Annotated in this window: 40 protein-coding genes and 1 pseudogene (1 of these 41 only partly in view); 20 read left to right on the forward strand and 21 right to left on the reverse strand. The window is 72.6% G+C overall.

Annotated elements, in window-relative coordinates; all coding sequences use genetic code 11:
- The 3 genes in view from ACIPXC_RS01045 to ACIPXC_RS01055 are tightly spaced (at most 25 nt apart) and all read right to left on the reverse strand, a layout consistent with a single transcriptional unit that may run on beyond the window.
- A protein-coding gene (locus ACIPXC_RS01045; protein ID WP_401611929.1) for an acetyl-CoA C-acetyltransferase crosses the window boundary here: on the reverse strand, positions 1–809 show its 5' portion. 349 nt of this gene lie to the left of the window's left edge; only the first 809 of its 1,158 coding nucleotides appear in the window; the start codon lies at positions 807–809; its stop codon lies beyond the left edge, outside the window.
- A 25-nt stretch (positions 810–834) separates the two neighbouring features.
- Positions 835–1,476 (reverse strand): TetR/AcrR family transcriptional regulator, encoded by a 642-nt coding sequence (locus ACIPXC_RS01050; RefSeq protein ID WP_401611931.1) that lies wholly within the window; start codon positions 1,474–1,476, stop codon positions 835–837.
- Positions 1,477–1,491: 15 nt separating this feature from the next.
- Positions 1,492–2,274 (reverse strand): SDR family oxidoreductase, encoded by a 783-nt coding sequence (locus tag ACIPXC_RS01055; protein WP_401611933.1) that lies wholly within the window; start codon positions 2,272–2,274, stop codon positions 1,492–1,494.
- Between the two features lie 88 nt (positions 2,275–2,362).
- On the opposite strand from ACIPXC_RS01055, the gene ACIPXC_RS01060 reads away from it, so the two are divergent.
- Both ACIPXC_RS01060 and ACIPXC_RS01065 read left to right on the forward strand, forming a co-directional pair.
- On the forward strand, positions 2,363–3,508 hold the full coding sequence (locus ACIPXC_RS01060; protein WP_401611934.1) for an acyl-CoA dehydrogenase family protein: 1,146 nt from the start codon (positions 2,363–2,365) through the stop codon (positions 3,506–3,508).
- A complete protein-coding gene (locus ACIPXC_RS01065) occupies positions 3,508–4,548 on the forward strand; it encodes an acyl-CoA dehydrogenase family protein (RefSeq protein WP_401611937.1) in 1,041 nt (346 codons plus the stop codon). The genes ACIPXC_RS01060 and ACIPXC_RS01065 overlap by 1 nt, the downstream gene beginning before the upstream one ends.
- On the opposite strand, the gene ACIPXC_RS01070 is transcribed toward ACIPXC_RS01065, so the two are convergent.
- Entirely contained in the window at positions 4,535–5,263 is a 729-nt protein-coding gene (locus ACIPXC_RS01070) for a class I SAM-dependent methyltransferase (protein ID WP_401611939.1), read from the reverse strand. The two genes, ACIPXC_RS01065 and ACIPXC_RS01070, sit on opposite strands and share 14 nt — an antisense overlap.
- A 68-nt stretch (positions 5,264–5,331) precedes the next feature.
- On the opposite strand from ACIPXC_RS01070, the gene ACIPXC_RS01075 reads away from it, so the two are divergent.
- Positions 5,332–5,808: a hypothetical protein gene (locus ACIPXC_RS01075; RefSeq protein WP_401611941.1), complete on the forward strand. Its 477-nt coding sequence runs from the start codon at positions 5,332–5,334 to the stop codon at positions 5,806–5,808.
- Between the two features lie 234 nt (positions 5,809–6,042).
- Here the strand turns inward: ACIPXC_RS01075 and ACIPXC_RS01080 are convergent, their stop codons facing one another.
- The gene (locus ACIPXC_RS01080) at positions 6,043–6,240 is read right to left on the reverse strand and encodes a hypothetical protein (protein ID WP_401611944.1); all 198 of its coding nucleotides are present in this window, start codon (positions 6,238–6,240) and stop codon (positions 6,043–6,045) included.
- 178 nt (positions 6,241–6,418) lie between these two features.
- On the opposite strand from ACIPXC_RS01080, the gene ACIPXC_RS01085 reads away from it, so the two are divergent.
- From ACIPXC_RS01085 to ACIPXC_RS01125, 9 genes are all read left to right on the forward strand, one after another.
- Positions 6,419–6,736, forward strand: a complete 318-nt coding sequence (locus ACIPXC_RS01085; protein ID WP_401611947.1) for a hypothetical protein — start codon at positions 6,419–6,421, stop codon at positions 6,734–6,736.
- A 15-nt stretch (positions 6,737–6,751) separates the two neighbouring features.
- Positions 6,752–7,822: a hypothetical protein gene (locus ACIPXC_RS01090; protein WP_401611949.1), complete on the forward strand. Its 1,071-nt coding sequence runs from the start codon at positions 6,752–6,754 to the stop codon at positions 7,820–7,822.
- 41 nt (positions 7,823–7,863) lie between these two features.
- A complete protein-coding gene (locus tag ACIPXC_RS01095; RefSeq protein WP_401611952.1) occupies positions 7,864–8,592 on the forward strand; it encodes a VWA domain-containing protein in 729 nt (242 codons plus the stop codon).
- Positions 8,593–8,627: 35 nt separating this feature from the next.
- On the forward strand, positions 8,628–9,146 hold the full coding sequence (locus ACIPXC_RS01100; RefSeq protein WP_401611953.1) for a pyridoxamine 5'-phosphate oxidase family protein: 519 nt from the start codon (positions 8,628–8,630) through the stop codon (positions 9,144–9,146).
- A 186-nt stretch (positions 9,147–9,332) separates the two neighbouring features.
- Positions 9,333–10,031, forward strand: coding sequence for a DUF4232 domain-containing protein (locus ACIPXC_RS01105; RefSeq protein ID WP_401611955.1), 699 nt, complete (start codon positions 9,333–9,335; stop codon positions 10,029–10,031).
- A 117-nt stretch (positions 10,032–10,148) separates the two neighbouring features.
- Positions 10,149–10,565 carry a hypothetical protein gene (locus ACIPXC_RS01110; protein WP_401611957.1) on the forward strand — a complete coding sequence of 139 codons (417 nt, stop codon included), beginning with the start codon at positions 10,149–10,151 and terminating at the stop codon, positions 10,563–10,565.
- Between the two features lie 310 nt (positions 10,566–10,875).
- Complete coding sequence (locus tag ACIPXC_RS01115) at positions 10,876–11,592, forward strand: TSUP family transporter (RefSeq protein ID WP_401611959.1); 717 nt, start codon at positions 10,876–10,878, stop codon at positions 11,590–11,592.
- A 197-nt stretch (positions 11,593–11,789) separates the two neighbouring features.
- On the forward strand, positions 11,790–12,038 hold the full coding sequence (locus ACIPXC_RS01120; RefSeq protein WP_401611961.1) for a hypothetical protein: 249 nt from the start codon (positions 11,790–11,792) through the stop codon (positions 12,036–12,038).
- Positions 12,039–12,097: 59 nt separating this feature from the next.
- Positions 12,098–13,327, forward strand: a complete 1,230-nt coding sequence (locus ACIPXC_RS01125) for a hypothetical protein (protein ID WP_401611963.1) — start codon at positions 12,098–12,100, stop codon at positions 13,325–13,327.
- Positions 13,328–13,367: 40 nt separating this feature from the next.
- Here the strand turns inward: ACIPXC_RS01125 and ACIPXC_RS01130 are convergent, their stop codons facing one another.
- The 5 genes from ACIPXC_RS01130 to ACIPXC_RS01150 all read right to left on the reverse strand — a co-directional run bounded on the left by ACIPXC_RS01130 (position 13,368) and on the right by ACIPXC_RS01150 (position 21,778).
- The gene (locus ACIPXC_RS01130) at positions 13,368–13,565 is read right to left on the reverse strand and encodes a DUF397 domain-containing protein (protein ID WP_401611965.1); all 198 of its coding nucleotides are present in this window, start codon (positions 13,563–13,565) and stop codon (positions 13,368–13,370) included.
- A complete protein-coding gene (locus tag ACIPXC_RS01135) occupies positions 13,550–14,389 on the reverse strand; it encodes a helix-turn-helix domain-containing protein (protein ID WP_401611967.1) in 840 nt (279 codons plus the stop codon). Before ACIPXC_RS01135 ends, ACIPXC_RS01130 begins: the two co-directional genes overlap by 16 nt.
- A 217-nt stretch (positions 14,390–14,606) precedes the next feature.
- The gene (locus ACIPXC_RS01140) at positions 14,607–16,067 is read right to left on the reverse strand and encodes a glutamate synthase subunit beta (RefSeq protein ID WP_392577144.1); all 1,461 of its coding nucleotides are present in this window, start codon (positions 16,065–16,067) and stop codon (positions 14,607–14,609) included.
- Positions 16,060–20,619: a glutamate synthase large subunit gene (gene gltB, locus ACIPXC_RS01145; RefSeq protein ID WP_401612030.1), complete on the reverse strand. Its 4,560-nt coding sequence runs from the start codon at positions 20,617–20,619 to the stop codon at positions 16,060–16,062. The genes ACIPXC_RS01140 and gltB overlap by 8 nt, the downstream gene beginning before the upstream one ends.
- A gap of 427 nt (positions 20,620–21,046) precedes the next feature.
- On the reverse strand, positions 21,047–21,778 hold the full coding sequence (locus ACIPXC_RS01150) for a VIT1/CCC1 transporter family protein (RefSeq protein ID WP_401611969.1): 732 nt from the start codon (positions 21,776–21,778) through the stop codon (positions 21,047–21,049).
- A 260-nt stretch (positions 21,779–22,038) separates the two neighbouring features.
- On the opposite strand from ACIPXC_RS01150, the gene ACIPXC_RS01155 reads away from it, so the two are divergent.
- The 7 genes from ACIPXC_RS01155 (at position 22,039) to ACIPXC_RS01185 (ending at position 30,926) form a co-directional block, all read left to right on the forward strand.
- Complete coding sequence (locus ACIPXC_RS01155; protein WP_401611972.1) at positions 22,039–23,034, forward strand: ADP-ribosylglycohydrolase family protein; 996 nt, start codon at positions 22,039–22,041, stop codon at positions 23,032–23,034.
- A 323-nt stretch (positions 23,035–23,357) separates the two neighbouring features.
- On the forward strand, positions 23,358–24,530 hold the full coding sequence (locus ACIPXC_RS01160) for an ADP-ribosylglycohydrolase family protein (protein ID WP_401611974.1): 1,173 nt from the start codon (positions 23,358–23,360) through the stop codon (positions 24,528–24,530).
- Positions 24,531–24,537: 7 nt separating this feature from the next.
- Positions 24,538–25,683, forward strand: a complete 1,146-nt coding sequence (locus ACIPXC_RS01165) for an ADP-ribosylglycohydrolase family protein (protein ID WP_401611977.1) — start codon at positions 24,538–24,540, stop codon at positions 25,681–25,683.
- The gene (locus ACIPXC_RS01170; RefSeq protein WP_401611979.1) at positions 25,680–27,476 is read left to right on the forward strand and encodes an ADP-ribosylglycohydrolase family protein; all 1,797 of its coding nucleotides are present in this window, start codon (positions 25,680–25,682) and stop codon (positions 27,474–27,476) included. The genes ACIPXC_RS01165 and ACIPXC_RS01170 overlap by 4 nt, the downstream gene beginning before the upstream one ends.
- Positions 27,473–28,417: a ribokinase gene (gene rbsK / locus ACIPXC_RS01175; RefSeq protein ID WP_401611981.1), complete on the forward strand. Its 945-nt coding sequence runs from the start codon at positions 27,473–27,475 to the stop codon at positions 28,415–28,417. Before ACIPXC_RS01170 ends, rbsK begins: the two co-directional genes overlap by 4 nt.
- Positions 28,418–28,953: 536 nt before the next feature.
- Positions 28,954–30,114, forward strand: coding sequence for a CaiB/BaiF CoA transferase family protein (locus ACIPXC_RS01180; RefSeq protein WP_401612033.1), 1,161 nt, complete (start codon positions 28,954–28,956; stop codon positions 30,112–30,114).
- Positions 30,111–30,926 (forward strand): HpcH/HpaI aldolase/citrate lyase family protein, encoded by an 816-nt coding sequence (locus tag ACIPXC_RS01185; protein ID WP_401611983.1) that lies wholly within the window; start codon positions 30,111–30,113, stop codon positions 30,924–30,926. Before ACIPXC_RS01180 ends, ACIPXC_RS01185 begins: the two co-directional genes overlap by 4 nt.
- A gap of 154 nt (positions 30,927–31,080) precedes the next feature.
- On the opposite strand, the gene lgt is transcribed toward ACIPXC_RS01185, so the two are convergent.
- The 11 genes and pseudogenes from lgt to hisI form a co-directional block, all read right to left on the reverse strand.
- Complete coding sequence (gene lgt, locus ACIPXC_RS01190; protein WP_401611986.1) at positions 31,081–32,100, reverse strand: prolipoprotein diacylglyceryl transferase; 1,020 nt, start codon at positions 32,098–32,100, stop codon at positions 31,081–31,083.
- A gap of 334 nt (positions 32,101–32,434) precedes the next feature.
- Positions 32,435–33,214, reverse strand: a pseudogene (locus ACIPXC_RS01195) (DsbA family protein); the annotation flags it as partial.
- Positions 33,215–33,309: 95 nt separating this feature from the next.
- Positions 33,310–34,125 carry a tryptophan synthase subunit alpha gene (gene trpA, locus ACIPXC_RS01200; RefSeq protein WP_046775290.1) on the reverse strand — a complete coding sequence of 272 codons (816 nt, stop codon included), beginning with the start codon at positions 34,123–34,125 and terminating at the stop codon, positions 33,310–33,312.
- Positions 34,122–35,372: a tryptophan synthase subunit beta gene (trpB, locus tag ACIPXC_RS01205; RefSeq protein WP_401611988.1), complete on the reverse strand. Its 1,251-nt coding sequence runs from the start codon at positions 35,370–35,372 to the stop codon at positions 34,122–34,124. Before trpB ends, trpA begins: the two co-directional genes overlap by 4 nt.
- A gap of 203 nt (positions 35,373–35,575) precedes the next feature.
- Positions 35,576–35,767 (reverse strand): tryptophan biosynthesis modulator TrpM, encoded by a 192-nt coding sequence (trpM, locus tag ACIPXC_RS01210; protein WP_401611990.1) that lies wholly within the window; start codon positions 35,765–35,767, stop codon positions 35,576–35,578.
- Between the two features lie 8 nt (positions 35,768–35,775).
- Positions 35,776–36,585, reverse strand: coding sequence for an indole-3-glycerol phosphate synthase TrpC (gene trpC / locus ACIPXC_RS01215; RefSeq protein WP_030032547.1), 810 nt, complete (start codon positions 36,583–36,585; stop codon positions 35,776–35,778).
- Between the two features lie 172 nt (positions 36,586–36,757).
- A complete protein-coding gene (locus ACIPXC_RS01220) occupies positions 36,758–37,258 on the reverse strand; it encodes a DUF2752 domain-containing protein (RefSeq protein ID WP_401611992.1) in 501 nt (166 codons plus the stop codon).
- A gap of 68 nt (positions 37,259–37,326) precedes the next feature.
- Entirely contained in the window at positions 37,327–37,578 is a 252-nt protein-coding gene (locus tag ACIPXC_RS01225; protein WP_401611994.1) for an HGxxPAAW family protein, read from the reverse strand.
- Positions 37,579–37,724: 146 nt separating this feature from the next.
- Positions 37,725–38,399 carry a TIGR02234 family membrane protein gene (locus ACIPXC_RS01230; protein WP_401611996.1) on the reverse strand — a complete coding sequence of 225 codons (675 nt, stop codon included), beginning with the start codon at positions 38,397–38,399 and terminating at the stop codon, positions 37,725–37,727.
- A 14-nt stretch (positions 38,400–38,413) separates the two neighbouring features.
- Positions 38,414–39,904: an anthranilate synthase component I gene (locus ACIPXC_RS01235; RefSeq protein WP_401611998.1), complete on the reverse strand. Its 1,491-nt coding sequence runs from the start codon at positions 39,902–39,904 to the stop codon at positions 38,414–38,416.
- 16 nt (positions 39,905–39,920) lie between these two features.
- Positions 39,921–40,289: a phosphoribosyl-AMP cyclohydrolase gene (gene hisI, locus ACIPXC_RS01240; protein WP_401612000.1), complete on the reverse strand. Its 369-nt coding sequence runs from the start codon at positions 40,287–40,289 to the stop codon at positions 39,921–39,923.
- Positions 40,290–40,380: 91 nt separating this feature from the next.
- On the opposite strand from hisI, the gene ACIPXC_RS01245 reads away from it, so the two are divergent.
- On the forward strand, positions 40,381–41,013 hold the full coding sequence (locus tag ACIPXC_RS01245; protein ID WP_401612002.1) for a TIGR03085 family metal-binding protein: 633 nt from the start codon (positions 40,381–40,383) through the stop codon (positions 41,011–41,013).
- Positions 41,014–41,320 lie beyond the last annotated feature (307 nt).

Consider the following 41,320-nt stretch of genomic DNA (forward strand, 5'->3'; position numbering starts at 1 on the left):
TGGTGGATGCGGGCCCTGGGCCGCAGGCCGTGTTCGCGCACCGCCCGCTCGGAGGCGATCAGCATGGCCGCGGCGCCGTCGGAGACCTGGGAGGAGACCGCGGCGGTGATGGTGCCGCCTTCGACGACCGGCTTCAGGCCGGCCATCTTCTCCAGGGTGGTGTCCCGGCGCGGACCCTCGTCCGCGGTGACGTCGCCGTGGGCCACGATCTCGCGGTCGAAGCGGCCCTCGTCGGCGGCGCGCACGGCCCGCCGGTGGGAGCGGAGCGCGTACTCCTCCATGTCGCGGCGCGAGATCCCCCACTTCCGCGCGATGAGCTGGGCGCCGTGGAACTGGTTGACCGGGGCGTCGCCGTACCGGGCGCGCCAGCCGGCGGAGCCCGCGTAGGGGCCCTCGGTGAGGCCGAGGGGTTCGGCCGCCTGCCGTGAGGCGAAGGCGATCGGGATCATCGACATGTTCTGGGTGCCGCCGGCGACCACGAGGTCCTGGGTGCCGGAGAGCACGCCCTGTGCGGCGAAGTGCACGGCCTGCTGGGAGGAGCCGCACTGGCGGTCGACGGTGACGCCGGGGACCTCCTCGGGCAGGCCGGCGGCGAGCCATGCGGTGCGGGCGATGTCCCCGGCCTGCGGGCCGACGGTGTCGAGGCAGCCGAAGACCACGTCCTCCACGGCGGCCGGGTCCACTCCGGACCGTGCGACCAGTTCCTTCAGGACGTGGGCGCCGAGGTCGGCCGGGTGGACGGCGGACAGGCCGCCTCCGCGTCGTCCCACGGGGGTGCGTACGGCGTCGACTATGTAGGCCTCGGGCATCGGGACTCCTCGGACGTCGGGGCGGTCAGGTGGGGCGCAGGGCGATCCCGTCCAGGACCATCGACAGGTACTGGCGGGCGATCTCGTCGGGGCTGTGCTGTCCGCCCGGCCGGTACCAGGAGGCCGCCACCCACACCGTGTCGCGCACGAAGCGGTAGGTGAGGCGGATGTCGAGGTCGGCGCGGAAGACCTCGGCGGCGACCCCGCGTTCCAGCGTCCCCAGCCAGGCCTTCTCGAACTTCACCTGCGAGTCGGACAGGTAGTGGAAGCGGGGCTGGGCGGAGAGGGTGCGGGCTTCCTTCTGGTAGATCGCGACGGCGGCGCGGTGCCGGTCGATCTCGCGGAAGGACTCGGTGACGAGGGCCTCGATGGTCTCCCGGGGGCCGAGTCCGGCGGCGAGGACGGCGTCGTAGCCGTCCCACAGCTCGGTCAGGAAGGCGGAGAGGATCTCGTCGAGCATCGATTCCTTGGAATCGAAGTGGTAGTAGAGGCTGCCGGCGAGCATCCCGGCGGCGTCGGCGATCTTGCGGACGGTGGTGGCGTTGTATCCCTGGGCGGCGAAGACCTCGGCGGCGGTGTCGAGGAGTTCGCGGCGCCGCTCGGGCGAGGGGGTCACCTGCGGCTTCTTCTTGGCCGTCGGCTGGGCTGCGGGCTTGTTCGTGGGCACGCGTCCATTGTCGGGCTAGGCGCGCTGGCTGCTGACGGACACCGTCTCGCCCGTCATGTACGACGCGTAGCCGCTGGCCAGGAAGACGATGACGTTGGCGACCTCCCAGGGCTCGGCGTACCGGCCGAAGGCCTCGCGGGCGGTGAGTTCGGCGAGGAGTTCCTCGCTGGTGACCTTCACCAGGTGCGGGTGCATGGCCAGGCTGGGGGCGACCGCGTTGACGCGTACGCCGAACTCCGCGGCCTCCAGGGCGGCGCAGCGGGTCAGTGCCATGACCCCGGCCTTGGCCGCGGCGTAGTGGGCCTGGCCGGTCTGGGCGCGCCAGCCGACGACGGAGGCGTTGTTGACGACGACTCCCCCCGTGCCGGAGGCCCTGAAGGAGCGGAGGGCCGCGCGGGTGCAGCGGAAGGTGCCGTTCAGGGTGACGTCGAGGACGCGGGTCCACTGTTCGTCGGTCATGTCGACGAGGGCCGCGGTGCCGCCGAGCCCGGCGTTGTTGACGACGACGTCGAGTCGGCCGTGGGTCTGTTCGGCGAGCGCGAACAGGGCCCGGACCTGGTCCTCGTCGGTGACGTCGCAGGGCAGCGAGGTGACGCGGCCGGCTCCGAACTCGGCGGTGAGCGCGTCCTCGGTCTCCTTCAGCCGGCGGGCGTGCGCGTCACTGATGACGACGCGGGCGCCCTCCTCCAGGAAGCGGCGGGCGGTGGCCCCGCCGATGCCGGCCCCGGCGGCGGCGGTGATGACGGCGGTGCGGTCCTGCAGCAGGTGGTGGCCGGCGGTGTACCGGGGCTCGTTCATGCGAACTCCTCGACGCTGCTCATGGCCGTACGTTAACCTACCAAACACTTGTTAGGGAAGTGACGGCGTTCGAGGAGGCGGGCACCCGATGGACCTGACCCCGACGGCGGAGACGGCGGCCTTCCGGGCCGAGGCGCGCGCCTGGCTGGCCGACCACGTCCCCGCCTCCCCCCTGCCCTCGCTGGAGACCCGCGAGGGCTTCGCCGCGCACCGGGAGTGGGAGGCACGTCTGCACGCGGACCGCTGGTCGGTGGTGTCCTGGCCCGAGGAGTACGGCGGCCGGGGCGTCGACCTCGCGCACTGGCTGGTCTTCGAGGAGGAGTACTGGGCGGCCGGCGCACCCGGCCGGGTCTCGCAGAACGGCATCAGCCTCCTGGCGCCGACGCTCCTCGACCACGCCACGGCCGAGCAGCGGGCGCGGGTGCTGCCGCCGATGGCGAGCGGCGAGGTGATCTGGGCGCAGGCCTGGTCCGAGCCGGAGGCGGGCTCCGACCTGGCCTCGCTGACCTCGCGGGCGGTCCGGACGGAGGGCGGCTGGCTGCTGTCCGGGCAGAAGACCTGGTCCTCGCGGGCGGCGTTCGCCGACCGGGCCTTCGGCATCTTCCGCACCGATCCCGACACCCCGAAGCCGCACCGGGGGCTGACGTACCTGATGTTCGACCTGCGGGCGCCCGGGGTCACGGTGCGGCCCATCGGCCGCCTGGACGGCAAGCCCGCCTTCGCGGAACTCTTCCTCGACGAGGTCTTCGTACCGGACGAGGACGTGATCGGGGAGCCCGGGCAGGGCTGGCGGATCGCGATGTCGACCACCGGGAACGAACGCGGGCTGACCCTGCGCTCCCCCGGCCGGTTCCTGGCGGCGGCCGGCCGGCTGTCCGCGCTGTGGCACACGCAGGGGGACCCGGCCGACTCGGCACTGCGCGACCGGGTGGCCGACGCGGTGGTCGGGGCGCGCGCCTACGAGCTGTTCACCTGGGCCGCCGCCGCCCGGTTCGCCGAGGGCGGGGCCGCCGGTGCCGAGTCCAGCCTGAACAAGGTGTTCTGGTCGGAGTACGACATCGCCCTGCACGAGACGGCACTGGACCTGCTGGGCGCGGACGCGGAACGCGCGGACGGGCAGTGGGCCGAGCCGTGGGTCTTCTCGCTGGCCGGGCCGATCTACGCGGGGACCAACGAGATCCAGCGCGACATCATCGCCGAGCGGCTGCTCGGCCTGCCGAAGGGCCGCCGCTGATGCGTTTCCTGCCGACCGACGAACAGTCGGACTTCGCCCGTACGCTGCGCTCCCTGCTGGGCGCGGCGCAGGTCCCGGCGGCGGTACGGGCCTGGGCGGAGGGCGAGCACGGGCCCGGCCACGAGCTACGGTCGCGGCTGGCGGCGACGGGCCTGTTCGCGCTGGCCGCACCCGAGGCGTACGAGGGGGCCGGCCTGCTCGCGCCGGAGCTGTCGCTCGGCTTCGTGGAGCTGGGCCGGGCGGGGATGCCGGGGCCGGTGGTGGAGAGCGCGGCCGTGTCGGTGCTGCTGTCGGAGCTGGGGGACGCGGGGCTCGCCGAGCGGTTCCTGCCCGGCCTGGTCGCGGGCGAGGCCTGGGCCACGCTGACGCTGCCGGGCGGGAGCGGCGGGAGCCCGTACGCCCTGGACGCGGACGCGGCGGCGCACTGCTTCGCCGTGTCGGCGGCGGGCGAGCTGCGGCTGGCCGCCCCCGGGGAGGTACTGCCGTCGACGGACCCCGCACGGCGGCTGTCGCGGCCCGCGGCGCCCGGCGGCGACGGGGGCGAGGGGGGTGACAGGGGTGACGGGGGTGACGGGGGTGAACTCCTCGCCGCAGGTCCGGCGGTGGCGCGCGCCGCCGCCGTGGCCGGGCGCTGGGCCCGGCTGCTGACGGCGGCCCAGTGCCTGGGCGTCGGCGAGGCCCTGCTGGAGCGGACGGTCGGGTACGTGAAGCAGCGCACGCAGTTCGGGGCGCCGATCGGCTCCTTCCAGGCGGTCAAGCACCGGCTCGCGGACACCCTCCTCGCCCTGGAGTTCGCCCGCCCGCTGCTGTGGGCGGCGGCGCTGTCGACGGCCCCCGGCGACGTGGCCGCGGCGAAGCTGCGCTGCGGTGAGGCCGCGTACGGCGCGGCCATGACGGCGCTCCGGCTCCACGGCGCGGTCGGCTACACCGAGGAGCTGGACCTGTCGCTGTGGCTGCGCAAGGCGCGGCCGCTGCGGGACGCCTGGGGCACGCCGTCGGCCTGCCGGGCGGAGGTCATGCGGTCGGTCACACCCGCGTGACGTGGAGGCCGGCCACGTAGCGCTCCTCGACCGTGCCGTCGGGGAAGAGCGGGGCGAGCTCTTCGCGTTCCGCGGCGAAGTACTCGCGCGTGCCGACCTCGCCCAGCATCAGGAAGGCGGAGTGGCTGGCGAGGTTGGCGAGGTGCGCGTCCAGCGGGATGCGGCGGGACCAGCGCACGGAGCGGGTGGTGAACCCGCCGAGGCCGTCGGGCAGCGCACGGAAGCCGTTGCCCTCGGTCTCCCCGAAGAACTCCGCCAGGCGCGCCTCCTGCTCGGCGATCCAGGGCACGGTGAGGTCCGCGTCGTTCCACCAGATGCAGAGCGCGCCGCCGGGGCGCAGCACGCGGCGGGCCTCGGGGACCGAGCGCACCGGGTCGGTCCAGTGCAAGGCCTGGGCGTAGGTGAGGAGGTCGAACGCGCCGGTGGCCAGCGGCAGTCGGTCCCCGTCCCCGCGCACGACCGGGATCCCGGGGTGCGCCCGGCGCAGCTGCGCGGCCATCCCGTCCCCGGGCTCCACGGCCAGGACCTCGGCGCCGCGCTCGCGCAGCAGGGCGGTGGCGATCCCGGTGCCCGCCCCTACGTCGGCCACGCGCGCCCCGGCGAGCGGGCGCCCGGCGAGTTCCTCGACGGCGTCGAGGAGGGCCGGCGGGTAGCCGGGCCGGTGGGTGGCGTAGGAAGCGGCTGCGGCGTCGAAGGAACGGGCGCGTGTCGTCATGCGTCCATTGTTTTCGATCACACGTGCTCGCCCACACGTACCAGGCAACAAGATCGAGGTATCAGGACATGCGCAGGACCATCACCGCCATGACGCTGTGCGCCGCGGCGGCGCTGCTGCTCACCGGCTGCGGGAGCGCGGACCCGAAGCCCGCTCCGGAGGGCGGGAAGCAGCAGCCGCAGCCCGCGGCCTCCCAGCAGCAGGGCCAGGGCGTCCCCTCGTCGGCCCCGGCCGGCTCGGGCGGGGGAGCCAAGCACGAGGTGACCCTGGAGGTCGGCGGCACGGGCAGAACTGCCGTCATGTACAGCGGCCTCGGCAGCGGCTTCGAGCAGCAGACCCTGCCGTGGACGAAGTCGGGCACGGCCGAACTCACCGCCGCGGAGCAGAAGGTGGGCTACCTGGTGAGCGTGGTCCCGGGCACGGTCACGGGCGCCGACGGCACGCTCCAGCAGGCCCCCTGCACCATCAAGGTCGACGGCAAGGTGGTCGCGGAGAGCGACGGTGTCACGAACACCAAGGGCTGCTCCTACAAGATCAAGCACTAGCCGGCCGGCCTCTGGGGCCGTCGCGCCGTCAGGTCCGGGAGCGGCGCAGGGAGAACCGGACCAGGAGGGCGGTCTGGAGCAGGAGGAGCCCGCCGGTGCCCGCCGCCTGCCACAGCGGCCGGTCCGGGCAACCGCCCGGGGCCCAGGCCGGCCCGCCCCTCCCCCGTATGACTACCAGTCACATCTCTAGCAGTCGTATCCCTCGGGGGAAGGGCGCCATGGGCATGGGCGGGGTCAGTCGATCGACTTGCCGTTGTGCGTGCCGTCGACGCAGATCCACGAGCCCTTGGTGGACTCGTACTCCACGGTTCCGCCGCCGTCCGCGCACATCTGCCCGTCGATCGCGGGCGCGGCAGCCTGTGCGGCGGGGGTCGTGGCGCCGAGGGCGGCCAGTATGGCGGCGGCGATCAGCGCGAGAAGTCGTGTACGCATCCGAACCTCCAGTAGGGACGAGCGACACGGTCGTCACCATCGTGGCCCGGCCCCACGTCCGGGCCCCCGCGGTGTTACTCCATTCGGGTGACGGCCGTCCCCCGGTGATTCCGGGGGCGAGGCTCCCCTGGCACGTGCCCCAGCGGCGGTCGCCTGGGCGCGGGCGCAGGCTGACGGCATGGATACCGAACCCAACGTGGTCGTAGGACCACCGGATGACGACGGCTTGCGGAAAGTCGTGATCGACGGCAAGAGCAAGGGCAGGGTGTGGAGCCACCACGAACTGCAGAAGGTCCTGCGCCGCGCCGGCGTGGACCCCAAGACCGACATCGACTGGCGTGACGGAAACTGCACCGTGTGGCCGGCCAATTCCTGGGGACGCCGCATGACCGGTGCCGTCATGGCAGCCGGTTTCCTGGCCACGGCGGCCATGTGCGCCTGGATAGGGGTGAAGGACTCCTTCGACGCCCTCACCTTCGCCGGCCGGGTGACATGATTCGTTTTCCTCGTCATGGCCGCCGTGGAATTGGTCGCCTTCGCGGCAGGATTCGACTACTGGCGAAAGCGCAAGATGCGGTACTCGGGTCCGGCCCTTCTTTTCGGGGCACTGGTCGAACTCTTCGTCGGCCTGGTGCTGATTCTCATGTACTTCGCCAGCAGGGGAAGGCCTGCGTACGCGCTGTGCCTGGTGCTCTGGGCAGGTCTGACGGTCTGCGCCTCGTGGTCCTTGTGGATGCTCTACCAACGCCGTGTGTGGAAGGCGCTCCGCTACCCCGGCCGCATCGCGATCGGGGCGATCGTCTCCACCGTCCTCGTCGTCACCAACCTGGCGTACACGCAGATCTACCTCCCTTCTATCTCCAGAACGCTGGTGCAGGGCACGGCGGACATCGGAAAGCCGAGCCTGAACAAGGAGGGGACGAAGATGTTTCTGCCGGTGCGTCTGCACCTCAAGAACTCCGGCGAGGCCCCCGTCCACATCCTCGGCAGCATCTACTGGATCCACCTCAAGCTCGCGAGCGATCCGAAGGACAGGACCAAGCTGCTCAAACCCGGTGAACTGGTCAAGCCACCGGGGCAGGAACTGAGCCCTGGTGAGGAGATCGCGGAGGATGTGGTCGCCGAGATCACAAAACCGGCGGACGCCAATTACGAGGCGGTCACGGCTCAGGTGGAGGCCTACGCGTTCAGGCAGGACAGGATGAGATTGGATACCCAATACGAGAGGTCGGGCAGATGGCGGGGAAAGCTGGAAAAGGAGGGGAAGGGCAATGACCCCCCGAGCCCCATCAAGGACCGCAAGGAGTATTTCCGATACCAGGCCCCCATCTCCCAGAGCAGTGAGCTCCTGAATCTGACGCGTGGCCGGGAGCGCGTGACGGTCTGGTGGCTGTACCGCCCCCTTCCGGCCGTCTACGTCCATGTCGCGAGTCCCGATGAGAAGAAGGTCCTCGACCTCAAGGACCCCACGGAGCAGAGGCAGGCCATCGACCGGTACGGACTCGCTTTCGTGCGCGGCTCTCTGATTCAGACGCCGTACCCGCAGCTCCTCAAGGAGGCCCAGGCTCAGCGCCCGAAGTGACCGGGGCCCGCGGCCTTCGGCCTTCCCCGTACCCTCGCCCCATGACGAGCAGCGCCATCAGCCTCCGCAAGGTCGAGGAGTCGGCCCCGGCCCTTGTGAACCTCTACAAGAGCGCCGGAATATCCCTGCGCAAGCACGGCATGGAGGGCGGGCGTGCGGCCGTCTACCTGGTCCTGGACTACTCCGGGTCGATGCGCCCGTACTACCAGGACGGCAGCGTGCAGGCCCTCGCCGACCGCGTGCTGGGACTGTCCGCGCACCTGGACGACGACGGCCGCGTGCCGGTGGTGTTCTTCTCCACCGAGGTCGACGCGGTGGAGGAGATCTCCCTCGCCGGACACGAGGGCCGGGTCACCGAGATCGCCTCCCGCCTCGGCCACATGGGCAAGACCGCCTACCACGCGGCGATGGACGCGGTCATCGACCACTACCTCGACTCCGGTGCGACGGCCCCCGCACTCGTCGTCTTCCAGACCGACGGCGGCCCGATCAACAAGCCCCTGGCCGAGAAGTACCTGTGCAAGGCGGCCCGGCTGCCGATCTTCTGGCAGTTCGTCGGCTTCGGCAACACCCGCAGCACCCAGTTCGACTTCCTGCGCCGACTGGACGAACTGCCCGTGCCCGCCCGACGGCCCGTGGACAACGCGGGCTACTTCCACGCCGGCGAGGACCCCCGCGCGGTGCCGGACAGCGAACTGTACGACCGTCTCGTCGGCGAGTTCCCGGCCTGGCTGGCGGCGGCCCGCGGTGCGGGCATCGTGCGCGCCTGACCCCGGCCCGCCGGTGCCCGCGCTTTGATGGACGTATGACGCACACCAGCTGGGCAGTCTTCGAGAAGGCGGAACCGGATTTCGCGGCGGCCGTCCAGGCCCGTTTCGCGCAGTACCCGCACCACGTCCTGGCCACCCTGCGCAAGGACGGCTCCCCCCGGGTGGCCGGGCTGAACGTCGACATCCGGGGCGGGGAGCTGTGGCTCGGGATGATGGCCGGTTCGATGAAGGCCAGGGACCTCCAGCGCGACCCGCGTTTCGCCCTGCACACCAATCCGGGCGAGGGCGAGACCATGCCGGACGGGGACGTACGGATCTCCGGGCGCGCGGTGGAGCTCGTGGACCCGCCGGAACTGCACCGGTACGCGGAGGAGACGGAGACCCCGCACCCCTTCCACCTCTTCTACGCGGACCTGACGGAGGTCGTCCACATCGGCGTCGAGGGCGACGACCTGGTGGTACGGACATGGCTCCCGGAGCACGGCCTGCGCACCCAGCGCCGCGGCAACGACGACGAACCACCGCGCGAGGACACGGCGCCGACGGCTCCATGACCTCCATGACCTCCATGACCTCCATGACGGGAGCATGGCATTCATATGCGCGACCTGTAACGATCCCCCGGGTGGCGTGAATCCGATGCCACGCAGGGCATTCTGACCGCACCGGGCCGAATCCATGTCGGCCCGTCGGCCGGTCGCTCGGCCGGACACCCAGCAGAGCCGCCTCGGGGGATCGTGATGCACACCTACCGCCACCGCACGACAGTCGGACGTACCCGGACGCCCGCGTTCCTGAGCCTGACGGCCGCCGCGCTCCTCGCGACGACCACGGCCTGCGGGCCCGGAGGCGACGACAAGGCGGGCGCCACGGCGCCGCCGAAGCCCTCCGGTTCCACGCCGGGAGCCGCCTCCGGGGCGCCCTCCCCCTCCCCTTCGGCCACCGCCTCCCCCGTGCCCCGGCCCGGCGAGGCGGAGGGCGAACCGGTGGGCAAGAACAACAACTGCTCCGACGAGTACGCCCACGTGTCCGTCGAGTGGGCCGTCCCGCCTGCGAAGGACACCTCGAAGCTCCTGCTCACCGTGGTCAACACGGGTCCCAAGACCTGTCTGCTGACCTCCTACCCCGTGCTCCGGATCAAGGACGGGCACGGCCGGCTGGTGGCCGTCTTCGAGAACAGCAAGCCCGGGACCCCGGTGGTCCTCGGCCCCGGCAAGGAGGCCTACGCGGGCCTGCTCGCCCGGCAGGGCGGCAAGGCGTCCGGCACGCTCACGACCGACCTCGCGCTCGCCCCGCACGGCCAGAGCCCCGAGGAGGACACAGGTGAGGGGATGCTCCTCCAACTACCCTCCGGCGGCGTGTACATGGACGACAAAGCACGCGTGACGTACTGGCAGAGCACCTCGGAGAACGCGGCGTCCCCGCTGTTCACCCGCTGAGTCCGGCCGCCGGGGGCCGTGCCCGCCTGAGTACGCGTACTCAGGCGGGTGTCAGTACCGCCGGGTAGCGTCGCGCCTGTCCGACGGACGGACGGGAACGACATCCTGGGGGACCACATGAAGAAGCGCACGACCGCCCTCGCGGCCCTGGCCCCGGCCTTCGCCCTGGCCCTGGCGGCCACCCCGGCCCAGGCCTCGCCGACGGGCGAGATCATCGGCTACCCGGGCCCCGACGGCCTGATCTGGATCGCCGACCAGGCCGGTTCCAGCGGCTTCGTCTCGGGCGGCCTCTCCTCGCGCCTGGACACGTTCATCACGTTCGGATGCGCCGGAGGAGGGAGCATCGAGGTGTCGTTCAAGCTCCAGGAGCACCCCGACCGCGACCCGGCCCCCTTCACGGTCGACTGCCCCGGCACGGACCCGACGGTCGTCACGGTCCCCCTCGGCACCGGCCTCCACGGCGGATTCACCGCCTGGGTGTCCGCCTCGGCCCCGACCACCCACTGGGGCGCCACGGTCACCCAGCCCGAGTAGCCCGAAGCCGCCGCCCGCCACTCCCGGTCAGGACGTGGCGGGCGGCGCGCCCGCACCTCGGCTCAGCCGCTCACGGTCCTGAACCCCGCACAAGCCGACTTCCCGACCCCTTCGCCGCGAACCTCGAACTCGTCCGCCGGCGTCGTGACCAGCCACAACCCCCGGCCTCGCGGGCCGGTGAGGCGCTCCCACCCGCACACGTCGCCCACCGTCATGCGGCTGGCCCCGGTGCCACCGGCCCGCCTCGCGCCCGGTGGCAGACGCCGGTCGGGCGCAGGATCGTGGAAGGGTGAGCAACTGAGGAGCGCTGATGGAGCCATACCTGCTTCCGGTTGTCCTTCTGGCGGTGGCGGCCGCGTTCACGCTTTCCTCGTCGGCAGGGTTCGGGGGAAGCCTGATTCTCGTTCCCACTCTGGCCCTGCTCCTCGGAACCAAGTCCGGAGTGGCGCTGGCAGCCCTCCTCCTTGCCGCGAACAACCTGGTCAAGGTCTTCGCCTACCGGAATACCCTTCCGTACCGGAAGGCAACCGTCATCGTATTGCTGGTGGCAGCCGGCACATTCCTGGGTGCGAAACTCCTGATTCTCGCACCCGAGCGCGCAGTGACACTGGCGGTCATCGTCAGTTTCGTCGCAGCGTTCCTGATCGAGTCACTCGGCTTCAAGCGTTCCCGGCGGCTGAGCGCACCCGTCATGGCCTTCGCCGCGGGCGCGACGTCAGGGTTCAGCGGCACCTCGGGCCCCCTGAAGGGACTTGCTCTCCGCGGACTCGACCTGGACCGATTCCACCTGGTCGGCGCACTGTCGCTGGCCTCGCTCGCCGGGGACGCCACGAAGGCGGCCGTGTGGACGGAAGCGTCTCTGCTGACGGGGAGTGACTACCTTGTTGCCCTGGTGTGCGTGCCCCTGATGTTCGGCGCGACGTTCCTCGGGCGGCGCTTCAACACGAGAATCGGCGAGCGCGGATACACCGGACTTTTCTGGACCGTGATGGCAGGGTACGCCGGACGGCTGCTGGCCGGTCTGTGAGCCGGGACCCCTCCACCGTTCAATTACTCACCCGGCAATTGAACATGCGACATGTGAAACGGAAAACGAATCAACTTGCATCGGCATTCCATGTACTTGACATCTCCCCGCAGGGGACGCCTAATGAACATGAAAGCGGTTCGGGGAAATCGACCTGCCAAGAACTCCAACGAACAACGCGATTAAGGGGATGGAACATGTCGAATGCGAACCGCGGCACCGGCCCCGAGTACAAGGCGCAGGATGCCACCCTCTCCCACGCCGGAGCGGCCCAGTCCATCCCAGGCCCCGATGAGCCGGCGCCGCAGGGCGATTCGGGCGCGAAGAAGCCGAAACCGCCGACGGTCAAGCAGCTCGACGCGCGAGAGAAGAAGCTCACCCAGCGCCCACGCAAGCCGATGGGCCCCACACCGGACCCAGCGCCGGAGACCGTCCCCGAGGAGTAGTCACCGAGGGCCGTGAACGCGGGCTCTCCGCCCGCAGCTCTCCAAGGAGCGCACCAGCCATGGCGAACGTCAGCCTCATCCAGAACATCGGCCTCGTGGACAAGGCCACTGGCCAGCGGACAAGCACCGTCAACGAGACGACCGTCGCGACGGCCAACAGCAATATCTTCGTCACCGGCAACTGGTTTGCCAGCAGCAGCACCACCAACGGCAAGAGCTGGACACAGGTGGACCCCTTCACCCTGCTTCCCCCGGCCGCCGACGGGTTCTGCTGCGACCAGGTCACCCTCTACGAACCCGTTCGGGACATCTGGATCTGGATCCTCCAGTACCTCGCCTTCCCGGGCGGGAACAACGTCTTCCGCGTCGCCGTCGCTCCTGGAGCGACCCCGAGCACATGGCACTGGTGGGACATCAGCCCCCGTGACGTCAATCCCGCGTGGACCGACCGGTGGTTCGACTACCCCGACGCAGCGGTCAGCAGCAACCACCTGTACCTCACGTTCAACCTGTTCGACCATACAGAGCCGAGGAACCGGTGGCGGGCCGCGGTGGCCTTCAAGATGCCGCTCAACATGCTGCGTGCAGGCGCCGATCTGACGCACCAGTCGTTCACGACGACCAGCGTCGGGTCTCTGCGGCTCACCCAGGGGGCATCGGAGAGCATGTTCTTCGCCGGTCACACGGCGGGGACGAAGCTGCGCGTCCATGGCTGGCCGGACTCGTCCAACACGGTGGGCTTGTTCGACGTCCAGCCCGGCCCGTGGAGTGCGGGTCCGTACGTCTCGCGGGGGCCGGACGGGGCGAACTGGCTCGGACGCCCCGTCGACCCGCGGATCACGGGCGGCTGGATCGCCGGGACCCGTGCGGGCTTCCTCTGGACCGCCGGCCCCAAGCCCGAGCGGCCCGTGCCGTACGTCAAGGCGGCGGTCGTCGACGTCACCACCCAGCTGATGGTGGAGGAGCCAGACATCTGGAACACGGAGTCGGCCTTCGCCTATCCCGCAGCCTGCCCGAACGCGGCGGGGGTGGTCGGGGTGTCACTGATGATCGGCGGCGGCCCCCGGCACCCCTCGCACGTCGTCGGCTTCCGCGACGGCGGCGAGTGGCGCCTTACCGTCGCCCGCGCCGGGACCGACGGGCCGCCCGACGAAGCGTGGGGCGACTACCTCAGCTGCCGTCGGCACCACCCGAACACCTCGGAATGGGTGGCCTCGGGCTACACCCTCCAGGGCGGCACCACCCGGCGCCACATCGAGCCGCAGTACGTACACTTCGGCATCGGCTGACGGCGCGTCCCGCCCGACGGGTACCGGATACGGCGGTACGTCAGTCCTTGGTGACCTCAGCGATGAAAGAGGACCACGCACCGGCCGGGAACACCAGGACCGGGCCGGTGTCGGCCAGCTTGCTGTCACGGACCGGGACGGCGCCGGGAAGGTCGTCGGAGACTTCGACGCAACTGTTGCTCTCGGAGTTGCTGTAAGAGGACTTCCTCCAGGACAGGCCGTTCACGTCTGCGCGCATGTCGCGTATTCCTCCGCCACCGACTCGACAAGGGCCAGGGACACTTCCGGAGACAGCGCAGCGGCCCTGGCCAGATCGTAGAGTTTCCAATGGTGCCGTACCAGGGCCGGATAGTCGATCAACTGCCCCACGCGGGGCCCCTCCGTGTACACCACGTCTGGCGCATCCGCGAACTGCATGATGCTCACCAAAGACCCCAGGGCCCCTTGGGCGCCGGCCGAGAAGGGCACCACCTGCACGGTGATCCGATGACCGCGGACGCACGCGGAGATGTGCCGCAGCTGCGCGGCCATCACGCCAGGTCCCCCGACCGCCGTCCGCAGTACCGCTTCGTGCAGAACGACCCACATTTCGGGGGTCGCCGGATCGTCGAGCAGGCCTGCGCGCTCCAGTCGAGACGCGACGAGGCCGTCAACGTACTCGGCGAGCGCGGTGGGATTGCCGCCCCGCATCACGGCCCGGGCGTAGTCCGCGGTCTGGAACAACCCGGGAACCAGAGTGGAGGCGTATTCGTAGATGGCCGTCGCCCGGCGTTCCAGCTCGGCCGCTTCGGCGAAGTAGTCCTCGTACTTGGGCTTGAACGCCCTGGACAGGCGGGTGAAGTAGTCCCCGGTACCGAACACCCGGTCGATCAACTCCGCGATCTCCGGCCGGAGCCTGCGCGTCCCGCACTCCATCTGGCCGACGTACGCCCCGCTCGTGAAGATCCGCTCGCCCAGGCCTTCCTGGGTCAGCCCCGCCGCCTCCCGGTGGCGCCGCAGTTCCTCACGGGCGAACTCCTCCGGCGTCTGCGCCGCGCCACCCTCACCCTTCGGCTTGGCCATGCGACAACTCCCCGCTCCAACGGTTCCCTTGGCGGGCAGCAGCGTAGCCCTCACCACGACGCCGGGGCAGCGGAACGCATTCATACGACCGCGAAACGCCACGGCGCCCGCCACCCCTGGTCGGGGACGTGGCGGGCGCCGTGCCGGGTGTTCCGTACGCCGTTGTACGGACCGTATGAGGGGTCCCGCCCTGCGCGGGGCGGGGGGCTGCCGGTGGCTACACCGTCAGCGAGCGGTCCGTCGGCTTGACCGGGTACGGGAGGGTGCTGCTGCCGGTCAGGAAGCGGTCCACGCCACGGGCGGCCGAGCGGCCCTCCGCGATGGCCCAGACGATGAGCGACTGGCCGCGGCCCGCGTCGCCGGCGACGAAGACACCGTCGACGTTGGTCGCGTAGGAGGCGTCGCGGTCGATGTTGCCGCGGGCGTCCAGCTCCACGCCGAACTGCTGGACCAGGCCGTTCGCCTGGTCGGTGCCCGTGAAGCCCATCGCCAGCGTCACCAGCTGCGCGGGGAGGACGCGCTCGGTGCCGGGCTTCTGGACGAGCTTGCCGTCGACGAACTCGACCTCGACCAGGTGGAGGGCCTGGACGTTGCCGTCCTCGTCGCCCTCGAAGTGGGTGGTGGAGACGGAGTAGACCCGCTCGCCGCCCTCCTCGTGGGCCGAGGTGACCTTGTAGAGCATCGGGAAGGTCGGCCACGGCTGGTTGGCGTTCCGCTCCTCGCCCGGCTTCGGCATGATCTCCAGCTGCGTGACCGAGGCCGCGCCCTGGCGGTGGGCGGTGCCCACGCAGTCCGCGCCCGTGTCGCCGCCGCCGATGACGACCACGTGCTTGCCCTCGGCCGTGATCGGCGGGGCCAGGAAGTCGCCCTCCTGGACCTTGTTCGCGAGCGGCAGGTACTCCATCGCGAAGTGGATGCCGTTCAGCTCGCGGCCCGGGACCGGCAGGTCGCGCGAGACCGTGGCACCGGCCGCGACGACCACCGCGTCGAACCGCTTGCGCAGGTCGGTCGCCGTGATGTCGCGGCCGACCTCGATGCCGGTGCGGAACTTGGTGCCCTCCGCGCGCATCTGCTCGATGCGGCGGTTGATGTGCACCTTCTCCATCTTGAACTCGGGGATGCCGTAGCGCAGCAGGCCGCCGATGCGGTCGGCGCGCTCGTACACGACCACGGTGTGACCGGCCCGGGTCAGCTGCTGGGCGGCGGCCAGGCCGGCCGGGCCCGAGCCGATCACGGCGACGGTCTTGCCGGACAGGCGCTCGGGGGCCTGCGGGGTGACGTCCCCGTTGTCCCACGCCTTGTCGATGATCGAGACCTCGACGTTCTTGATGGTGACGGCGGGCTGGTTGATGCCGAGCACGCAGGCCGACTCGCACGGGGCCGGGCACAGGCGGCCGGTGAACTCCGGGAAGTTGTTCGTCGCGTGCAGCCGCTCCGACGCCGCCGCCCAGTCGTCGCGGTAGGCGTAGTCGTTCCACTCGGGGATCAGGTTCCCCAGCGGGCAGCCGTTGTGGCAGAACGGAATGCCGCAGTCCATACAGCGGCCGGCCTGCTTGCTGATGATCGGCAGCAGCGAGCCCGGGACGTAGACCTCGTTCCAGTCCTTCAGCCGGTCGGCGACGGGACGGGAGCAGGCGGTCTCGCGGGTGGTGGTGAGGAAGCCCTTCGGGTCAGCCATGGGTCGCCGCCTCCATCATCTTCTCCGTGGTCTCGGATTCCGAGAGTCCGGCGAGCTCAGCGGCGTCCTTGGCGGCGAGCACTGCCTTGTACGTGGTCGGGATGATCTTGCTGAAGCGGTCCGCCGCGGCGGACCAGTCGGCCAGGAGCTTCGCGGCCACGGTCGAGCCGGTCTCCTCCTCGTGGCGGCGCACCACATCGTGCAGCCACTGCTTGTCCGCGTCGGACAGGGCCTCGACGGCGCCCGCGTTGCCGACGTTGACGTTGTTCGGGTCGAGGTCGACGACGTACGCGACGCCACCCGACATGCCGGCCGCGAAGTTGCGGCCCGTCTCGCCCAGGACGACCGCCGTGCCGCCGGTCATGTACTCGCAGCCGTGGTCGCCCACGCCCTCCGAGACGACCAGGGCACCGGAGTTGCGGACACAGAAGCGCTCGCCGGTGCGGCCGCGCAGGAACATCTCGCCGCCGGTGGCTCCGTAGCCGATGGTGTTGCCGGCGATGGTGGAGTACTCGGCGAGGTGGTCGGCGCCGCGGTCCGGGCGGACCACGATCCGGCCGCCGGAGAGGCCCTTGCCGACGTAGTCGTTGGCGTCGCCCTCCAGGCGGAGGGTGATGCCCTTGGGGACGAAGGCGCCGAAGGACTGGCCGGCCGAGCCCGTGAAGGTCAGGTCGATGGTGTTGTCGGGCAGGCCCGCACCGCCGAACTTCTTGGTGACGTGGTGGCCGAGCATCGTGCCGACGGTCCGGTTGATGTTCCGGATGGCGACCTGGGCGCGAACGGGCTGGGCCGTCTCGGCGGACTCGGCGTTCAGCGCGTCGGCCGCGAGCTCGATCAGCTCGTTGTCGAGGGCCTTCTCCAGGCCGTGGTCCTGCTCGATCAGGGCGTGGCGGACCGCGCCCTCGGGCAGCTCGGGCACGTAGAAGAGCGGCTCCAGGTCGAGACCCTGCGCCTTCCAGTGCGAGACGGCCTTGGTGGTGTCGAGGAGCTCGGCGTGGCCGACGGCCTCCTCGATCGTACGGAAGCCCAGCTCGGCGAGGAGCTCGCGCACCTCCTCCGCGATGAACTCGAAGAAGTTCACGACGAACTCGGGCTTGCCGGAGAAGCGGTCCCGCAGGACCGGGTTCTGCGTGGCGATGCCGACCGGGCAGGTGTCCAGGTGGCAGACGCGCATCATGACGCAGCCGGAGACGACGAGCGGCGCGGTCGCGAAACCGAACTCCTCGGCGCCGAGCAGGGCGGCGATGACGACGTCGCGGCCGGTCTTGAGCTGGCCGTCGGTCTGGACGACGATGCGGTCGCGCAGGCCGTTGAGCAGCAGGGTCTGCTGGGTCTCGGCGAGGCCGAGCTCCCAGGGGCCGCCCGCGTGCTTGAGCGAGGTGAGCGGGGAGGCGCCCGTACCGCCGTCGTGGCCGGAGATCAGGACGACGTCCGCGTGGGCCTTGGAGACGCCCGCCGCGACCGTGCCGACGCCGACTTCGGAGACCAGCTTCACGTGGATGCGGGCGACCGGGTTGGCGTTCTTGAGGTCGTGGATGAGCTGGGCGAGGTCCTCGATGGAGTAGATGTCGTGGTGCGGCGGCGGGGAGATCAGGCCGACGCCCGGGGTGGAGTGCCGGGTCTTGGCGACCCACGGGTAGACCTTGTGGCCGGGCAGCTGGCCGCCCTCGCCGGGCTTGGCGCCCTGCGCCATCTTGATCTGGATGTCGTCCGCGTTGACCAGGTACTCGCTCGTGACACCGAAGCGGCCGGAGGCGACCTGCTTGATGGAGGAGCGGCGCGCCGGGTCGTAGAGGCGCTCCGGGTCCTCGCCGCCCTCACCGGTGTTGGACTTGGCGCCCAGCTGGTTCATGGCGATGGCGAGGGTCTCGTGCGCCTCCTTGGAGATGGAGCCGTACGACATGGCGCCGGTGGAGAAGCGCTTGACGATCTCGGAGACCGGCTCGACCTCGTCGACGGAGATCGAGGGGCGGTCGCTCTTGCCGTTCTCATTCGTCTTGAGGGCGAAGAGGCCGCGGAGCGTCATCAGGCGCTCGGACTGCTCGTTCACACGGTCCGTGTACTGCCGGAAGATGTCGTACCGGCGGTTGCGGGTGGCGTGCTGGAGGCGGAAGACCGTCTCCGGGTCGAACAGGTGCGGCTCGCCCTCGCGGCGCCACTGGTACTCGCCGCCGATCTCCAGCGCGCGGTGCGTGGCGGTGACGCCGGAGGCCGGGTACGCCTTGGCGTGGCGGGCGGCCACCTCCTTGGCGATGACGTCCAGGCCGGCGCCGCCGATCTTGGTGGCGGTGCCGCTGAAGTAGGTCTCGACGAACTCCTCGTTCAGGCCGACGGCCTCGAAGACCTGGGCGCCGCGGTAGGAGGCGACGGTGGAGATGCCCATCTTGGACATGACCTTCAGGACGCCCTTGCCGAGCGCGTAGATCAGGTTCCTGATGGCCTTCTCGGGCTCGATGCCCTCGATGAACGTACCGGCGCGCAGCAGGTCCTCGACGGACTCCATGGCGAGGTACGGGTTGACCGCGGCGGCGCCGTAGCCGATGAGCAGGGCGACGTGGTGGACCTCGCGGACATCGCCGGCCTCGACGAGCAGGCCCACCTGGGTGCGCTGCTTGGTGGCGATGAGGTGGTGGTGCACGGCGGCGGTGAGCAGCAGCGACGGGATCGGCGCGTGCTCGGCGTCCGAGTGGCGGTCCGAGAGGACGATCAGGCGGGCGCCGCCCGCGATGGCCGCGTCGGCCTCTGCGCGGATCTCCTCGATGCGCGCGGCGAGTGCGTCGCCGCCGCCGGAGACCCGGTAGAGGCCGGACAGGGTGGCGGCCTTCATGCCCGGCATGTCGCCGTCGGCGTTGATGTGGATGAGCTTGGCCAGCTCGTCGTTGTCGATCACCGGGAAGGGCAGGGTGACGCTGCGGCAGGACGCGGCGGTCGGCTCCAGCAGGTTGGACTGCGGGCCGATCGAGGTGAGCAGCGAGGTGACGAGCTCCTCGCGGATGGCGTCCAGCGGCGGGTTGGTGACCTGCGCGAACAGCTGGGTGAAGTAGTCGAAGAGCAGCCGGGGGCGCTCGGACAGGGCCGCGATCGGGGAGTCCGTGCCCATGGAGCCGAGCGGCTCGCCGCCGGTACGGGCCATCGGCGCGAGGATGACGCGCAGCTCTTCCTCGGTGTAGCCGAAGGTCTGCTGGCGGCGGGTGACCGAGGCGTGCGTGTGCACGATGTGCTCGCGCTCGGGCAGGTCCGTCAGCTCGATCTCGCCGGTCTCCAGCCATTCGGCGTACGGGGCGGCGGAGGCGAGCTCGTTCTTGATCTCGTCGTCCTCGACGATCCGCTTCTGGGCGGTGTCGACGAGGAACATCTTGCCGGGCTGCAGGCGGCCCTTGCGGACGACCTTGGCCGGGTCGATGTCGAGGACGCCGACCTCGGAGCCGAGGACGACGAGGCCGTCGTCGGTGACCCAGTAGCGGCCGGGGCGCAGGCCGTTGCGGTCGAGGACCGCGCCGACCTGGGTGCCGTCGGTGAAGGTGACGCAGGCCGGGCCGTCCCAGGGCTCCATCAGCGTGGAGTGGTACTGGTAGAAGGCGCGGCGGGCCGGGTCCATGGAGGTGTGGTTCTCCCACGCCTCCGGGATCATCATCAGCACGCTGTGCGGCAGCGACCGGCCGCCGAGGTGGAGCAGCTCCAGGACCTCGTCGAAGGAGGCCGAGTCGGAGGCGTCCGGGGTGCAGATCGGGAAGATCCGGTCGAGCGCTGCGTCACCGAAGGCGGTGGACGCGAGCTGGGACTCCCGGGCCTTCATCCAGTTCCGGTTGCCCTTGACCGTGTTGATCTCGCCGTTGTGCGCGACGAAGCGGTACGGGTGGGCGAGCGGCCAGGACGGGAAGGTGTTCGTGGAGAAGCGCGAGTGGACCAGGGCGAGCGCCGAGGCGAAGCGGCGGTCGGAGAGGTCCGGGAAGAAGGGCTCCAGCTGGCCGGTGGTCAGCATGCCCTTGTAGACGATGGTGCGGGCGGAGAGCGACGGGAAGTACACGCCGGCCTCGCGCTCGGCGCGCTTGCGCAGCACGAACGCCTTGCGGTCCAGCTCGATGCCGGTGCTGCCGCCCCCGGAGACGAAGAGCTGGCGGAAGGCGGGCATGGTGGCGCGGGCGCCGTTGCCGAGCAGGTCGGGGGTGACCGGGACCTCGCGCCAGCCGAGGACCGTGAGGTTCTCCTCGGCGGCGATGGCCTCGATCTGCTCCGCGGCGACGGCCTGTGCGGTGCCGTCGGCGGGGAGGAAGGCGATGCCGACGGCGTACGCGCCGGCCTCGGGGAGCTCGAATCCGGCGACCTCGCGCAGGAAGGCGTCCGGCACCTGGGACAGGATTCCCGCGCCGTCGCCGGAGTCCGGCTCGGAGCCGGTGGCGCCACGGTGTTCGAGGTTCCGCAGGACGGTCAGGGCCTGCTCGACGAGGGTGTGGGTGGCCTCGCCGGTGAGGTTCGCCACGAATCCGACGCCGCAGGCGTCCTTCTCGTTGCGCGGGTCGTACATGCCCTGCTGGGCGGGGCGACCGTCCATGGGCGACCAGGCGGTGTTCAGGCCGGTCGCGGAGTGCGTGGATGCGGAACGCATCGGCTCTCCCGTCGTCGTCGTGGCATATGTGCATAGCCGAGGGACGACGTTGGCCCTCTGCGAAATTTCGTGCAGATTACATGATGACGACAATCCCGAGAAGCGGATATGCCATTCCAACATGCGGACACTGCGCGAGGCAGAAAGAGGGGACTCTCGCGCCGCTCTACGGGCGGGTCGCGGGGTGGCGCCGGGCAATCCCGGCGTGTCACCGCGCATCCCCGCGTAGCGCGTGGGGCGAAGGTCCCGGTACAGGGCGAGCATCGTTGCCCGCCCGAAGTCCTGGAGTGATGCCCGGCGGACACGGGATCGAAACCGCCGAGTAACGGACTACTTATGTTGCGTACCGCATAGTGTCTCACTCCGGGGGCGGTCAGCCTATGGCTGCGCCGATCCAGGTTCCCAGGATGTACGTCACACCGGCCGCCGCGCCACCGAGGAGCAGCTGGCGCAGGCCGCTGTACCACCACGACCGGGCGGTGACCCGGGCGACGACCGCGCCGCAGGCGAAGAGCCCGGCCAGCGCGAGCAGCACCGCCGGCCACAGGGCTGTGGCGCCGAGCAGGTAGGGCAGTACGGGCAGCAGCGCGCCCAGCGCAAACGACCCGAAGGACGAGACCGCGGCGACCGTCGGCGACGGCAGGTCGTCGGGGTCGATGCCGAGCTCCTCGCGGGCGTGGATCTCCAGCGCCTGCTCGGGGTCGCGGGACAGCTGCATGGCGACCTCGCGGGCGAGCGCCGGCTCGACGCCGCGGGAGACGTAGAGCTCGGCCAGCTCCTCCATCTCGTCGACGGGGTGCTTGCGCAGCTGCTGCCGCTCGATGTCGAGTTCGGCGAGGACCAGTTCGCGCTGCGAGGCCACGGAGGTGTATTCACCGGCGGCCATCGAGAAGGCTCCGGCGGCGAGTCCGGCGAGGCCCGTGATGACGATGGTCTGCGGGGCGACGGCACCGCCGGCCACGCCGGTCATGAGGGCGAGGTTGGAGACGAGCCCGTCCATCGCACCGAAGACGGCCGGCCGCAGCCATCCACCGTTGACGTCGCGGTGGGTGTGGTTGTCGCGGTGCGCGGTGTGCAGCGACGCTTCGATGTCGATGATGGACATGCCCGGTGCCTCCCCTTGTCTCCCCATGGGTGCGAACGGACGCCATGACGCGTCCCGCTCCCTCCGAACACCTCGAAACTACGCACGATTTTCGTGGCCCGCCAGCAAGGAAGGCCGTACTTACCTGCGGTTTTACGCCTCGGCGACCGGGTGATGCCGGACTTCCCGGGGTGTTTCGCGGCGCGCGACAAACCGGATGACGTGGAACAAATCCCCCAAGGGCCCATGATGGGCCCCATCCGAGCGGGAGAGGCGCGCCAATGGAGCCGGTGAAGCAGATTGCATGCAATCCGCAGGTCCTCCTCGAACGGGCCAGGGGCGCTCTTCTGGGGCTCGCGGTGGGCGACGCGCTCGGCGCCCCCGCGGAGAACATGAAACCGTCGGAGATCCGGGCGAGATGGGGCCGCATCGAGGGCTTCGTGTCGCAGGACCCGGCCGGGACGGACGACACCGAGTACGCGATCTTCTCGGGGCTGCTCCTGGCCCGCCACGGCTCGGCGCTCACCGTCAACCACGTCGAACGGGCCTGGCACCACTGGATCGCGGACCTCGACGAAGGCCCCTTCCGGGGCGCCGGCTTCTCGGAGCGCGGCACGCTGGAGAACCTCCGCCGGGGCCTTGCGGCCCCCATCTCCGCCCAGCACCGGCACGCCTGGTCGGACGGACTGGCCATGCGGGCCGCACCGTTCGGCGTCTTCGCGGCGGGACGGCCCGCCGAGGCGGCGCGGCTCGTCGCCATCGACGGCACGGTCAGCCACGACGGCGAGGGCATCTACGGCGGCCAGGCGGTCGCAGCGGGCGTGGCGGCGGCCATGGCGGGCGGCAGCCCGGCGTCCGTGGTCTCCGCCGCGCTCTCGGTGATCCCGTCCGACTCGTGGACGGCCCGCTCCCTGCGCCGGGCGGTCACCGCCGCCCCGCGCGGGGAACGGGCGGTGCGCTCGGCGGTGGTCATCGGCGGCTATCCGTGGACGGACCTGGCTCCGGAGGCGGTGGGCCTCGCCTTCGGCGCCTTCGCCGCCTGCGGCGGGGACTTCGCCCCCTCCGTGCTCAGCGCCGTGAACATGGGCCGCGACGCGGACACCACGGCCGCGGTGGCGGGCGCCCTGGCCGGTGCGATGTCGGGGGCGGCGGCGATCCCCGACGCGTGGGGCTCGGCCATCGGCCCGGTGCGCGGCAGCTGCCTCCCGTCGATGCGGGGCTACCACGTCCTGGACATCGCGGACCTCCTCACCCCGGAATACGAGGCCCCCCGATGACCGTCCACTCCCCCGACGAAGCCAACCCGTCCGCCGCGGCTCCCGCGACGACGGCCCCCGAGCCGCCCACCCGCCCCCGGCCCGCGGGCGCGCGGCCACAGCCTCTGCCGCCCACCCGGGAGACGGCCCTCACGGAGGGCGCGCCGACCGACCGCGCCGACCGGGACCCAGCGGCCCGGGGGGCCGTAACGGCCGACCCGGCCACGCCGGCCCGTGGGCCGGAAGCCCAGCCGCAGGCCGCACCGACGGGCCCGGGGACAGGCGCACGGCTGCAACCCCTTCCAGCCGGGCCCGCGGCGCGGGCGGACGGCCCGCTGCGGGCCGTGATCCGGGCCGGATCACGGCCCGGCGAGGCACTGACCGGGCCGGCCGTGGAGGACCGGCGCCCCATCGAGGGGCTCCTCCTCGGGCTCGCCGCAGGCGACGCGGCGGGCTGGCCCGCGGCCCGCCACCGCGCCAGCCGGATGCCCGAGTGGACCCGCCGCCTCACCCGCGAGCTCGACACCTTCGCCGAGCAGAACGCCACCACCACCCTCCCCGTGCCCATCGCCCTCAACCAGCCCCCCGAGCCGCTGCGCCTCGGCCCGTCCGACGACGCCGAATGGGCCGCCTTCGTGGCCGAGTCCGTCCTCACGGCCGCCGGGGTCCTCCTCAGCGACCTCTCCCGGTCCCGCCGCATGCGCGCCGCCATCGACCTCGCCTGGAACGCCCTCGCCTCCGAGGTCGCCGCCGCCGCGGAACGCGCCCCCGAGGTCGAGTCCGCCGTACTCCCCCTCCGCGCCCGCATCTCCGTACGCGCCGGCCTCGGCAATCTCGCCACCGGGCTGCGCCCGCCCGCCACCGGCCACGACAACCCGCACTACTTCGACGACGCCGCCTGCGTCCGCGCCTGCGTCCTCGCCGTCGTCCACCCCGGCGACGCGAAGGCCGCCGCCGACCTCGCCGAGTTCGACGCCCGCTACACCCAGGACGGCGACGGCGTGCACGGCGCCCGCGCCATGGCTGCCGCCGTCGCCACCGCCCTCACCACCGCGGACGTCGACGCGGCCGTGGACGCCGCACTCGCCCTGCTCCCCGGGGCCACCGAGATCGGCCGCAACGCCCGACACGCCGTCGAACTGGCCCGCGCCCACGCGGACGGCGGCGCGTTCGCCATCGTCCCGACCCTCGAACACGAAATCGTGGACCACGTGTACAGCTACGGCATCGCCGCCGCCGAGACCGTCCCCGTGGCCCTCGCCCTCGCGACCGCCGCCCGCGGCAGGACGGCCGAGGCCGTACCGGCCGCCGCCTGCCTGTCCCGCGTCGCGGACTCCGCCCCCGCCCTCGCCGGCGCGCTCACCGGCGCCATCGGCGGCGGCGACTCGATCCCCGCCGCCTGGCGCGAGGCCTGCCGCACCCTCTCCGGCTGCGCCCTGCCCCGCCTCGCCGGCACCGACCTCGTGGAACTCGCCGCGCTCCTCGCACGCACGGAACTCACCTCACCCAAGGGATGATTCGGACATGACGCTCACGTTGGAGGACCGGGCCTGCGGGGCCCTCGTCGGCGCCGCCGTCGGCGACGCGCTCGGCGGCCCGGTCGAGGGCTGGACCCCGGACCAGATCGTCGAACGGCACGGCGGCCGCGTCCACGGCATCGTCGGCCCGTGGCACGAGAACTGGCGCACCGCCCGCCCCATCGCCCCGTACCACAAGGGCGACGGACACGTCACGGACGACACTCTGATGACGCACGCGCTGGTACGGGTCTACGAGGCGGTACGCGACCACCTCGACGCGTACGCCGTCGCCGAGCACCTGGTGCCCGACCTGATGTCCGTCCCGCGCTGGATCCCCGAACTGGAGGCCGAGGCACTGCCGTTGCATCGGATCTTCCTCGCGGAGAAGTGGATGGTGACCCGCCTGCACTACGCGCACGCGGACCCGCGCGAGGCCGGCACCGGCAACATCGTCAACTGCGGCGCGGCCATGTACATGGCTCCGGTGGGCATCGCCAACGCGGGCAACCCGGCGGGCGCCTACGCGGAGGCCCTCGACATCGCCGGCGCGCACCAGTCGTCGTACGGGCGGGAGGCGGCGGGCGTGTTCGCGGCGGCCGTGGCGGCGGCTTGCGTGCCGGGGGCGACGGCCGCCTCGGTGGTGGAGGCGGCCCTGTCCCTGGCCAAGGACGGCACCCGCGCGGCGATCTCGGCCGTCTGCGAAGTCGCTTCCGGACACCGGGACTTCGAGTCGGCGCTGGCCCCGCTGCGGGCGGCGGTGGCTCCGTACGACTCGGTCGGCCCGGACTACCGCAACCCGTCGCTGGACGCCCGCCGCCCGTCCCGGCTCCACGCCATCGAAGAGCTGCCGATCGCGCTCGGAATGCTGCTCGTGGCGGACGGACGGTACGACGCGGCCGTGCTCGGCGCGGTCAACTACGGGCGCGACTGCGACTCCATCGCCACCATGGCGGGGGCGATCGCCGGGGCTCTGGGCGGCGAGGCCGCGGTCCCGGCGGTCTGGGCGAAGCAGGTCGCCGAGGCCAGCCGCCTCGACCTGCAGGCCCCGGCCGTCGCGCTGGCCGCCGTGGCCCGGGAGATCTTCACCCGCGACCGGGCCCGCCGCCGCGCCCACGAATCGGCCTTCGCCGAGATCGCAACCCCCCGATGACCCCCGCCCCGACGAACCCCGGCCCCGCCGCCCCCACGGGTCCGGCCCCGACCCGCCCGCACGCCCGCACCACCGCGGCACCGTCGCACGCGACCGCGGGGCCGACGGCCGCCCGCCCGGTGACCGCCCCCGCCCCCACGGGCCCCGACCCGACCCACCGCAACGCCCACGGCGCCGCAGCGCCGTCCCAGGCGGCCCCCGCAGCCCACGCGGGGACGGCCCCCGGGTCGAGCGGCGCCGCCGCGACCGCCGCTCCGGCCCCCGAACGGCCCGACGTACGGTCGGCGGGAACGCCGCAGGCGGCCGACCGGCCCGACGGGCCCGGCCCCGGGCCGGCCGACGGCGTGCGCCTGACCTGGACACAGCCCGAAGATCTCATCGGGCACGAGCTGCGCCAGGCGGCCGAGGACGGCCGGGACCCTGGCCCCGCCCTGCGGGCCTGGTCCGCCGCAGGCGGCCACCCGGCGCCGGAGCGCGCCGGGGCGTCCGCCACCCCGGCTCCCCCGCACCTGCGTACGCTGGCGACCCGCCTGCTGGACGAACTGGCCCTCCTCCCCTCCCCGCTGTCCGCCGACGAGCCCACCTCCTGGGCCGCCATCGTGGCGGCCTGCCCACCCGTGGTCCACGTGCCGCAGGCCCACCCGAAAGCCGCACCCGGGGCGCAGCCCGGCCACGCCCACACCGGCCCCGGCCGCGTGGCCGCCGGCCCGGGTGGAGACGGCCGGTCGGGCGGGGAGGGCTTGCGGGAGCGGCTGGAGGCCGCGTGGGTCGGCCGGGCCGTCGGGTGTCTCCTCGGCAAGCCCGTCGAGAAGCTGCCGCTCGACGGCATCCGAGCCCTCGCCCGCGCCGCAGGCAACTGGCCGCTGGACGACTGGTTCACCGCACGCGGCGTCCCGCCCGAGCTGCTGGCCGCCCACCCCTGGAACCGCCGCTCCGCCCCCACCTCGCTCGCCGAGAACATCGACGGCATGCCCGAGGACGACGACCTCAACCACCCCCTCCTCGGCCTCCACCTGCTCCAGCGCCACGGCAAGGCCTTCACCACCGCCGACGTCGCCCGCCTGTGGCTCGACGAGCTGCCCGCCGGGCGTACGTTCACCGCCGAGCGGATCGCCTACCGCAACCTCCTCCTCGGGCTGGAACCCCCCGCCACCGCAACCCACCACAACCCCTTCCGGGAGTGGATCGGCGCCCTCATCCGGGCCGACGTCCACGGCTGGACCAACCCCGGCGACCCGGCCGCCGCCGCGGCCCAGGCGTACCGGGACGCCGCCCTGACCCACACCGGCAACGGCGTCTACGCCGCCCTCTTCGTCGCCGCCGCCACCGCCGAGGCCGCCACCGGCCGCGTCGACGTGCACACCGCGCTGCGCACCGGGCTGGCCGCCGTACCGCCCCGCTCCCGCCTCGCCGAAGCCGTCCGCTTCGGACTCCGCACGGCCGCCGGGGAAACCGACTTCGACGTCGTCGTCGACCGGCTGCACGCCCGCTACGGCCACTACCACTGGGTCCACGCCGTCCCGAACACCGCCCTGATCGCCGCCGCCCTGACCCACGCCGACGGCGACTTCACCCGCTCCGTCTGCCGTGCCGTCTCCGGCGGCTGGGACACGGACTCCAACGGGGCCACCGCCGGAGCCCTCGCCGGACTGCTCACCGGATCACCGCAGCGGATCCCGCACCGCTGGACCGCCCCCCTCAAGAACCGCCTCGCCACCACCGTCCCCGGCTTCGACGGCATCGGCTTCGACACCCTCGCCCACCTCACCGCACAGGAGGCAGCACGCTCATGACGGCCATCGCCGTGCTCGGCAGCACCAACATGGACCTCGTCGCCTACGTCCCCAAGGCCCCCCTCCCCGGGGAGACGGTCACCGGCCGCGCGCTGCGGACCGTCCCCGGCGGCAAGGGCGCCAACCAGGCCGTCGCCGCCGCCCGCTCCGGCGGGAAGGTGGTGATGATCGGCGCGGTCGGCGCCGACGAGTTCGGCGTACGGCTGCGCTCCGCGCTCACCGCGGCCGGCGTCGAGACGGCGGCCCTGCGCACCGTCGAGGGCGCGAGCGGCACCGCGCACATCACCGTGGACGACGAGGGCGGCAACCGCATCGTCGTCATCCCCGGTGCGAACGGCAGCGTCACCGGCCTGGAAGCGGGTGACGAGGCCCGGATCGCCGCCACCGGCACCCTGCTCCTCCAGCTCGAACTGCCCATGCCCGCCGTACTCGCCGGAGCCCGCGCGGCCCGCGCGCACGGCGTCCGTACGGTGCTCACCCCGGCCCCCGCCCAGCCGCTGCCCGCCGGACTCCTCGCCGCCACCGACCTCCTCGTGCCCAACGAGCACGAGGCGGCCGCCCTGACCGGCCTGACCGACCCCCGGCAGGCCGCCGAGGCACTGCTGGCCACCGTGCCGGAGGTGGTGATCACCCTCGGCGCGGCCGGAGTCCTCTACGCGGCACGCGGCCGGGACCCGCTGAGCGTGCCCGCGCCCCGGGTCCGGGCCGTGGACACCACCGCGGCCGGGGACACCTTCGTCGGCGCGCTGGCCGTGGCCCTGGGCGAGGGCCGCCCGATGCCGGAGGCGCTGCGCTGGGCCTCGGCGGCCGCCGCGCTCTCCGTGCAGCGCCACGGCGCCCAGGACTCGATGCCGACCCGCTCCGAGACCGACGCCTTCGCCCTGGCCGGATGGCAGGCGGACCACCGCCCCGACGAGGCCGACACCGGAGCCACCTCATGACCCCCGCCGAACCCGACACCGCACCGGGACAATCCCCCACCAACCCCACCGAACCCGACACCGCACCGAGACGATCCCCGTCCAACCCCGCGGAACCCGGCACCGTACCGGGACGGTCCCCCTCCAACCCCGCCGGACCAGGCACCGTACCGGGACGATCCCCGTCCAACCCCGCGGAACCCGGCACCGTACCGGGACGGTCCCCCTCCAACCCCGCCGGACCAGGCACCGTACCGGGACGGTGCCCTTCCGACCCGGCCGGGGCCGGGTGTGTGCCGGGGCGATCCCCGCAGGGCGCCGAACGCACCGCCGCCGCGCTTTCCGGCCCCGAGAACCGTTCGGCGCCCGAGGAGACGCCCCGGCGCGCGCCCGGCCCCACCGAAGCCACCCCGGCCCCGGCCGAAGCCACCGGCACGGAACCCACAGCCACCGCCACCGGCACCGGCACCGGAACCGCCAAACCCGTCAACGCCCGGCCAGGGCAGACGCACGGACACGGACCCGGACCCGGACAGGGCCCCCTCCGCGGCCTCCGGGTGCTCGACCTCGCGACCCTCTTCGCCGGCCCCCTCGCCGCGACCCTGCTCGGCGACTTCGGCGCCGACGTCGTCAAGGTCGAGCACCCGTCCGTCCCCGACCCCTCCCGCGGCCACGGCCCGGCCAAGGACGGCATCGGCCTGTGGTGGAAGCTGCTCGGCCGGAACAAGCGGACCATCACCCTCGACCTGTCCACCCCCGGCGGCCGGGACACCCTGCTGCGGCTCGCCGCCACCGCCGACGTCGTCGTCGAGAACTTCCGCCCCGGCACCCTGGAGAAGTGGGGCCTGGGCTGGCCCGAGCTGTCCGCCGCCAACCCGCGCCTGATCCTGGCCCGCGTCACGGCCTTCGGCCAGCAGGGCCCGTACGCCCACCGTCCCGGCTTCGGCACCCTGGCCGAAGCCATGAGCGGCTTCGCCGCGGTCACCGGGGAGCCGGAGGGCCCGCCGACCCTGCCGCCCTTCGGGCTCGCCGACTCGATCGCCGCGCTGACCTGCGCATACGCCGTCATGACGGCGCTCGCCGGACGGGACCGCACCGGGCACGGCCAGGTGGTGGACCTGGCCATCATCGAGCCGATCCTCACCGTGCTCGGCCCGCAACCGCTCTGGTACGACCAGCTGGGCCACGTCCAGCCGCGCACGGGGAACCGCTCCGCCAACAACGCCCCCCGCAACACCTACCGCAGCGCCGACGGCCGCTGGCTGGCGGTCTCGGCCTCCGCGCGATCCATCGCCGAGCGGGTGATGCGGCTGGTCGGCCGACCGGATCTGATCGCCGAACCCTGGTTCGCCACCGGTGCCGGGCGGGCCCGGCACGCCGACGTCATCGACGACGCGGTCGGCGGCTGGATCGCCCGCCACAAGGCGGAGGAGGTCGTCTGCGCCTTCGAGGAGGCCGAGGCGGCCGTCGCGCCGGTCTACGACGTCCGCGACGTGATGACGGATCCGCAGTTCGCGGCCCTCGACACGGTGACCGAGGTCGACGATCCGGAGCTCGGGCCCCTGCGGATGCAGAACATCCTCTTCCGGCTGTCCGAGACCCCCGGCGGGATCCGCTGGGCGGGCCGCCCGCACGGCGCGAACACGACGGAGGTTCTGGCCGAGCTCGGACTGACCGGGGCGGAGATCACCGCGCTGCGCACCGAGGGGGCCCTGTGATCCTCACCTGGCTCTACGCGCCCGGCGACCGCCCGGCGGTGGTCGCCAAGGCGCTGGGGTGCGGGGCGGACGCCGTCATCGTCGACCTGGAGGACGCGGTGGCGGCCTCCCGCAAGGAGTACGCCCGCGCCGCCACCGTCGAGCTGCTCACCGAGCGGCCGCCGGTCCCGGTCCACGTCCGCGTGAACGCCCTCGGCTCCCCGTGGGGAGGTGCGGATCTCGCCGCGCTCGCGGGGCTCCGCGGTCTCGCGGGGCTGCGACTGCCCAAGATCAGCGCACCGGAGCAGATCTCCGCGGCCGCGGACCGCACGGGCGGAGTGGTCCTCCATGCCCTGCTGGAGTCGGCGCTGGGCGTGGAGCGCGCGTACGAGATCGCCCGCGCGCACCCCGCCCTGCACGGACTCTCCCTCGGCGAGGCGGACCTGCGGGCGGACCTGGCGGCCGGCGCGGAGGAGGGCCTGGACTGGTGCCGCTCCCGGGTGGTGGTCGCGGCGCGCGCCGCCGGGCTGGCGCCGCCGTCCCAGTCGGTGTTCCCGGACATCCGGGACCTGGAGGCACTGGCGGTCTCCTGCGCCCGCGGCCGGTCCCTCGGCTTCCTCGGCCGGGCGGCCATCCACCCGCGCCAGCTCCCGGTGATCGAGCGTGCCTATCTCCCGGCGCCCGAGGAGGTGACCGCCGCATCGGACGTGCTCAGCGCGGCGCGGGCCGCGCCGGGGGCGCTGGCGCTGCCCGACGGACGGTTCGTGGATCCGGCCGTCGTGGCGTCGGCCCACCGCACGCTTGCGCTCGCCGCGCGGGCGGCGGTCCACTGAGCCCTTGCGCCCGCCGCGCGGCGACCGGCCGACACCCGGGCACCCGGACACCCGGACACCCAGAGACACCCCGACAGCCCGCAGCCACGAGGCGGCCGACGCGAGAAGGGGGTGCCGCGTCGTGCGGGCACCCCCTTCTCGACCGCTCCCGCGGTCAGGACTTGTCGGCCTCCGGGGCCTCGGCGTCCGCGGCGTGCTTGCGCAGGTCCGCCTTGACGGCGCCCTGGGCGAGGGCCGGCGCGGAGTCCTTCGGACCGGCGTCGACCGCCTTCACCGCTGCCTTGCCCACGGCCTTGGCGTCGGCCTTGGCCTCGACGGCAGCCGTGCCCTCCTTGGCGTCCTTGCCGCCCTCACCGCCGGAGGCAGCCGGCTCGACGACCTCCTCACGGCCCGGCCGCAGCTTCGCCGAGAGGACGAAGTAGAGCACCGCGAGCACGAAGACGACGATCGAGGTCCAGACGTTCAGCCGCAGGCCCAGGATGTGGTGCGCCTCGTCGACCCGCATGTACTCGATCCAGCTGCGGCCGACGCAGTACGCGGCGACGTACAGGGCGAAGGCCCGACCGTGGCCCAGCTTGAAGCGGCGGTCGGCCCAGATCACCAGGAGGGCCACGCCGATGCACCACAGCGACTCGTACAGGAACGTCGGGTGGTAGGTCCCGGCGTCCCGGTTCGGGCCGGCGCTGATCTCCACCGCCCAGGGAAGGTCGGTGGCCCGCCCGTAGAGCTCCTGGTTGAACCAGTTGCCCCAGCGTCCGAAGGCCTGGGCCAGGGCGATGCCGGGGGCCAGGGCGTCGGCCCAGGCGGGCAGGGGGATGCCGCGGAGCCGGCAGCCGATCCAGGCTCCCACCGCGCCGAACGCGATCGCGCCCCAGATACCGAGGCCGCCCTCCCAGATCTTGAAGGCGTCGACCCAGTTGCGGCCCTCGCCGAAGTAGAGCTGGTAGTCGGTGATCACGTGGTAGAGGCGACCGCCGACGAGCCCGAACGGCACCGCCCACACGGCGATGTCCGCAACCGTGCCCGGCTTGCCGCCGCGGGCGACCCAGCGCTTGTTGCCGAGCCAGACGGCGACGAAGACGCCGATGATGATGCAGAACGCGTAGCCGCGGAGCGGGATCGGTCCGAGATGGATCACGCCGGTCGACGGACTGGGGATGTAAGCAATGTCCATGGCAGACCTGACGCTACCCTGCCGGACGGTGCGTACCGCAACCCGCCCGGCAGGGTCGAAACCAAATCCACACATGGATCGGCGGAAGTCAGCCCCCCGAGGGCCCGCTCCCGACCCCGCTCCCGGCCCCGTTCCCGGCCTCGGAACCGGACCCGTTGCCTGACCCGGACCCGGACCCGGACCCGTTCGCGGAGCTCTTCGAAGCCGTCCTGGAGGCCGAGGGCGAGGCCGAGGCCTTCGCCTCGCCCTTCCCGGCGCCCTTCCCGGTGTCCTTCTCGCCCGCCCCGTCCCCGGAGCCCTTCGCGCCGGCTCCGCCCGAGCCCGTGGCGCCGGCCTCCACCTTCGCCTTCAGCTTCTGCGGGGTCAGCGGGTCGGCCTGGTCGGAGAAGATGTCCTTGCCGTCGAGCAGCACCGTCGGCGTCCCGCGGAAGTTCCCGGCGGCGAAGGCCTCGTGCGACTTGCCCACCCAGCTGTTGTGCGTGCCGTTCTCGACGCACGCCGTGAACTCGGGGGTCACCAGACCGTCCACCTTGCCCGCCAGCTCCAGCAGCTTGGCGTTCTTGCCGTAGGCGTCGTCGATCTCCTCCGGCTGGTTCTGGAAGAGGACGTCGTGGTATTCGGCGAACTTGCCGGCGTCCTGCGCGCAGGCCGCCGCGTTCGCCCCCTTCAGGGAGCCGCTGCCGCCCATGTTCCCGTCGATGAGCGTCACCAGGTGGTAGTCCACCTTGAGCAGGCCCTTGGCCTCCAGCTCGTGGATGGTGTCCCGGTAGTTGTCCTCGAAGGCCTTGCAGGCGGGGCAGCGGAAGTCCTCCCACACCGTGAGGGTGGCCTTCGCCTCCGGCTTGCCCGTCTGGATGGCGAGAGCGTCCTTGCCGGTGGCGCCGGAGGGGGCGACGACCGGGCCGGCCGAGTCGGACTTGTCGCCCTTGCCGGCGTTGGCCGCGATCACACCCACGACCGTCGCCAGACCCAGGACGCCGACCACCGCCGCCGCCACGATGAGGGTCCGCCGGCGCTTGTCCCGGGTCTTCTGCCGCTCGCGCTCCGCGAGGAGTCGCTCCCGGGCCGATCGTTTCGTCGCATCGCGGTTCGCACCGTCGTTCTTGTCACTCACGCTCCGCCAAACGAAGCAGGGAGGCACTCGCGTGCCTCCCTGCTCGCCATTCCACCCGATCGGACTACAGAACCCGATCGGGTGTCCGTTTTGTCTCAGCTCCTGCGTACGCCTTCCGCAAGCTCGCCCGCCAGCGCCCGTACGGCGTCCAGCCCGGCCGGCAGGTCCGGCGCGTCCAGCAGCAGCTTCACGAAGGCCGAGCCGACGATCACGCCGTCGGCGAAGCCGGCCACCTCCTTGGCCTGGACGGCGTTGGAGACGCCGAGGCCGACGCAGACGGGCAGCTCGGTCGTGGCCCGCGTACGGCGGACCAGGTCCTGGGCCTGGTTGCCGACCGACTCGCGGGTGCCGGTGACGCCCATCAGCGAGGCGGCGTAGACGAAGCCGGAGCCGGCCGCGGTGATGGTGGCGAGACGTTCGTCCTTGCTGCTCGGCGCGACGACGAAGACGGTCGCCAGGCCGTGCTTCCCGGCGTGCTCGCGCCACAGCGCGGACTCCTGGACCGGCAGGTCGGGCAGGATGCAGCCGGCCCCGCCCGCCGCCGCCAGCTCGGCCGTGAACCGCTCGACGCCGTAGCGGTCGATGGGGTTCCAGTAGGTCATCACCAGGACCGGGGCTCCGGTCGCCTCGTGCGCCTCGCGGACCGTGCGGAGCACATCGGCGATCTTGACCCCGCCGCGCAGGGCGATGTCGTCGGCGGTCTGGATGATCGCGCCGTCCAGCACCGGGTCGCTGTGCGGGAGGCCGATCTCGACCACGTCGGCGCCGCCCTCGATGACGGCCTTGACCGCTTCGATGGCGCCGTCGACGGTCGGGAAGCCCGCCGGGAGGTAGGCGACGAGGGCCGCGCGGTCCTCGGACTTCGCCTTGGCGAGGGTGTCGCTCAGCAGCTGGATGTTGCCCGTGGTCACTTCGGCTCCCCCTCGGCGCTCTCGCCGTCGTACAGCCCGAAGTAGCGGGCCGCCGTGTCCATGTCCTTGTCGCCGCGGCCGGACAGGTTGACGACCAGCAGGCCGTCCTTGCCCAGCTCCCTGCCGAGGTCCAGGGCGCCCGCCAGGGCGTGCGCCGACTCGATCGCCGGAATGATGCCCTCGGTACGCGACAGCAGGCGCAGGGCCTGCATCGCGGCGTCGTCGGTGACGGCGCGGTACTCGCCGCGGCCGACGTCCTTGAGGTAGGAGTGCTCCGGGCCGATGCCGGGGTAGTCCAGGCCGGCCGAGATGGAGTACGGCTCGGTGATCTGGCCCTCCTCGTCCTGCAGGACGTAGGAGCGGGAGCCGTGCAGGATGCCGGGCTCGCCTGCGGTCAGGGTCGCCGCGTGCTCGCCGGTCTCGACGCCGTGCCCGGCGGGCTCGAAGCCGACCAGGCGGACGTCCGTGTCCGGGATGAACGCGTGGAAGAGGCCGATGGCGTTGGAGCCGCCGCCGACGCAGGCCGCGACGGCGTCGGGCAGCCGGCCGGCGCGCTCCAGGATCTGGCGGCGGGCCTCGACGCCGATGACGCGGTGGAAGTCGCGGACCATCGCCGGGAAGGGGTGCGGGCCGGCGACCGTGCCGAAGAGGTAGTGGGTGCGGTCCACGTTGGCGACCCAGTCGCGGAACGCCTCGTTGATGGCGTCCTTGAGGGTCCGCGAGCCGGACTTGACCGCGATGACCTCGGCTCCCAGCATGCGCATGCGGGCGACGTTCAGCGCCTGGCGCTGGGTGTCGATCTCGCCCATGTAGATGACGCATTCGAGGCCGAAGAGGGCACAGGCGGTGGCGGTGGCCACGCCGTGCTGGCCGGCGCCGGTCTCGGCGATGACCCGGGTCTTGCCCATGCGCTTGGTGAGCAGCGCCTGGCCCAGCACGTTGTTGATCTTGTGCGAGCCGGTGTGGTTGAGATCCTCGCGCTTGAGGAAGATCCGCGCGCCGCCCGCGTGCCCGGCGAAGCGGGGCACCTCGGTGAGGGCACTGGGGCGGCCGGTGTAGTTGACCATGAGGTCGTTCAGCTCGGCCGCGAAGGACGGGTCGCCCTTGGCCTTCTCGTACTCGACGGCGACCTCGTCCACGGCGGCGACGAGCGCCTCCGGGATGAACTTGCCGCCGAAGTCGCCGAAGTAACCCTCGGCGTTGGGAACGTGACCCTCCGGGTCCGGGATGAAGAACTCGCTGGACATGTCCAGTGCTCCTACGGGTGCGAGATGCGGCGGGTGGTTTCACCGTATTGCGCCGCCTGCCCCCGCCGCGGACACCCCGCTGGGGGATGTCGCGCGTACGGTGCGCAGCGGCCCGCTCCCGGAGCCGGTCGGCCCGGGCAGCAGGCCGTACGGGACCGCCTGCGGCGCGGTACGTCTCGCGTACCGGGCCGCGGCAGCCCTCGTTACGGCGCGCCTGCGCGGCGCCATCGCATGCCGTTGACCTGGCCGGGCTCGGAGCCGATCACGTACCGGACCCGCCGCCCGTGGACGCGCCGGGCCGGGGCGCGGCAGCCGCGGGGGCGGCAGCCGCGCGCCAGGGGCGCGTGCGCCGTCGGCACGCGGTGCGTGCGGACGGACGGGCGGTCATGGGTCATGGGACGGGTCAGCTCCGTCCGTGGCGCAGGGCCGGGTGGGCTCCGGCGGCGACGAGGTCGGCCACGGCCGCCTTCGGGTCGCGGCCGGTCACCAGGGACTCGCCGACGAGGACGGCGTCGGCGCCCTCGTTCGCGTAGGCGATCAGGTCGTGCGGTCCGCGGATTCCGGACTCGGCGACCTTGACGATGTGGGGCGGGATCTCGCCGACGACACGCTCGAAGGTGGAGCGGTCGACCTTGAGGTCCTTGAGGTTGCGGGCGTTGACACCGATGATCTTGGCGCCGGCGGCCACCGCGCGCTCCACCTCCTCCTCGTCGTGGACCTCGACGAGCGGGGTGAGGCCGATGGACTCGGCCCGCTCGATGAGGGAGACGAGGGCCTCCTGCTCCAGGGCCGCGACGATCAGCAGCGCGAGGTCGGCGCCGTAGGCGCGGGCCTCCCACAGCTGGTACGCCGTGACGATGAAGTCCTTGCGCAGGATCGGGATGTCCACGCGGGCGCGGACGGCCTCCAGGTCGGCCAGCGAGCCGCCGAACCGGCGCTGCTCGGTGAGGACGGAGATGACCGCCGCACCGCCCGCCTCGTAGTCCGCGGCGAGCCCGGCCGGATCCGCGATCGCGGCCAGCGCGCCCTTGGAGGGGCTGGAGCGCTTGACCTCGCAGATCACCTTGACGCCGTCGCCGCGCAGGGCCGCGACGCCGTCCTTGGCCTGGGGCGCCTTGGCGGCACGCTCCTTGAGCTCGTCGAGGCTCACGCGGGCCTGCCGTTCGGCAAGGTCTTCGCGGACCCCTTCGATGATCTCGTCGAGCACACTCACGCGAGCGGCCCCCTTCCGGGTCGATGACGGTCGGCCGCCCTGCAGACACGTACCACTGCAAGGTCGGCAATCAAATGGTATCCGGCGGAGGCGTCGCCCTCCGCACTCGGTTGACGGCGTCCCAGTAACTGGACATTCGGAATACGCCCTTCATCCCGGCCGCGGACGGGGCTCAGGGCGCCAGCGCCGACCCGAAAGAGAGATTTCGGACAACGGCGAAGACCAGTACCACCACGCCCACCGCCCACGCGTGGGCGGGACGCAGCACGATCCTCGGGACCGGCCCGCCGCGGAAGGCGCGAACCAGCCACAGGGCCATGAAACCCGCGAAGACGAAGTAGCCGACGACGGCGAGGGCATTCGACCCGAAAGCAGCGGCCAGATCCCCGTGGGCGAACGCGTACGCACTGCGCAGCCCGCCGCAGCCCGGGCACAGGACGCCCGTCAGCCGCAGCAGCGGGCAGACCGGGTAGTGGCCCGGCTCGTTGGGGTCCACGGCGCCCACGTACGCGAACGCCGCACCGACCGCGGCCAGGTAGAGCGCCGGGGCGGCGAGCCGCCTGGCCCGGGACGCCCGCTCGGCGGGCATCGCGGGTGCGGTCGGCCAGGGCTGCTGACCGGGCCCGGCGTCGGGGGTGCTGGAGGCGTCCACCTGCTGATTCTCTCCGCTCACGACAAAAGGCGCAGCCCGGCGGGGCCGCGCCTTTCGGCTCTCTTCCAGGACCGGCGCAGGTGGCGTGCTCAGGCCTTGGCGGGGACCTTGTTCGCGGCGATGACCTCGGCCAGGTCCTTGTGGGCGGCCTTCGGCGCGCCCATGCCCGCGGCCCTCATCGCCAGGCCGACGATACCGCCGAGCGCGACCACGACCATGCCGGCCCAGAAGCCGAGCGGGTTCGCGAGCACCATGAAGGCGCCGGAGACGCAGAAACCGATGAAGGCGATGATGACACCGGTCCAGGCGGCCGGGGTGTGTCCGTGGCTCGTGCCCGCCATGAGTTTGCTCCTCGTTGCTCTGTCGCGCTGCTGGGTCGAACGTGCGGTCTGTGTCGGACGCTCGGTGCCATTGTCCCGCACCGGGCGGCTTCGCCGTCCAGGGGGGTCGGCTCAGCGACCGGGTCGCAGGCCCGGCCGGAGCCGGGTCAGCGGGTCCGGTCGCCGCTCGGACCCGTGGTCGGGTCCTCGCCGCGGTCCAGAGCCTTCCACAGATCTTCCGGCCGGTCCGGATCCACCGCCGCGACGGCCCGCGGACGGGCCCTGCCGTCACGCTCGTAGCGGCCGCCCATCGAGGGCCAGCCACGGCCGAAGCGCAGCGCCAGCAGGCCCGCGGCCAGGATCAGGACCGCTCCGGCGGCCGTGACGTACGGCCACGTGGTCTGCGTCAGGCCGGCCACGTGCGCCGCGCTGTCCGCGGTCGTACGGGCGGCCTTCGCGTCCAGGACGCTGCGGCCGTCGGAGCCGAAGAGGGCCGACAGCGCCGCGCCGAGGCCGCTGAGCGCCAGCAGGCCCGACACCAGCAGCCGGCCCTTGCCGCGTACGGCGAAGACGGCGACCAGGGCGGCCAGGCCGACGATGGCCAGGGCCGCCGGCAGCCCGGTCACGGCCCGCCCGTCGGCACTCAGCTGGAGCGAGTCGCTGCCGATCGCGGCCGTGCCCCGGGCCCAGACCCGGCCGGAGGCGAGCAGTACGACGGTGGCACCGAGCGCGCCGAGCAGCAGGGCGGCGGCCACGCTGCGCCGGCTGCTGCGGTCGTCGGGGCCCACGGGCTCGGCGGAGGCATCGGAACGGGGCGGGGGTACGGCACTCACGTACCCCACTATCCCCTACGCCCTCAGGAGCCGCTCAGGCGGTTCGCCGCTGCCACCGCGCGCAGCACGGCGGAGGCCTTGTTGCGGCACTCGTTGTCCTCCAGCTCGGGCACCGAGTCGGCGACGACGCCCGCTCCGGCCTGCACGTACGCCGTGCCGTCGCGCAGCAGCGCCGTACGGATGGCGATGGCCGTGTCGGAGTCCCCGGCGAAGTCCAGGTAGCCCACGCAGCCGCCGTAGAGGCCCCGGCGGGAGGGCTCCAGCTCCTCGATGATCTGCATGGCGCGCGGCTTGGGCGCCCCGGAGAGGGTGCCGGCCGGGAAGCAGGCGGTCAGCACGTCGAAGGCGGTCTTCCCCTCGGCCACGCGCCCCGTCACGGTGGAGACGATGTGCATGACGTGGGAGTAGCGCTCGATCGACATGAAGTCGACGACCTCCACCGATCCCGGCTCGCAGACCCGCCCGAGGTCGTTGCGGCCCAGGTCGACGAGCATCAGGTGCTCGGCGCGCTCCTTGGGGTCGGCCAGCAGCTCCTCGGCGAGGTCGTTGTCCTCCTGCGGGGTCGCGCCCCGGTGGCGGGTGCCGGCGATGGGGTGGACCATGGCCCGCCCGTCCTCGACCTTGACGAGCGCCTCGGGGCTCGACCCGACCACGTCGAAGCCGTTCTCGAAGCGGAAGAGGTACATGTACGGGGACGGGTTGGTGGCCCGCAGCACCCGGTAGACATCCAGCGCGGAGGCCTCGCAGGAGGTCTCGAACCGCTGCGAGGGCACCACCTGGAAGGCCTCGCCGGCCCGGATCCGCTCCTTGATGTCCTCGACGGCCGCCTGGTACTCCTCGCCGCCCCACAGGGCGGAGAACTCGGGCAGCTCGGAGGCGGGCAGCGGGGCCGGGACGTAGGGCGCGGGCCGGGCCAGGTCCGCCTCCATGGCGTCGAGGCGGGCCACGGCGTCCGCGTACGCCTCGTCCACCCCGGAGTCGAGGTCGTTGTGGTTGATGGCGTTGGCGATGAGCTGGACCGTGCCGTCCCAGTGGTCCAGCACCGCGAGGTCGGAGGTGAGCAGCATCGTCAGCTCGGGCAGCCGGAGGTCGTCGCTGCCGTGCTCGCCGATGCGCTCCAGGCGGCGCACGATGTCGTATCCGAGGTAGCCGACCATGCCGCCGGTGAAGGGCGGCATGCCGCCCGCGAGGTCGCGGGGGGTGTGCAGGGCCTCGACGGTGGCGCGCAGGGCGTCGAGGGGGTCGCCGTCGGTGGGTACGCCGACGGGCGGGGTGCCGATCCAGTGGGCCCGGCCGTCCCGGACGGTCAGGGTCGCGTCGCTGCGGACCCCTACGAAGGAGTACCGCGACCAGGAGCGGCCGTTCTCGGCGGACTCCAGGAGGAAGGTGCCGGGGCGTTCGGCGGCCAGCTTGCGGTACAGCCCGACGGGCGTGTCCCCGTCGGCGAGCAGCTTGCGGCTCACGGGGATGACGCGGCGGTCGGCCGCGAGCTTGCGGAACGTCTCAAGATCCATTGCGTGGGGCCCCTACCTAGTCGGCTGCGCGGAGGAGGACATCTTCGTCGAAGCAGGTGCGGGATCCGGTGTGGCAGGCGGCCCCGACCTGGTCGACCCGGACGAGCACGGTGTCGGCGTCGCAGTCGAGGGCGACGGACTTGACGTGCTGGAAGTGGCCGGACGTATCCCCCTTCACCCAGTACTCCTGACGGCTGCGGGACCAGTACGTGCAGCGGCCGGTGGTCAGGGTGCGGTGCAGGGCCTCGTCGTCCATCCACCCGAGCATGAGCACCTCACCGGTGTCGTACTGCTGGGCGATGGCCGGTACCAGGCCGTCGGCGGAGCGCTTGAGGCGCGCGGCGATGGCGGGATCGAGGTTGCCGGGGCGGGGGGGCGTACTCATGGGGCCATTGTGCCGGGCCCGGATGGGCGTGGTGATCCATGTCCGTCTGATGGGCGGGCGTACGATGCGTTCCGGCCGTAGGCTGGCGCCCATGTCTACCCATGCGAAGCGTGAACGACTGCTGCTGGCGGACCTGTTGGAGGCGGCCGGTCCGGAGGCCCCCACGCTGTGCACCGGCTGGCGGTGCCGCGAGCTGGCGGCACACGTGGTGGTACGGGAGCGGCGGCCGGACGCGGCGGGCGGCCTGCTGCTGAACGTGCTGAAGGGGCGGCTGGACGCGGCGATGGCCGAGTACGCGGCCAAGCCGTACGAGGAGCTCCTCCAGCTGATCCGGACCGGTCCGCCGAGGATGTCGCTGTACGCACTGAAGCAGATCGACGAGGCGGCGAACGCGGTGGAGTTCTACGTCCACGCGGAGGACGTCCGCCGGGCCCAGCCGGACTGGTCGCCGCGGGAGCTGGACCCGGTGTTCTCGGACGCGCTGTGGTCCCGGCTGGAGAGGATGGCCCGGCTGACGGGGCGCCGCTCGCCGGTGGGCCTGGTGCTGAGGCGTCCGAACGGGCAGACGGCGGTGGCGCACAAGGGTGCGCCGGTGGTCACGGTGACGGGCGAGCCGGGGGAACTGACCCTGTTCTGCTTCGGCCGTCAGGCGGCTGCCGCGGTGACGCTGGAGGGCGAGAAGGAGGCCGTCGCCAGGCTGACGACGGCCGAACTGGGCCTCTGACCTCGCCGGTCGGGCCGCCCTTGCCCTGGCCGGGCCGTTGCGGTCGTCCTTGCGGCTGCGGGCCGGTGGCCGCCCTTGCCCTGGCCGGGCGTGTGCGGTTGCCCTGGCCGGGCGGGTGCGGTTGCCCTTGCGGCTGCGGGCCGGTGGCCAGGCTGCCCCAGCTACCGCTGGGAGGTGTGCCCTGGCGGGGGGGTGTGGTCGCTGGGCGGGGTCGGGACGGGGGGTGGGGGCGCGGGGGCGCCCCGGGGGGGGGGGGGGGCGCCGGGGGCCGCCGCCCCGCCCCCCCCCCCCCCCGGGGGGCCCCCCC

The organism is Streptomyces sp. NPDC090021, assembly GCF_044748225.1.
Taxonomy (GTDB): domain Bacteria; phylum Actinomycetota; class Actinomycetes; order Streptomycetales; family Streptomycetaceae; genus Streptomyces.

Coding starts and splice junctions, on each gene's coding strand:
- ACIPXC_RS01075 (WP_401611941.1), top strand. CDS start 5,332: ATGCGCAGGACCATCACCGCCATGACGCTGTGCGCCGCGGCGGCGCTG.
- lgt (WP_401611986.1), bottom strand. CDS start 32,100: ATGGACATTGCTTACATCCCCAGTCCGTCGACCGGCGTGATCCATCTC.
- ACIPXC_RS01110 (WP_401611957.1), top strand. CDS start 10,149: ATGAAGAAGCGCACGACCGCCCTCGCGGCCCTGGCCCCGGCCTTCGCC.
- ACIPXC_RS01130 (WP_401611965.1), bottom strand. CDS start 13,565: ATGCGCGCAGACGTGAACGGCCTGTCCTGGAGGAAGTCCTCTTACAGC.
- ACIPXC_RS01070 (WP_401611939.1), bottom strand. CDS start 5,263: ATGACGACACGCGCCCGTTCCTTCGACGCCGCAGCCGCTTCCTACGCC.
- ACIPXC_RS01090 (WP_401611949.1), top strand. CDS start 6,752: ATGGCCGCCGTGGAATTGGTCGCCTTCGCGGCAGGATTCGACTACTGG.
- trpM (WP_401611990.1), bottom strand. CDS start 35,767: ATGACCCATGACCGCCCGTCCGTCCGCACGCACCGCGTGCCGACGGCG.
- ACIPXC_RS01245 (WP_401612002.1), top strand. CDS start 40,381: ATGTCTACCCATGCGAAGCGTGAACGACTGCTGCTGGCGGACCTGTTG.
- ACIPXC_RS01115 (WP_401611959.1), top strand. CDS start 10,876: ATGGAGCCATACCTGCTTCCGGTTGTCCTTCTGGCGGTGGCGGCCGCG.
- ACIPXC_RS01105 (WP_401611955.1), top strand. CDS start 9,333: ATGCACACCTACCGCCACCGCACGACAGTCGGACGTACCCGGACGCCC.
- ACIPXC_RS01170 (WP_401611979.1), top strand. CDS start 25,680: ATGACCCCCGCCCCGACGAACCCCGGCCCCGCCGCCCCCACGGGTCCG.
- ACIPXC_RS01235 (WP_401611998.1), bottom strand. CDS start 39,904: ATGGATCTTGAGACGTTCCGCAAGCTCGCGGCCGACCGCCGCGTCATC.
- ACIPXC_RS01065 (WP_401611937.1), top strand. CDS start 3,508: ATGCGTTTCCTGCCGACCGACGAACAGTCGGACTTCGCCCGTACGCTG.
- ACIPXC_RS01165 (WP_401611977.1), top strand. CDS start 24,538: ATGACGCTCACGTTGGAGGACCGGGCCTGCGGGGCCCTCGTCGGCGCC.
- ACIPXC_RS01120 (WP_401611961.1), top strand. CDS start 11,790: ATGTCGAATGCGAACCGCGGCACCGGCCCCGAGTACAAGGCGCAGGAT.
- ACIPXC_RS01080 (WP_401611944.1), bottom strand. CDS start 6,240: ATGCGTACACGACTTCTCGCGCTGATCGCCGCCGCCATACTGGCCGCC.
- ACIPXC_RS01095 (WP_401611952.1), top strand. CDS start 7,864: ATGACGAGCAGCGCCATCAGCCTCCGCAAGGTCGAGGAGTCGGCCCCG.
- ACIPXC_RS01225 (WP_401611994.1), bottom strand. CDS start 37,578: ATGGCGGGCACGAGCCACGGACACACCCCGGCCGCCTGGACCGGTGTC.
- gltB (WP_401612030.1), bottom strand. CDS start 20,619: ATGGACGGTCGCCCCGCCCAGCAGGGCATGTACGACCCGCGCAACGAG.
- rbsK (WP_401611981.1), top strand. CDS start 27,473: ATGACGGCCATCGCCGTGCTCGGCAGCACCAACATGGACCTCGTCGCC.
- ACIPXC_RS01060 (WP_401611934.1), top strand. CDS start 2,363: ATGGACCTGACCCCGACGGCGGAGACGGCGGCCTTCCGGGCCGAGGCG.
- ACIPXC_RS01150 (WP_401611969.1), bottom strand. CDS start 21,778: ATGTCCATCATCGACATCGAAGCGTCGCTGCACACCGCGCACCGCGAC.
- ACIPXC_RS01125 (WP_401611963.1), top strand. CDS start 12,098: ATGGCGAACGTCAGCCTCATCCAGAACATCGGCCTCGTGGACAAGGCC.
- ACIPXC_RS01140 (WP_392577144.1), bottom strand. CDS start 16,067: ATGGCTGACCCGAAGGGCTTCCTCACCACCACCCGCGAGACCGCCTGC.
- hisI (WP_401612000.1), bottom strand. CDS start 40,289: ATGAGTACGCCCCCCCGCCCCGGCAACCTCGATCCCGCCATCGCCGCG.
- ACIPXC_RS01055 (WP_401611933.1), bottom strand. CDS start 2,274: ATGAACGAGCCCCGGTACACCGCCGGCCACCACCTGCTGCAGGACCGC.
- ACIPXC_RS01135 (WP_401611967.1), bottom strand. CDS start 14,389: ATGGCCAAGCCGAAGGGTGAGGGTGGCGCGGCGCAGACGCCGGAGGAG.
- ACIPXC_RS01085 (WP_401611947.1), top strand. CDS start 6,419: ATGGATACCGAACCCAACGTGGTCGTAGGACCACCGGATGACGACGGC.
- ACIPXC_RS01155 (WP_401611972.1), top strand. CDS start 22,039: ATGGAGCCGGTGAAGCAGATTGCATGCAATCCGCAGGTCCTCCTCGAA.
- trpB (WP_401611988.1), bottom strand. CDS start 35,372: ATGTCCAGCGAGTTCTTCATCCCGGACCCGGAGGGTCACGTTCCCAAC.
- ACIPXC_RS01100 (WP_401611953.1), top strand. CDS start 8,628: ATGACGCACACCAGCTGGGCAGTCTTCGAGAAGGCGGAACCGGATTTC.